Source organism: Nocardia terpenica (genome assembly GCF_013186535.1).
In the GTDB taxonomy this organism is placed as follows: Bacteria; Actinomycetota; Actinomycetes; order Mycobacteriales; family Mycobacteriaceae; genus Nocardia; species Nocardia terpenica.
This window is the reverse complement of the sequence record NZ_JABMCZ010000005.1, coordinates 1,199,739-1,257,409: the sequence shown is the minus strand read 5'-3', so window position 1 is coordinate 1,257,409 and position 57,671 is coordinate 1,199,739. Positions and strand designations below refer to the sequence as shown.

Annotated in this window: 43 protein-coding genes and 1 pseudogene (2 of these 44 cut by a window edge); 26 read left to right on the top strand and 18 right to left on the bottom strand. The window is 66.6% G+C overall.

All coding sequences use genetic code 11. From position 1 onward, the window contains the following. The 17 genes and pseudogenes from miaA to HPY32_RS41440 all read left to right on the top strand — a co-directional run. Positions 1-805, top strand: the 3' portion of a protein-coding gene (miaA, locus tag HPY32_RS41515) for a tRNA (adenosine(37)-N6)-dimethylallyltransferase MiaA (protein WP_067595609.1). Its footprint begins 125 nt before the window's first position; only the last 805 of its 930 coding nucleotides appear in the window; its start codon lies beyond the left edge, outside the window; it ends in the stop codon at positions 803-805. 11 nt (positions 806-816) lie between these two features. After that, on the top strand, positions 817-1,710 hold the full coding sequence (dapF, locus tag HPY32_RS41510) for a diaminopimelate epimerase (RefSeq protein ID WP_067595611.1): 894 nt from the start codon (positions 817-819) through the stop codon (positions 1,708-1,710). Positions 1,711-1,869: 159 nt separating this feature from the next. Beyond that, entirely contained in the window at positions 1,870-3,372 is a 1,503-nt protein-coding gene (gene hflX, locus HPY32_RS41505) for a GTPase HflX (protein WP_067586837.1), read from the top strand. 159 nt (positions 3,373-3,531) lie between these two features. Next, positions 3,532-4,344: a lysophospholipid acyltransferase family protein gene (locus tag HPY32_RS41500; protein WP_228787205.1), complete on the top strand. Its 813-nt coding sequence runs from the start codon at positions 3,532-3,534 to the stop codon at positions 4,342-4,344. 156 nt (positions 4,345-4,500) lie between these two features. Then, on the top strand, positions 4,501-5,646 hold the full coding sequence (locus HPY32_RS41495; protein WP_067586843.1) for an acyl-CoA dehydrogenase family protein: 1,146 nt from the start codon (positions 4,501-4,503) through the stop codon (positions 5,644-5,646). A 567-nt stretch (positions 5,647-6,213) separates the two neighbouring features. Continuing rightward, the gene (locus tag HPY32_RS41490; protein WP_067586845.1) at positions 6,214-6,864 is read left to right on the top strand and encodes a hypothetical protein; all 651 of its coding nucleotides are present in this window, start codon (positions 6,214-6,216) and stop codon (positions 6,862-6,864) included. Between the two features lie 331 nt (positions 6,865-7,195). Continuing rightward, entirely contained in the window at positions 7,196-7,840 is a 645-nt protein-coding gene (locus tag HPY32_RS41485; protein WP_156674387.1) for a hypothetical protein, read from the top strand. An 827-nt stretch (positions 7,841-8,667) separates the two neighbouring features. Beyond that, entirely contained in the window at positions 8,668-10,044 is a 1,377-nt protein-coding gene (locus HPY32_RS41480) for a wax ester/triacylglycerol synthase domain-containing protein (protein WP_171983294.1), read from the top strand. Then, the gene (locus HPY32_RS41475; protein WP_067586851.1) at positions 10,029-12,191 is read left to right on the top strand and encodes an MMPL family transporter; all 2,163 of its coding nucleotides are present in this window, start codon (positions 10,029-10,031) and stop codon (positions 12,189-12,191) included. Before HPY32_RS41480 ends, HPY32_RS41475 begins: the two co-directional genes overlap by 16 nt. Then, positions 12,188-13,837 carry a PfaD family polyunsaturated fatty acid/polyketide biosynthesis protein gene (locus tag HPY32_RS41470; protein ID WP_082871272.1) on the top strand — a complete coding sequence of 550 codons (1,650 nt, stop codon included), beginning with the start codon at positions 12,188-12,190 and terminating at the stop codon, positions 13,835-13,837. The genes HPY32_RS41475 and HPY32_RS41470 overlap by 4 nt, the downstream gene beginning before the upstream one ends. After that, a pseudogene (locus HPY32_RS45425) lies at positions 13,834-15,303 on the top strand (beta-ketoacyl synthase N-terminal-like domain-containing protein); the annotation flags it as partial. The gene HPY32_RS41470 and the pseudogene HPY32_RS45425, both read left to right, overlap by 4 nt. 271 nt (positions 15,304-15,574) lie before the next feature. After that, positions 15,575-19,276 carry an SDR family NAD(P)-dependent oxidoreductase gene (locus tag HPY32_RS41465; RefSeq protein WP_197696469.1) on the top strand — a complete coding sequence of 1,234 codons (3,702 nt, stop codon included), beginning with the start codon at positions 15,575-15,577 and terminating at the stop codon, positions 19,274-19,276. Positions 19,277-19,389: 113 nt separating this feature from the next. After that, the gene (locus tag HPY32_RS41460; protein WP_067586856.1) at positions 19,390-21,327 is read left to right on the top strand and encodes a hypothetical protein; all 1,938 of its coding nucleotides are present in this window, start codon (positions 19,390-19,392) and stop codon (positions 21,325-21,327) included. Further along, entirely contained in the window at positions 21,297-21,587 is a 291-nt protein-coding gene (locus HPY32_RS41455; RefSeq protein ID WP_067586859.1) for an acyl carrier protein, read from the top strand. The genes HPY32_RS41460 and HPY32_RS41455 overlap by 31 nt, the downstream gene beginning before the upstream one ends. Positions 21,588-21,662: 75 nt before the next feature. After that, the gene (locus tag HPY32_RS41450; RefSeq protein ID WP_156674389.1) at positions 21,663-22,361 is read left to right on the top strand and encodes a hypothetical protein; all 699 of its coding nucleotides are present in this window, start codon (positions 21,663-21,665) and stop codon (positions 22,359-22,361) included. A gap of 76 nt (positions 22,362-22,437) precedes the next feature. Further along, a complete protein-coding gene (locus tag HPY32_RS41445; protein ID WP_171983293.1) occupies positions 22,438-27,375 on the top strand; it encodes a type I polyketide synthase in 4,938 nt (1,645 codons plus the stop codon). Between the two features lie 9 nt (positions 27,376-27,384). Next, entirely contained in the window at positions 27,385-31,101 is a 3,717-nt protein-coding gene (locus HPY32_RS41440; RefSeq protein ID WP_082871274.1) for a hotdog family protein, read from the top strand. A gap of 28 nt (positions 31,102-31,129) precedes the next feature. Here the strand turns inward: HPY32_RS41440 and HPY32_RS41435 are convergent, their stop codons facing one another. Beyond that, complete coding sequence (locus tag HPY32_RS41435; RefSeq protein WP_171983292.1) at positions 31,130-32,335, bottom strand: helix-turn-helix domain-containing protein; 1,206 nt, start codon at positions 32,333-32,335, stop codon at positions 31,130-31,132. A 537-nt stretch (positions 32,336-32,872) separates the two neighbouring features. Here HPY32_RS41435 and HPY32_RS41430 point away from each other — a divergent pair. Further along, on the top strand, positions 32,873-33,274 hold the full coding sequence (locus HPY32_RS41430; RefSeq protein WP_156674390.1) for a hypothetical protein: 402 nt from the start codon (positions 32,873-32,875) through the stop codon (positions 33,272-33,274). Beyond that, complete coding sequence (locus HPY32_RS41425; RefSeq protein ID WP_067586876.1) at positions 33,271-34,293, top strand: flavin-containing monooxygenase; 1,023 nt, start codon at positions 33,271-33,273, stop codon at positions 34,291-34,293. Before HPY32_RS41430 ends, HPY32_RS41425 begins: the two co-directional genes overlap by 4 nt. Positions 34,294-34,777: 484 nt before the next feature. Here the strand turns inward: HPY32_RS41425 and HPY32_RS41420 are convergent, their stop codons facing one another. Then, positions 34,778-36,049 (bottom strand): lanthionine synthetase LanC family protein, encoded by a 1,272-nt coding sequence (locus HPY32_RS41420; RefSeq protein ID WP_067586882.1) that lies wholly within the window; start codon positions 36,047-36,049, stop codon positions 34,778-34,780. Positions 36,050-36,239: 190 nt separating this feature from the next. On the opposite strand from HPY32_RS41420, the gene HPY32_RS41415 reads away from it, so the two are divergent. Then, a complete protein-coding gene (locus HPY32_RS41415) occupies positions 36,240-37,622 on the top strand; it encodes a cytochrome P450 (RefSeq protein WP_067595613.1) in 1,383 nt (460 codons plus the stop codon). Positions 37,623-39,335: 1,713 nt separating this feature from the next. Here the strand turns inward: HPY32_RS41415 and HPY32_RS41410 are convergent. From HPY32_RS41410 to HPY32_RS41370, 9 genes are all read right to left on the bottom strand, one after another. After that, positions 39,336-39,950 (bottom strand): hypothetical protein, encoded by a 615-nt coding sequence (locus HPY32_RS41410; protein ID WP_156674391.1) that lies wholly within the window; start codon positions 39,948-39,950, stop codon positions 39,336-39,338. A gap of 38 nt (positions 39,951-39,988) precedes the next feature. Further along, entirely contained in the window at positions 39,989-41,329 is a 1,341-nt protein-coding gene (locus HPY32_RS41405) for an SHOCT domain-containing protein (protein WP_067586889.1), read from the bottom strand. Continuing rightward, entirely contained in the window at positions 41,326-41,610 is a 285-nt protein-coding gene (locus HPY32_RS41400) for a hypothetical protein (protein WP_067586891.1), read from the bottom strand. Before HPY32_RS41400 ends, HPY32_RS41405 begins: the two co-directional genes overlap by 4 nt. A gap of 61 nt (positions 41,611-41,671) precedes the next feature. Continuing rightward, positions 41,672-42,319: an MspA family porin gene (locus tag HPY32_RS41395; protein WP_171983291.1), complete on the bottom strand. Its 648-nt coding sequence runs from the start codon at positions 42,317-42,319 to the stop codon at positions 41,672-41,674. A gap of 499 nt (positions 42,320-42,818) precedes the next feature. Beyond that, entirely contained in the window at positions 42,819-43,211 is a 393-nt protein-coding gene (locus HPY32_RS41390) for a hypothetical protein (RefSeq protein ID WP_156674392.1), read from the bottom strand. A gap of 56 nt (positions 43,212-43,267) precedes the next feature. After that, the gene (locus HPY32_RS46410) at positions 43,268-44,341 is read right to left on the bottom strand and encodes an RDD family protein (RefSeq protein WP_082871276.1); all 1,074 of its coding nucleotides are present in this window, start codon (positions 44,339-44,341) and stop codon (positions 43,268-43,270) included. A 91-nt stretch (positions 44,342-44,432) separates the two neighbouring features. Beyond that, on the bottom strand, positions 44,433-45,059 hold the full coding sequence (locus HPY32_RS41380; protein WP_067586900.1) for a hypothetical protein: 627 nt from the start codon (positions 45,057-45,059) through the stop codon (positions 44,433-44,435). A 7-nt stretch (positions 45,060-45,066) separates the two neighbouring features. Next, positions 45,067-46,308 carry an HlyD family secretion protein gene (locus HPY32_RS41375; protein ID WP_156674393.1) on the bottom strand — a complete coding sequence of 414 codons (1,242 nt, stop codon included), beginning with the start codon at positions 46,306-46,308 and terminating at the stop codon, positions 45,067-45,069. Next, positions 46,305-46,640: a hypothetical protein gene (locus tag HPY32_RS41370; protein ID WP_156674394.1), complete on the bottom strand. Its 336-nt coding sequence runs from the start codon at positions 46,638-46,640 to the stop codon at positions 46,305-46,307. Before HPY32_RS41370 ends, HPY32_RS41375 begins: the two co-directional genes overlap by 4 nt. Positions 46,641-47,109: 469 nt before the next feature. Here HPY32_RS41370 and HPY32_RS41365 point away from each other — a divergent pair, with 469 nt between their 5' ends. The 5 genes from HPY32_RS41365 (at position 47,110) to HPY32_RS41345 (ending at position 50,543) form a co-directional block, all read left to right on the top strand. Next, positions 47,110-47,499, top strand: a complete 390-nt coding sequence (locus tag HPY32_RS41365; RefSeq protein WP_067586909.1) for a hypothetical protein — start codon at positions 47,110-47,112, stop codon at positions 47,497-47,499. Then, positions 47,496-48,104: a DUF3558 domain-containing protein gene (locus HPY32_RS41360; RefSeq protein ID WP_082871277.1), complete on the top strand. Its 609-nt coding sequence runs from the start codon at positions 47,496-47,498 to the stop codon at positions 48,102-48,104. Before HPY32_RS41365 ends, HPY32_RS41360 begins: the two co-directional genes overlap by 4 nt. A 1,117-nt stretch (positions 48,105-49,221) precedes the next feature. After that, positions 49,222-49,491, top strand: coding sequence for a hypothetical protein (locus HPY32_RS41355; protein ID WP_156674395.1), 270 nt, complete (start codon positions 49,222-49,224; stop codon positions 49,489-49,491). Further along, positions 49,488-49,778 carry a hypothetical protein gene (locus HPY32_RS41350; RefSeq protein ID WP_156674396.1) on the top strand — a complete coding sequence of 97 codons (291 nt, stop codon included), beginning with the start codon at positions 49,488-49,490 and terminating at the stop codon, positions 49,776-49,778. The genes HPY32_RS41355 and HPY32_RS41350 overlap by 4 nt, the downstream gene beginning before the upstream one ends. Next, positions 49,779-50,543 (top strand): ESX secretion-associated protein EspG, encoded by a 765-nt coding sequence (locus HPY32_RS41345; RefSeq protein WP_067586920.1) that lies wholly within the window; start codon positions 49,779-49,781, stop codon positions 50,541-50,543. Positions 50,544-50,662: 119 nt separating this feature from the next. On the opposite strand, the gene HPY32_RS41340 is transcribed toward HPY32_RS41345, so the two are convergent. Further along, positions 50,663-51,172, bottom strand: coding sequence for a DUF6461 domain-containing protein (locus HPY32_RS41340; RefSeq protein WP_216676727.1), 510 nt, complete (start codon positions 51,170-51,172; stop codon positions 50,663-50,665). Next, positions 51,172-51,339 (bottom strand): hypothetical protein, encoded by a 168-nt coding sequence (locus HPY32_RS44235; RefSeq protein WP_197696471.1) that lies wholly within the window; start codon positions 51,337-51,339, stop codon positions 51,172-51,174. Before HPY32_RS44235 ends, HPY32_RS41340 begins: the two co-directional genes overlap by 1 nt. A gap of 255 nt (positions 51,340-51,594) precedes the next feature. Here HPY32_RS44235 and HPY32_RS41335 point away from each other — a divergent pair, with 255 nt between their 5' ends. Next, on the top strand, positions 51,595-52,059 hold the full coding sequence (locus HPY32_RS41335) for a GNAT family N-acetyltransferase (protein ID WP_067586925.1): 465 nt from the start codon (positions 51,595-51,597) through the stop codon (positions 52,057-52,059). A 229-nt stretch (positions 52,060-52,288) separates the two neighbouring features. On the opposite strand, the gene HPY32_RS41330 is transcribed toward HPY32_RS41335, so the two are convergent. The 5 genes from HPY32_RS41330 to HPY32_RS46405 form a co-directional block, all read right to left on the bottom strand. Next, positions 52,289-52,528, bottom strand: a complete 240-nt coding sequence (locus HPY32_RS41330) for a hypothetical protein (protein WP_067586927.1) — start codon at positions 52,526-52,528, stop codon at positions 52,289-52,291. 51 nt (positions 52,529-52,579) lie between these two features. Further along, positions 52,580-52,777 (bottom strand): hypothetical protein, encoded by a 198-nt coding sequence (locus tag HPY32_RS41325; RefSeq protein WP_067586929.1) that lies wholly within the window; start codon positions 52,775-52,777, stop codon positions 52,580-52,582. A 572-nt stretch (positions 52,778-53,349) separates the two neighbouring features. Then, positions 53,350-54,422, bottom strand: a protein-coding gene (locus HPY32_RS46895; protein ID WP_444939652.1) for an IS630 family transposase whose coding sequence is annotated in 2 segments (ribosomal slippage) — positions 53,350-53,885 and positions 53,885-54,422 — 1,074 coding nt in all. Because the reading frame shifts where the segments join, the coding sequence is not laid out codon by codon here. A gap of 669 nt (positions 54,423-55,091) precedes the next feature. Continuing rightward, positions 55,092-56,558 (bottom strand): aminotransferase class I/II-fold pyridoxal phosphate-dependent enzyme, encoded by a 1,467-nt coding sequence (locus tag HPY32_RS41310; protein WP_067595615.1) that lies wholly within the window; start codon positions 56,556-56,558, stop codon positions 55,092-55,094. A 364-nt stretch (positions 56,559-56,922) separates the two neighbouring features. Then, positions 56,923-57,671, bottom strand: partial view of a thiamine pyrophosphate-dependent enzyme gene (locus HPY32_RS46405; RefSeq protein ID WP_197696472.1) — the end only. Its footprint extends 1,093 nt past the window's final position; the window shows 749 of its 1,842 coding nt (coding positions 1,094-1,842); its start codon lies beyond the right edge, outside the window; it ends in the stop codon at positions 56,923-56,925.

Below are 57,671 nucleotides of genomic sequence, written 5' to 3'. Positions count from 1 at the left end.
GGACATCGGCACCGCGAAAGTGCCGGTGGCGCAGCGCCGCGGCATCCCACACCACCAGTTCGACGTGCTCGAGGTGACCGAGACCGCCACCGTCGCCGCCTACCAGAGCGCCGCGACCGCCGACGTGCAGGACATCCTGGCGCGCGGGCGCACCCCGGTCGTGGTCGGCGGCTCCATGATGTATGTCCAAGCGCTGCTGGACGACTGGGAGTTCCCGGCCACCGATCCGCGGGTGCGGGCCAAATGGGAGGCGGTGCTGGCGGACAGCGGCGTCGAGGCCGTGCACGCCGCGCTGCGGTCCGCCGATCCGGTGGCGGCGGCGACCATCCTGCCCACCGACGGCCGCCGCATGGTGCGCGCGCTCGAGGTCGTCGAACTCACCGGCCGCCCGTTCGCCGCCTCGCAGCCGCGGATCGGCGAACCACGGTGGGGCACGGTGATTCTCGGCATCGACCGCGACACCGCGGAACTGGACGCCCGCATCGAACTGCGCACCGCCACCATGTTCGACCACGGCCTGGTCGACGAGGTGCGCACCCTGATCGACCGCGGCCTGCGCGAGGGACAGACCGCCCGCCGCGCCATCGGCTACGCCCAGGTATTGGCGGCGCTGGACGGCGAATACGATCTGGCCGAGGCGCGCGACCGCACCCACTTCGGCACCCGGCGATACGTGCGGCGGCAGCGGTCCTGGTTCCGCCGCGACCCGCGGGTGCGCTGGCTCGACGGCGCCGCCCCGGACCTGGTGGCGACCGCGCTGGACGAAATCTCCCGGCCCCGCCGGGCGTTGACGGGAGGAATATGACCATGACCGACATCGAATTCACCAAGGGCCACGGCACCCAGAACGACTTCGTGGTGCTGCCCGACCCGGACGCCGCGCTGGACCTGCCCGCCGCGCGGGTCGCCGCGCTGTGCGACCGGCAGCGCGGCATCGGCGCGGACGGCGTGCTGCGGGTGGCCCGCGCCGGAGCGTTGCGCGCGGCCGGAGTGCTCGACGAACTGCCGTCCGACCTGTCCGCCGACGACTGGTTCATGGACTACCGCAATGCCGACGGCTCCATCGCCGAGATGTGCGGCAACGGGGTGCGGGTGTTCGCGCACTACCTGGTCGCCACCGGCCTGGAGAAGAACGCGGAGTTCATCGTGGGCAGCCGGGCCGGGGCGCGACCGGTCACCGTGCACGCCGCCGACGACGTCCACGGCGACGTCACCGTCACCATGGGCCCGGTGCGGCAGTTGGGGGAGTCCACCGCCACCATCGGCGGGCGCGCCCTGCCCGGCCTGGGCATCGACGTCGGCAACCCGCATCTGGCCTGCGTCGACCCGGACCTGACCCGGGAGGCGCTGGCTCAGCTGGACCTGACCGTCCCGCCGGGCTACGACCCGGAACTGTTCCCGCACGGGGTGAACATCGAGATCCTGACCGCCCCGGCCGTCGACGAGACCGGCACCCCCGCCGTGGACATGCGCGTCTACGAGCGCGGCGTCGGCGAAACCCGCTCCTGCGGAACGGGAACCGTAGCCGCGGCCGCCGCGGCCCTGACCAGCGACGGCTTCACCCTCGACACCGACAGCGGCCGCCTTCGAGTCCGCGTCCCCGGCGGCATGGTCACCGTCGGCATCGAACAGGGCCACGCCTGGCTCCGCGGCCCCTCGGTCCTGGTCGCCTCGGGCCACGTGGCGGCCGCCTGGTGGTACGCGGATTGATTCCGGGCCACAAAGCACGCCGGAATGACGGAACCGGGTGCGTGCCCTCATTTCCCGGCACGCTCGGCTCCTCGGTATCCCGGCATCCTTTTCGTCGGGATACCGATATGGAATAACTGGGATGCGGGGAGTCGTTGAGGCGTGGGACCATGGAGGCGTATGAGGAAATCAGAGACTTACGAGTTCACCCCTATCGAGGAGCTCGACGAGAACGGTGACGGCCGGAACGGTTGGGCGCCGGAGCCGACCGTCGGCGAGTTGCAGCTCGACGAGCGCAGTTCGCTGCGTCGCGTCGCCGGGCTGTCCACCGAACTCGCCGATATCACCGAGGTCGAGTACCGGCAGCTGCGCCTGGAGCGTGTCGTGCTGGTCGGCGTCTGGACCGAGGGCAGCGCTGCGCAGGCGGAGGCCAGCATGGCCGAGCTCGCCGCGCTGGCCGAGACCGCGGGCTCCGAGGTGCTCGACGCGCTGATCCAGCGGCGCGACAAGCCCGACCCGGCCACCTACATCGGCTCGGGCAAGGCCGACGAGCTGCGCGCCGTCGTCCTCGAGACCGGCGCCGACACCGTCATCTGCGACGGCGAGCTGACCCCCGCGCAGCTGACCGCGCTGGAGAAGGTCGTGAAGGTCAAGGTCGTCGACCGGACCGCGCTGATCCTGGACATCTTCGCCCAGCACGCCACCTCCCGCGAGGGCAAGGCGCAGGTCTCGCTCGCCCAGATGGAATACATGCTGCCCCGGCTGCGCGGCTGGGGTCAGTCCATGTCCCGGCAGGCCGGTGGCCGCGCGGGCGGCAGCGGCGGCGGCGTGGGTCTGCGCGGCCCCGGTGAAACCAAGATCGAAACCGATCGCCGCCGCATCCGCGAACGCATGTCTCGATTGCGCCGCGACATCAAGGAGATGAAGACCGCCCGCGACACCAAGCGGGCGCGGCGCACCGGCAGCGGCATTCCGTCGGTGGCCATCGTCGGCTACACCAACGCGGGCAAGTCCAGCCTGATGAACGCGCTCACCGGCGCGGGAATCCTGGTGCAGGACGCGCTGTTCGCCACCCTGGACCCGACCACCCGCCGCGCCGCCCTCGACGACGGCCGCGAGGTGGTGTTCACCGACACCGTCGGTTTCGTCCGGCACCTGCCGACCCAGCTGGTCGAGGCATTCCGCTCCACCCTGGAGGAGGTCACCGGCGCCGACCTGCTGCTGCACGTCGTCGACGGCTCCGACCCGATGCCCGACCAGCAGATCAAGGCCGTGCGCGAGGTGATCACCGACGTACTGCGCGAGTCCAAGACGCCCGCACCGCCGGAACTGCTGGTGGTCAACAAGATCGACGCCCTGGACCCGACCGACCTGACCCACCTGCGGGCCCAGCTGCCCGGCGCGGTGTACGTGTCCGCGCGCACCGGCCGCGGCCTGAACACGCTGCGCGACAAGCTGGCCGAGTTCATGGGCGGGCTGGACGTCGAGGTCGGCGTGCTGCTGCCCTACACCCGCGGCGACCTGCTCGCGCGCATCCACGCCGACGGCCGCATCATCGACTCCTCGCACGAGGAGGGCGGTACCCGGCTGCGGGCCCGCGTGCCCCACGCCCTGGCCGCGGTGCTGTCGCAGTACGCGCATGCCGGTACCGACGTCGCCGAGGCGGCGGACCTTTCGGGCTGAAGCTCGCACCCTGTGCGGCACAGTCACTTTCGTTACGATCGTGGTATCGGAAGTGACTGCAGGGAGGTGCTTTTGTCTGGAAAAGATTCCACGCCAAAAGAATTCGACACCGGTGGGTATGTAGCCGGGGCCGTCCGCGTGCTCAGCGACGGAGCGCCGTTGCGTATTCGGTTGTCCGACGGCGATCTTCGACTGTTCGACGCCCTGGCGGCGCCGGTGCGGATGTGGACCAGTCCGCGGTTCTACGGGCTGGACAACATCCCCGACACCGGGCCGGTGCTGCTGGTGGGCAACCACACGCTGCTCGGCGGCGTCGATGCGCCGCTGCTGCTGCACGAGATCCTGCACCGGCGCGGGCGGCTGGTGCGCGGGCTGGCGGAGAACGTGCTGATGCGGGTGCCCGCGGTGCGAGATCTGGTGCACCGCATGGGCAGTGTGCGCGGCAACCGGGCCAACTGCCGGGCGCTGCTGGCGAGCGGCGAGGCGGTGATCGTGTTCCCCGGCGGCGGCCGAGAGGCCATGCGCCGCAAGGGCGAGAAGTACGTGCTCAAGTGGGAGGGCCGAACCGGCTTCGCGCGCATGGCGATCGAGGCGGGCGCGCCCATCCTGCCGGTGGCGATGATCGGCGCGGACGACGTCTACGACGTGGTCTTCGACGGCGACCACCCGGTCATGCGCCCGCTGCGCTGGGCCGTGGAGGCGCTCGGCATCCGCCGTGAGCTGACGCCGCCGCTGATGCGGGGCCTGGGTCCCACGCTGCTGCCGCGCCCGGAGCGCTTCTACTACTCCGTGGGCACACCGATCGACACCGCGCCGTGGCGCGACGCCGACGACCCGGACTCGGCCGCGGCCGAACTGCAGGTGGTCGTGCGCAAGGCGCTGCAGGAGGAACTGACCTTCCTGCTCGGCGAGCGGGACCGCGACGGCGGCCGCACGCTGTGGGGGCGGGTCCGCGAGACCGTCGGACTCTAGTCAGGTTTACCGGGGTTCAAGTCGACAACGGCGTCGACCCCCACTCTCTCATCTGAGGTCATTCCCGATTTCCGGGGTTGGAAGTGAACGATGATTCGACTTCCGGGTACCGTATTGGCAGAGGCGACGATGCCGTGTGGTCACTAGGAGGTCGGCGTGGAACGCACCCTTTTCGAGCCCGAACATCAGCTGTTCCGGGAGTCCTACCGCAAGTTTCTCTCCCAGCACGTGGCACCCCGGCACGCGGAGTGGGAGGAGCGCGGGATCGTCGACCGCGACGTGTGGCTCGAGGCCGGTAAGCAGGGCTTCCTCGGGATGGCGGTGCCGGAGGAGTTCGGCGGCGGGGGTGTGAAGGACTTCCGCTACAATGCCATCGTCACCGAGGAGACCGTCCGGACCCAGTTCTCGGGCCTGGGTTTCGGCCTGCACAACGACGTCATCGCGCCCTATCTACTGGATCTGGCGAACGACGAGCAGAAGCGGCGCTGGCTGCCGGGCTTCTGTTCCGGCGAGATCATCACCGCCATCGCCATGACCGAGCCCGGCACCGGATCGGACCTGCAGGGCATCAAGACCCGCGCGGTGCGCGACGGCGACGACTGGATTCTCAACGGCGCCAAGACCTTCATCACCAACGGCATCAATTCCGACCTCGTCATCGTGGTCGCCCAGACCGACCCGGAGAAGGGCTCGATGGGCTTCTCGCTGCTGGTGGTCGAGCGTGGCATGCCCGGTTTCGAGCGCGGCCGCAACCTGGACAAGATCGGTCTGAAGGCCCAGGACACCGCGGAGCTGAGCTTCACCGACGTCCGGGTGCCGGGCCGCAACCTGCTCGGCCAGGAGGGCATGGGCTTCATCCACCTCATGCACAACCTCCCGCAGGAACGCCTGTCGATCGCGGTCATGGCCGCCGCCGCCATGGAAGGCGCCCTGGACATGACCATCCAATACGTGCGCGACCGCAAAGCCTTCGGCAAACCCCTGGGCGCCCAACAGAACACCCGCTTCGTCCTGGCCGAACTGGCCACCAAGACCACCGCCGTCCGCGTCCTGGTAGACCGCTTCATAGAACTGCTCAACGAAAACGAACTCACCGCCGAAGACGCCGCCATGGCCAAATGGTGGAGCACCGAAGAACAACTAGACCTCATCAACCGCTGCCTACAACTACACGGCGGCTACGGCTACATGCGCGAATACCCCATAGCCAAGGCATATATGGACGCCCGCGTACAAACCATTTACGGCGGCACAACCGAGATCATGAAGGAGATCATCGGGCGGTCACTGAAACTTGCTTGATAGGGGGCGGTTTCGGGTGTCAGGAGGCGGGCGCCGTCCCGTCCCCATCCCGTCGGAGATCTGAAATTGGCCCGTTTCCGGAGGGGTACTCCTTGGGGGTAGTGCTCTGAGCTGTCGGCAGCGCGAGGGCTGTCGTACCGACTGCACCCGCGCCCGCGACCTGCCCAACCCGACACATCTTCTGCGATTCGTAACACAAACCTGCTGGTCTGACGATGAACACTTCCCCGGGACGGGGAACCGTCCCACCCCACGAGCAGACAAGGACGAAAACCCGAAGACTCTCCCGCAGCTCGCCGAGTGGTAGGCAACCGCCACGGCTCGAGCGCCGGAGAAAGCAACACAGCCCGGGCACGACCCGAAGCCACAAAGAAGAAGCACGACCATGCGTAAAGCAACAGCGCTTTTCGCTGCACTCCTTTTCGCTGTATTCCTGCCGATAACGACGGAACAAGCGGCGACAGCACATGCCGACGATTGCCAAGGTGAGCTGGCATCCATCATCGGTGTGGCTATGCACTCCTGGATGGAGGAAGCGCCCCGTCAGCGCGACGGCAAGGAGTCACGATGACCGTATCCACTCGAACCATCTACGACTGGGCAGAACTGTACACCCTACCGAGCGAAATCAAGTTCACCGATTCGTCGGGTACCGACTACTGGACACTCGGCGACGGACACATCGTCGACGACACGGCACATTTCGTCTCGTATGACGCCATCGAGCTACCGGTAACGCTGGCCGACACCCACCCATACCGCATGAAGGTGTACAAGATGTTCGGGCTCCCGAAATGGGCCGCGCGCAGCGTCGGCCGCGGAATCTTCCAGTCGTTCGACACCTGGAACGAAGCGATCCACTGGGCACAAGGAACGAGCACGAAGACAAGCGTGCTACGGAACAAACACACTCGGCAACTGCGCACATCGGTGCATCCGATGATCAGCGCCGTTTTCATGGCACGCCACCGTCGTCACCTCACATCCCCCGATTCCGAACATCTGCCGGGGCATTCGTCGAGTCCGGGATGCGGGGACCGTCAAACCACCTACATCAAAGTTCGTAGTCGACTCCACACGCACGTCAGCGATCTGATCGCAGGCCTGACCGGTCACCCGCACGCCCAGATATACGCGGTAATGGTGTTCCACAACCCCGAAGACTTCCAGGCAGCTTGCCGAGCGATGCGAGACCGCCACGGTATGAGCGCCGGATAAGAACAAGGAGCCAGGCCCGACCCGGGGGCTTTTCGCTGCGTTCCCGTTCGCGGCAGTCATTGCTGATGAACTCCCCCAGTATCTACCTGATGTCGGCGCCTCGAGCCGACGATCGCGGGGCGCGAATCAACCACAAGTTGGGTTCACCGCCGGCACACGGGCCTACCGAACCGGATTGCCGGGACGATGCCCACATATCGGTGGCCGATGGCTCAACGAAAGTTGGTCGCGGGTGGGGACTTCGAGAACACACTGCGGGTCAGGACGGTATCTGTCCCAACGTTCCCGGGCCTCGCCGAGGCCTGAACATCTCGTGAAAAGGAACATCGTGATGAAGAGTCTCGAGCCAACCCGCACCAGGCGCACCGCTGCCCCAGCACGGCACCTGCCTGCGGTTCTCGTCGCCATGGTGGGTTTCGGGATCATAACGCTTCTCATGCCCCTCACCGCCAACGCGCAACCACCACTGCCATGTACTGTCAACGTCGGCGTATCTTCCAACGCCTCCTGCGCTGTAGCGGTCGCCCCATTAGCCGGGACCGGCGTCACCTTCACTGTCGCCGGAACCTTGAACCTCGGCTCCGTCAGCGGCACCGCCACCGGCACCGAGACGGTCTCCGTCGCCGGCACCGGGGTTTCCGCGGGCAATGGCTCGTATACTGGCAGCCTCAGCGGGAGCACTCTCACCGGCAGTTTGAACGTCCTGACAATACCGGTGTTCAACGGAAGCTGGGCGTGCAGCGGCACAGTGGGCAGTGCAGGCTGCAGTGCCAACCTGAACCTATTCGGCGTCCCGTCCAGCGGAACCGGCAGCTACAGCCTGGCGGGTACGACGTTGACCGGCACCGCGAACGGCCACGTCGATGGCCAGCCACTGAACGGGACGATCACGGTCAACCCGACGGCTCCGCTCGGATCGGTGGTGTGTGTTCAGGGACAAGCAGACGGCGTCACCGTGCCTCCCATGTGCGCCTAGCCTCGCTCATTCAGCTCATTTCCGGCACTTCGTGCCGGAAATGAGCGAAAGGTGCTCTGATGAGCTGCGATTGCGCACGGCGGCCAAGACCGGGCTGGTTGAGGGTTTGTCGGTCGCGATTGGCGGTGGCAGTGCCGCTCGCCGCGTGAGACAAGGTGATGAACCTCGATCGGTTCGATTTGGCCTGATTTCGGGGACCGGCCCGTGGGCCGACCATCACCCCGCATCCCCCGCGAACCGCCACGGTTCGCAGGGGATGCGGCAGGTGCCGGTGGTGGTTGTGACGGGTTCGAGGGGGAGGGGGTTCGGGGACGGTGATGTGGCATGTCGTCGGCTTATCGGCCGTGTACGAGCAGCCAGCCGGATCGGCCTGGACAACGGCGGCGGAGGCGAAGAAATCGCCACCTGGTTCGCCGCCCGAGCCCAAGAGCTGGCAGCTCGCGATTCGGCCGTATAGCACGTCAACGGCATAGTCGTTCACACACAATCGACGTTCGTCGAGGCGGGTAGTTCAAACGAGTGGTACAGGCGCTACACATTTGGGCTTGGTGCATGTTGGCTCGAACTTTTCATGACGATGTTCTCTTTCACTGGAGGCCGGGCCTCGGTGAGGCCCCGCGATGTCGGGACGGAGCACCGTCCTGGCCGCAGTGTGTGTGCAACGTCCCAGATCATGACCAACTTTCTGTGCTGCCAACGCGATAAGGTCCGTGGCCGGTGCCGACGGCGAACCCAACTTGGGATGGATGCGGACTCCCGCGTTGGTTGGCTCGGGGCGCCAACATCAGGTGGTCGCCGTCGCGGAAACCGGTGACAACCTCCGCTGTGTGAGATTGCACTCCTTGCTCGAAGCCGTGGAGGTTGCGCTGCGGACAGGATCCGGCAGCCGCGTCCGCCGCCTGACCCTGATCGAACGCCTTGTGGTGCTGGGCGAGTTGCTCTATCCGAGGCTCTCGCTGCCGCATCACGGTGGCATCGTGGTCGGCGGGCTGTTGCGGGTGGACGGGCCGCCGCTCACGCTCGAGGAGATACACGCGGCATTGCGCCCATGGCTGGTAGCGGTGCCGGAATTCCGTTACGCCCTCGCCCAACCGGTTCGGCTGTGGCGTCGACCCTGGTGGACCGAGATAGCCGATCTCGACCTGAACAACCACGTCCGGGAGTACGCCGTCCCGCACGACTCGGGACCGGAGGGGCTGAGCGCGGCGATCGACGACATCGCGCGGAATCCGCTGTCCCTGACGGCACCCCTGTGGCAGATGTGGTTGATCCACGGTTACGCCGATGACGAGTGGGCGTTCCTGTTCAGGGCCAGTCACGCGCTGTTCGACGGTGTCGCGGTTCTGGAGTTACTGCGGCGGCTGGGTCGCGGCGAGCCACCGGTCCTGGCGCAAGGGACGACATCGGGCGCCGACAACGCACTCCGGCATCGGTGGACACGTGATGTCCGGCAGGCAATCCGGGATCTGCCCCGGTTGCTGCGCAGCGTATTTCCGCTCGCGCTGCCACCGTTCCGAGCGATCGATCTGTCCGGTAGGCGGCACATCGCCTGGACGACAATGCCATTGGAGCGGCTGTGGGAGGCCGGTCGGCGACACGAGGCGCAGCTCGGCGATGTGTACCTGGCGGCGCTGGCCGGTGCGCTCCGGGCATGGCCGGGCCTGTCGTGGCGGCGCGGGAGCGCGCGGCGAGTGTGGACAATGGTCCCGGCCAGCACTCGCGGCCTGGGCAGCCAGCGGCAGCTCGGCAATCGTGCGGCACACTTGCGGGTCGCGCTCCCATGCGGCGAGCCGGATCCGCTGCGGCGGCTGGAACAGGTTACGCGGTCCCGGGCGATGGCCAAGCACAGTGGCTATCTGACGGTGATCCCCGCCGTCCTGCGGTGGGCACCGCATTGGCTCGGAATCCCGTTGGCCGCATTCGTTTTGGGCCCCTGGCAGATCAGCCTGGTTGCGGGCATGCTCCCTGGGCCGCCCGACACCGTGTGGTACCGGGATCGGCGGGTCCGCGAAATCGTCCCACTGAGCCCGCTACCGGTCGGCGCCCCGATCATGGCATACCTGCTGACCTACGGCGACCAGGCATGTCTCGGCTTCACCGTCGACGTCGCACTGAGCGACGGTGACGGCCTCGGCCGGTTGGTGGCGGCGGAGATCGACCTCCTCGCGACGATGGACCAGGGGGACAGATGTTCGCCGCGATAGCCCGCTTCGTGACCCGGCGCCGATGGGCGGTGCTGGCGGTCTCGATCCCCCTGGTGCTGCTGGCCGTAGTGACCGGGGCCGGTCGCAACGGCCGTCTCGGCCTCGGCGACTACACCGACTACGGCGCTCCCTCCGCCGAATCGCACCGCGCCGCAGTGGCCGTGCGCACCGTGGGCGGCGGTTACGTCGATGTCCTGGTGATCTATCGCAACGATCGGCTGCAGATCGCCGATCCCGCCTTCCGTGCCGCCGTGGAACGGTCCCTGGCGGCACTACCGCCCGGCATCGTCACCGAAACCACCACCTATTGGGGCAATCCCGACCCCATGATGGTCTCCCGCGACGGGCATGCCACCTTCGTCGCATTGTCGCTGGCGGGAAACGATGTCGCCGAGCGGGTGGCGGCGTATCACCGGCTGCGGAATTCACTGTCCGCCACTGGTGTGCAGCTCGCTTACACGGGACCCGTGCCCGCGATCGATGAGATCGCCCACACGGCAATCCATGAGGCTGTGCGCAACGAGGTGATCGCATCGCTGGCGATTCTGGTGCTGCTTCTGCTGCTCTTCCGCAGTCCGGTCGCGGCCGCGATCCCGGTCGTCCTCGGTGGGGTGACCATCGCCTTGACGCTGGGGGCACTCGGGATCGCTGCCCGATTCGTCGAGATACCGGTCTTCGCGCTGAACGCCGCTGTGACTGCGGGGCTCGCGCTCGGGGTGGACGCGGGTCTGTTCATGGTCAGCCGTTTCCGGGAGGAACTCGCCCGTGGCCGGGGTGTCGACGAGGCCGTGGCCGCCACTGTCGGCACCGCTGGGCGGACGGTGTTTTTCTCCGGCGTGACCATCTGCGGCCTGACCACCGTGGTTGTCTTCTTCCCGATCCAGGCCGCGCACGTGATCGGGCTGACCGTCGCTTTGGCGATGGGATTCGGCGTGCTGCTCAGCGTGATCGGTCTCCCGGCGCTGCTCGCCGCGCTGGGCCGACGGATCGACATGCTGCGCCTGCCGTTTCCCGGTCGGCGCCAACGCGTTCGGGTTGGCTGGGTGCGGCTGGCCCGGTCCGTCATGCGTCGCCCCGTCCATTACCTGGTCGGTGTCGGTACGGTCCTGGTGCTGCTGTGGGTGCCGGTATTCCACGCGGTGGTGGGTCTGCCCGATCAGCTGACACTCCCGGCTCACGCGCCGGTTCGGGCGGCGACCGACGACCTGTTCCATGATTTCGGGTTCAGCGGGGTCGGGGTGATCCAGGTGGTGGCGACCTTCCCCGATCGGCTGAACACCTCGGCGGGTGATGCGGAATTGTCCACGCTGACGCGGAATCTCGGCGCGACTCCCGGTGTTGTCGGAGGTCTGGTGACCGCGAAGAACGGGCGTACCGCGGTCATCTACGTGGGGCACTCCGGCGTGGTCGGAGACGCTGCCTCTCGTGATCTGGTCCGCGAAATCCGCCGACTGCCACCGCCACCCGGTACCCAGGTGCTCGTCGGCGGTCCCACCGCCTTCATGGTGGACATCCTGGATCTCATTCAGGCCCGGTTGCCGTGGGCGGTGTTGTACGGCGCCGTGCTCATGTTCGTGCCGTTGCTGATCGCGCTGCGTTCCCTGGTGCTCCCGGTCAAGGCGTTGTTGATGAACGTGCTCTCCATCGGCGCCGCGTTCGGTTCCCTGGTCTGGATATTTCAGGACGGTCACCTGGTCGGTCTCGTGGGCGGCGCACGGGTCGGGTCCATCGATCCCATCACGCCGCTGGTCATGCTCTTGCTTGTCACCGCATTGTCGATGGATTACGAGTATTTCCTGCTCAGCCGGATGCGCGAGGAGTACGACGCGCTGGGCGACAACACCGCCGCTGTCGCCGGTGGGCTGCAGCGGTCCGGTCCGATCATCACCGCCACCGCGGCCACGGTCCTCGTCGTCGCCGCGGTGTTCGCCGACAGCGACATCCTGTTCATCAAGCAGCTGTGTATCGGGATCTTCATCGTGGTCGCGGTGGACGCGACCCTGGTACGTGCCCTGTTGGTGCCCGCCATCATGCGTTTGCTCGGCCGCGCCAACTGGTGGTTGCCCGGCTCGGCTCGGCGCGGCGGCCAGTTCCACTGCGAGACGACCACTGTCACCGCCGCAGCCATGAGGGGAACCGAGCGATGAACCCTGTGACTACCGAGATGGTTACTCGCCCAGCGACTGTCGGGTGGCGGCCCGGGGAGCACCGGCCCGCATTCTCCCCGGCCGATCTTGTGGTCTCCGCGCAGCGGATTCGGGAACCGGTGCACATCATCTCCCGCACGTCCGACGGCGCACTGGGTATAGGCAGAGGCGGTGCCCTCACCACCGACGGGCACGTCAACGGCAGCGAATTCCCCGTGGTGGGCACCTTGCCCGTGTTGCCACCCGAGTCGCTCGGCGATCCGACGTTCTGCCACGCCCACGGAACTCGCTTCGCCTATATCGCTGGTGAGATGGCAGGCGGCATCGCCAGCGCTCGTTTGGTGGAGGCTATGGCCCGAGCCGGGATGCTCGGATTCTTCGGGGCCGCCGGTCTGGACCTGGACACGATCGACCGCACGGTGGCCGGATTCGCTCGACGACTCGGCGGAGTGACGAACTGGGGAGTGAACCTCATCCACAACCCGGCCAACCCTCGACATGAGGAGCACGTGGTAGACCTGCTGCTGCGGCACGGTGTTTCGCGGATCTCGGCGTCGGCGTATCTGACACTGACCCCGGCGGTGGTGCGGTGTGCCGCATCTGGACTGCGCACAGACCCGAGCGGACGAATCGTGCGCTCGGTCCACCTGTTCGCGAAGGTGTCCAGACCCGAAGTGGCCGAACAGTTCCTGCGTCCGGCTCCCGCGGCGATGGTGAACGCGCTGGTCGCTCAGGGACGGCTCACCGAGACCGAAGCGGTTCTGGCAGTGCGGGTTCCGGTGGCCGAGGATGTCACGGTCGAGGCCGACAGCGGCGGGCACACCGACAACCGCCCGCTCACGACGGCATTGCCTGCCATCCGGGCCCGGCGTGATGCGCTGGTAGAGCAATTCGGTTACCTGGACCCGGTTCGCGTCGGAGCGGCGGGCGGATTGGGCAACCCGGTCGGTATCGCGGCGGCGTATGCGCTGGGCGCGGCGTACGTCCTCACCGGCTCCGTCAACCAGATGGCCGTGGAAGCCGATCAATCCGAGGACGCCAAAGCATTGCTCGCCCAGGCAGAGGAGACCGATGTGGTCATGGCGCCCTCCGCCGATGCGTTCGAGTTGGGCATCAAAGTGCAGGTGCTGCGGCGCGGCACCATGTTCGCCGCCCGTGCCAACCGCCTCTACGAGGCATATCGCTCCTATCCGTCGCTGGAGTCGATCCCTGAGGAGGTCCGAAACCGCTTGGAAAGGGAGATCTTCCGCATGTCGTTGGAGCAAGCGTGGGAACTGACCCGCCAGTTCTGGCAGGACCGCGACCCCGCCCAGATTCAGCGCGCACACGCCGAGCCCAAGCACCGGATGGCGCTGGTATTCCGCTGGTACCTCGGCATGTCGAGCCGGTGGGCAATCACGGGAGAGACCGAGCGCCGGGCGGATTACCAGTTGTGGTGCGGCCCCGCGGCGGGTGCGTTCAACCGCTGGACCTCCGGAAGCTTCCTGGCCGACCCGGCGAACCGGACCGTCACGCAGATCGCCCGAAACCTGTTGGAGGGCGCCGCGGTCGCGACCCGCGTACACCAACTGCGCGCTTTCGGCGTCCCCGTCCCGACCTCGGCCTACGGCTTCGCGCCGCGCCCCTTGTGCTGGGAGGCGCCATGACCGGCCAACAGACACCGATCGCGATTGTCGGACTCGGGGCGTTGGCGCCCGGATCGACAACCGTCGAGGACTTTTGGCGCTCCGTCGTGCACAGCCGGGACCTGATCACCGAGGTACCGCCGAGCCGGTGGCCGGTGTCCGCGTTCTATGATCCGAATCCCGCCGCGGAGGACAAGACGTACTGTCGCCGAGGCGGATTCGTGCCGGAGGTCGACTTCGACCCGCTGCGGTTCGGCGTGCCACCGCACCTGCTCCCGGCGACGGATGTGGCGCAGTTGCTGTCCCTGATGGTCGCCGAGCAGGTGATCGCCGACGTCGCCGACGGGCGGGACCGCGAGCTGGACCGGGAGCGGGTCGGCATCATTCTGGGCACCAGCGAGACCGAGCTGATGGGTCTGATGGTCGGCCGCATGTTCCGGCCGGTATGGGCGAAGGCATTGCGGGACAGCGGGATCGCCGACTCGGAGGTGCAGGCGATCTGCGATCGTATCTCGGCGTATTTCCCATCCTGGCAGGAAGCCACGTTCCCCGGCTTGCTGGGTTGCGTCATCGCCGGGCGCATCGCGAACAGGTTCGACCTGCACGGCACCAACTGCACCCTCGACGCCGCGTGCGCCAGCTCGCTGGCCGCGCTGTCGATGGCCGCCAACGAACTCGCCTTGGGCCAAGCCGATCTCATCATCACCGGCGGCGTCGATTGCGCCAACGACCCGTTCACATTCACCTGCTTCAGCAAGACTCCGGCTCTATCTGCCAGCGGCGACTGCCGACCGTTCTCCGACGCCGCCGACGGGACCGTGCTCGGCGAGGCGATCGTCATGTTCGCGCTCGAGCGGTTGGCCGATGCCGAAGCCGCCGGTGATCGAATCTACGCCGTGATCCGGGGCATCGGGTCTTCGGCGGACGGCCGGGGCACCTCGATCTACGCGCCGGATCCGGTAGGGCAGGAACGGGCCCTGCGCCGGGCTTACGCCGCTGCCGGATACGACCCGGCCACGGTAGGGCTGCTGGAAGCGCACGGCACCGGCACCCGGGTCGGCGACGCGGTCGAATTTGCCGCCGCCCGGCAGGTTTTCGACGCATCCGGCAGGACCGATCGGCAGTGGTGCGCACTGGGGACCGTGAAGTCGCAGATCGGCCACACCAAATGTGCCTCGGGCGCAGCGGGTTTGCTCAAGGCCGTGCTCGCGCTGCACCATCGGGTGCTCCCGCCGACGATCAAGGTGACCAATCCGGATCCCGATCTGGATCTGCCCCACAGTCCCTTCCACCTCAACACCCAGGCCCGGCCGTGGGTGCACGCGCAGCCCCATCCGCGCCGCGCATCGGTCTCCAGTTTCGGCTTCGGCGGCACCAACTTTCACGTCACCTTGGAGTCCTACAGCGGGCCGTCGCCGCGGCGCTGCAGGACAACTCGTTCCGAGCTGGTCCTGTTCAGCGGCGGCACCATCGACGAAGTGATCGGCTGCTGTCGCGCCGTCGAAACCTCCGGGAGCCTGCCGGATATCGCGCGGGACAGCCAATTCCGGTTCCGGCACACCGATCGGGTCAGGTTGGCGATCGTCGCCGGCGATGCCGAGGAACTGAGGGGGAAACTCGACCAGGCGACAGCGCTGATAGACGAGCCCGGGCACCAAGGGTTTCGCGACACCCTCAGGGATCCACTACGGCATCGGCGATGCGCCGCCGGGCAAGGTGGCCTTCCTGTTCCCCGGCCAGGGAGCCCAGTACATCGGCATGAGTACCGCGGTGACGATGGCGGTCCCCACAGCGCAGGCCAGGTGGGACTGGGCAGCGGGGCTCGATCTCGGCGACCGGCCGCTGGCCGACGTGGTGTTCCCGCCACCGGTGTTCACCGACGCCGATCGAGACGCGCAGCAGGCACGACTGACCGCGACCGAATGGGCCCAGCCCGCACTGGCCGTGCACAGCCTTGTGCTGCTGGACATTCTGCGATCACTCGGCCTGCGTCCCGACTGCGTCGCCGGGCACAGCTTCGGTGAACTGGTGGCCCTGCACGCGGCGGGTGTATTCGATGCCGAGAGCCTGATCCTGCTGGCGCGGCGACGCGGGGAGCTCATGCGCGACGCGGCCGCCGCACCCGGTGCGATGCTGTCGGTGGCCGCCACCTGTGACGAGGTCACCCGCGCGATCGACGCCGGGGGCGGCGCCGAGATATGGATCACCAACTACAACGCGCCTCGGCAGTTGGTCGCCTCCGGTGCCGTGGCAGCGATCGCCGCTCTGGACCGACGCCTGACCGATGCAGGCATCGCGACCAGGTGGCTCGACACGGCCACGGCCTTCCACAGTCCGCTGGTGGCCGATGCGGTCGAGCCGCTCCTGAATTTCCTGCGCGACATCGAGATTCGGCGGCCACGGTTGCCGGTGTTCGGTAACGCCGACGGGGCCGCCTATCCGACCCGCCCCGACCGGATCCGGCGCCGCATCGCCGGTTTGCTTGCGGCGCCCGTCCATTTCACCCAGATGATCGAGGCGATGCACCGGGATGGGACGGATATCTTCGTCGAAATCGGTGCGGGAGCAGCCCTTACCGGTCTCGTCGGAGAGACCCTGCGAGACTGCGACCATCTCGCGGTGAGCCTCGATCGGAGGGGCGAGGACGGAATGACCAGCCTGCACAAGGCATTGGCCCGGCTTGCCGCGCACGGCGTCGCACTCGACTTCTCGGCGCTGTGGGAAAGCTACCCGCCGCCGCCCGCCGATCGAGACAGCGCTTCGCCGTCGGGGACGACGGTGAGGATCACCGGCGGCACCTATGTGCGGCCCCGGATCGAGGAGACGACGGCCGCAGAAGACGAGCGGGACTGGCGGCGCGCCGTTCGCGATTCCGCGCCCGCAGCCAGTGCCGACCTCGACGTGGATGCATTGGTGCGCTCAGTGGTGGCGGATCTGACCGGCTACCCGTTGGAGATGCTGGAGCCGCACATGGAGTTCGAGGCGGACCTCGGCCTCGATTCCATCAAACGCGTCGAAATCCACACCAGGATTCGTGAACTCCGCCCGGACCTGTCCCTTCCCGACCAGACCCTCGCCCTCTCCGACCTCACGCAGCTGCGCTCACTCGCCGACGTCGCCGCCGCGCTCGACCGATACGAGCCCGATACCGCACGCGGCCGGTGCGAAGCTGTAGCTGCGTATGACGGGTTCGAGGCTGGTGGTGGGCACGAGCCGCCTGACGGGGACTCGGCGCTGACGCGGCTGACGCTGCGCGTAGTGCCGGAGTCTGCGACGGGCCGATCTCTCGGCGGGCTTGCCGACGTACCACTGGTCATCACCGACGATGGTGCGGGTATCGCCGCGATGGTCGCCGAAATGCTGGTTGCCCAAGGGCTCGAGGCCCAGGTGTGCCGACACGTGTCGGCCGGGACGCGCGGCGTGGTGCTGCTCGACGGGCTGCGCGCCGTGTCGTCGTACCAAGAGGCCGTGGCAATTCAACGCGACGCGCTGCGGGTGGCGCGCACGATCGCCCCGGCGATCGAGGCCGGCGGAGGGGTGTTGGTCACCGTGCAGGACACCGGCGGCCGCTTCGGCTTGTCCGGGGCCGATCCCACACGGGCGTGGCTCGGCGGCTTGGCGGCGCTGGCCAGGACGGCCGCGCAGGAGTGGCCGCGAGCCGCTGTGAAGGCCATCGACTGCGCCCGCGGCGACCGGGATCCCGCCGCGATCGCCACGGCCATCGTGACCGAGTTGCTGCGCGGCGGGTCGGCACCGAACGTCGGACTCGGTGTCGACGGCACCCGGGTCACCCTCGAGACAGTGGCCGCCGAATACCCAGCAGCCCCAAGCGGATTCGACGACGGAGCGGTGGTCGTCGCGAGCGGCGGCGCACGTGGCGTCACCGCCGCCGCGCTACGGACTCTCGCAGCGCAGTGCCGACCGCGGCTGGCGCTGCTCGGTCGTACGCCGCTCGAGGACGAGCCGGACGGCCTCGCGGACGCCACCGACAAGCGAGCCCTCATCCGCGCCTTGGCGAATCGCGCTCGCGCCCAAGGCACGACCCCCGCACTCACCGAACTGTCCGCACGGGCCCGGCGACTGCTCGCCGCCCGCGAGGTGCGAGCCACTCTCGCCGCCCTGGAGGCCGCCGGCGCCACCGTCCGGTACCTGCCGGTGGATGTGCGTGACAGGGATGCCGTCGCGAAGGCGCTGGTCGAGGTGCGGGATGAATGGGGGCCGATCCACGCCATCGTGCACGGCGCCGGGGTGCTCGCGGACAAGCGCATCGCCGACAAGACCGACGCGCAATTCGAGGAGGTATTCGGCACCAAGGTGGAGGGGTTGCGCTCGCTGCTGGCGGCGACGGCTTCCGATCCGGTTCGCGCCCTGTGCGTGTTCTCCTCGCTGTCCGCCAGCTGGGGCAATGTCGGTCAGGCCGACTATGCCATGGCAAACGAGACCCTCGCGCACATGGCGGCGGCCGAAAGTGCTCGGCGTCCTGGCTGCGCCGTCCGGGTCATCGACTGGGGGCCGTGGCAAGGCGGCATGGTCACTCCCGCGCTGGCGCGGCAGTTCCACAGCCGCGGCATGTCCCTCATCCAGCCACAGGTCGGTGGCCGGGCGTTCGTTGCCGAACTCGATGCGAGCCCAGCCGACGTCCGCGTGCTCATCATCGCCGGTGGGGACGGGGCGGCACATCAGGCGCGGACGCTATTGGAAGTGCAAGTGGACGAGCGCTCGCACCCCTACCTCGCCGACCACGCGGTCGCCGGAGTGCCGGTGGTGCCCGTGGCCCTGATGATGAACTGGCTGGCCTCGGCCACGACAGGCCCGGTCGTCCTGCGCCGGGTGAAAGTGCTGCGCACAATGAGCCTCCCGGGAATGCGCAATGGCGGACACCGATTCGCGTTGCACGGCAGGCAGATCGATGAGTCGGCGGTCGAGCTCGAACTGGTCGGCATCGACCAGGCCCCGTGCTGTCGGGCTCGGCTGGTACGGGCCCAACCCTCGTCGGCCGGTGGATGGGTCGTGCCGAAGGACTTGGAACCCCTTGCGCGGGTCGGGATCTACGACGGGTACGTGCTGTTCCACGGACCGCGTTTCCACGCGCTGCAGACCGTACGCGGCGTATCCGACGGTGGGGCCGCGGGCACCGTGATCGGTCTTCGAGACCTCGGATGGGAGGGCGGCCCCTGGCGCGTCGACGTCGCGGCGGTCGACGGCGCCCTCCAGTTGGCGGGTCTGTGGGGAGAGCGGGCCCTCGGCGGCGCGACACTGCCCATGGCGGTGGCGGAGTGCCGAGTGCACCGCGCAGGCCCGCTCGAGACAGTCCTGGACTGCATCGTGCACGCGACTCACGTCGGCGACGGGTGGGCCGAATGCGATGTCGCATTGCTGGATAACGACGGATCGCCGTGGCTGGAGCTGCTGGGAGTGCGCGGTGTGCTGCGGCCGGATGGTGAGGGGGTACAGCCATGAGGCCGGACGGTTCCCTCGCCATCATCGGATTGGGTTGCGCGATAGGTGAATTCACAGACATAGACCAGTTTGAATGCGCCAACTACACGGGTCGCTCGACGCCGCAGGCGCCGATGTCCGCGCCGCCCGACGCGGCGGCCACCGCCATCGGCCAGGCACTCGCCGATGGCGGTCACGACGGCTCCGCGGTCGCCATGATCACAGTGGGCTCGCAGGTCCCGGCGGGGGCCGACAAGAGTGCGGCCGGTGTTGCTCCGGCCTTGGCGATCGCCCGATTCATGCTGGGCGACAAGGACGTCCGCTCGGTTGTGATCACCGCGGTGGACTGCATCGGCGCCGTGGCATTGCTGGTCAGTGGCGGGCAGGCAACCATCGGACGCCGGATCTACGCGACGGTCGACGCGGCGCCTACCGTCGACGACGCCAGCAACGCCGTCGAGATCGACCTTCCGACAACCACTCTCGGTCTGGCGGACGGAACGTTGTTCCTACTGGGTGTCGTCCGTGCAGCGTTGTGCCTCCATCACTGCTACCTGCCTCCTGCGGATGAGAGAGCACGCCCCCGCCCCTGGGTGCGGACATCCCCGCGAATTCCGAACCGAGCGCTGCTGTCCGGGCGTGACGCGGATGGCACCCACGCTCGGGTGCTGCTGTCCGGCGCGACCCTGCGCGGCGAGGTCACCGCCGTGGACTGGTCCCGCAGCGCCGGGCCGCTGCTGCTGCCGGTGGCCGGGCGGACGATGGAGGATCTGCTGGCTCGCATCTCCGCGCTGCGCGCGGCTTCCGACCCGTGGGCCGCGTCGCCGTCGACAGGTCCGCTGCGGGCGGTGTTCTGCGGCCGCGATATCGATCAGATTCGGCAGGAGTTGTCGACAGCTCTCACGTCACTACCCGTAGCACACCGTGCGGGACGCGATTGGAGGACTCCGTCCGGAAGCTTCTGCACATCCCGACCTGTTGGGCGCGATGGGCGGGTCGCGCTGGTGTTTCCGGGTGTGTTCAGTCCCTATGCCGGACTGGGCCGGGACATGCTCCGGCCGTATCCCGGTCTGTTGCTGCTGGCCGAGGCCGCCGGTATCGTCCCGCGCTATCTGGACCGTGCCGACCGGCTTCACGGCAGGGCCGCGACCGATCAGGCGTTGCTGGCGGACTTTGCGGCATTGGTCACCAGTGGTGTGGGGTTTTCGTTCTTGCAGACGCGCATCCTGCGCGACCTGCATCGGCTTCCGGTGCACGGTGCCCTCGGCTACAGCCTCGGTGAGCTGAGCATGATCTATGCGCCGGGATGGCGTACGGGTACCGAAGACGACTGGGTGGCCAGGGATCCCGCACTGTTTGCATCCGATCTGGGCGGGCCGAAGCGGGTGGTGCGGGCGCGGTGGGGAATTCCTGCCCAGGTCCCCGACGGTCAAGTGTGGGGCTCGTGGGTCGTCTTCGCCGATGCGGCGATGATGGCCGAGCAGGTGGCGCGGCACCGTCGGGTCTTCCTCACTCATATCAATTCCCCCCATGAGGTTGTCATAGCCGGTGATCCCGCACAGTGCCGATCGGTGCTCGCCGCCGTGGCCGCCCCCGGCCTGCCCGCCGCGGCCAGTTATGTGCTGCACTGTCCGCTGCCCGACCCGGCGCGGCTGGCCCGGTTCGTGAGCCCCGTCGTCGGGCAGCTCCCGGACCTCGAGCTGTTCAGCGCCTGCGGCTACGACCGGGTGCAGGACCTCGCGCCCGATCGCCTCACCACGGCCATGGCCACCATGCTGCGTCGGATGATCGACTTCCCCCGGCTGGTCGGGGCGGCTTACCGGCACGGGTACCGCTATTTCATCGAGGTCGGCCCGGGCGCGAACTGCACCCGGTGGATCGACGCGATCTTGGGCGACGCGCCGCACGTGGCCGTGTCGGTGGACCGCCGTGGGTCCGACACGGTCGGCGGCATCGCGCGGATGCTCGCCACGATGGCCGGTCACGGCCTGCCTGTCGATCTCTCGATGACGACCAACCATCCATCACTCGAGGAGAAGCCATGCGTACCAACGGCATCCCGGATGAGCTGAATCCGGCCAGTGCCGGCCGAGCGGAATTCCTGCTGACCGTGCGGGAACTGATCGCCGCAAACCTCGGACTGGAACCGGCCGGGGTCCCGCCGGATGCCCATCTGTTCGAGTTGCCCGGCGTGGACTCGCTGAAGCTGGTCCAGGGCCTGGTCGCCATCGAACAACGGCTCGGACTGGTTCTGGACGAGGACGTCGCGATCGGCGTGCGGACCGTCGCGGATCTGGCCGACGTGCTGTGGCAGGCGAATTCGCACTTGTAGCGCATGAGCGTCCCCGCGCCGCACAGGGCGGACTCCGCGGGGCGAGATCAGGAAAGACCAGATCGGAGGACAGAAATGAATACGGACAGCGGACAGCAACCACGCGCAGGCAGGCGACGGCTGCGCGTGATGGCCGCACTCTTCGGCTACCTGGTGTTCGCCGCCGCAGCCGTTCTCGGATACCAGTTCGCATCGGCGTCGGCCCAGCAGGCCGCTGGCAATGCGTTCACCGTGGCGTGTGACTTCCAAGCGTCCCTCATGCCGGGCAGCGCGCCCGGCACGTTGCAATGGAGCGTTCACACGCTAGGTCCGTGCGTGAACGGTGGCGGCAATATCCAGGGCGCATCGGCGTCGGGGTCGGGAACCGCGACGGGCACCTGTCTCGCCGGTACCGGCGCGGGCAACGGAACCGTCACCTGGCTCGACGCCACAGGTGCCACGATCGGCACCAGCACGGTCGATGCGACGCCCAGCTGGACCACAGCCAATGGCGTCACCTCGGTCAGCGTGCCGTTCAAGGTGACCTCGGGTACCTTCGCGGGCTCCTTCGGGACGGCGACGGGTGAGCTGGCCCCGGTGGTCGGCCCGGACGGCCGCATCTCCGCCGAGGTGCCGTCGTTCAGGCTCGGCGGTGGTCAGCTGGCAGGCAGCACCGGAAGCGGTTCGGGTTCGGGGGTCGTGTCCCCGATCGGTGCACCGGTGTGCCCTCTCGATCCCGGTTTCACCGGTTTCACCACGACCGGCAATGAGACCGGCACCCTCACTACACCCTGAAAGTCAGCGGTGGTGTGGGGCCGAACCCCCACACCACCGGCGACGCCCCCGGCACTCGTCCCGAGAGGAGGAGCCCATGTCTGCTCACGAGCCACCTCAGGTGCCCATCGCGATCGTCGGTATCAGCGCGCTGCTGCCCGGTTCCACTGATGTCCCCGGCTTCTGGCGCAACATCGTGGAGGGCAACGATCAGATCACCGATGTGCCGCCGGACCGGTGGCTGGTGGAAGACTATTACGACCCGGACCCGCACGCCCCGGACAAAACCTATTGTCGTCGAGGGGCATTCCTGCCCGATAGCGAGTTCGACTGCCTGGCGCACGGGGTGCCTCCGGCCATTCTGCAGACCACCGATACGGCGCAACTGCTGGCGCTGATCGCGGCGGAGCAGGCCCTCATGGATGCCACCGGCGGGCGGCTCGACGCGGTCGACACCGAGCGGGTCGGCGTCATCCTCGGCGCTGCGCAATTGGAGCTGACCGGTGAGATGAGCACGCGGCTCATGCGCCCGATCGAGACGAAAGTGCTTCGGGAACATGGCCTTCCCGAGTCCGAGGTGCGTCGGATCTGCGACGCCGTCGCCGATTACGCACCGCCCTGGCAGGAGTCGACATTTCCGGGCCTGCTGGGCAATGTGATCGCCGGACGGATCGCCAACCGGTTCGATCTGCACGGTCCCAACTGCACCACCGACGCGGCCTGTGCCAGCTCCTTCGCCGCGCTGTCGATGGCTGTCGACGAACTGGTCCTCAGGCGCGCCGACATGATGCTGACCGGAGGCGTGGACACGTTCAACAGCGCCTTCGCGTACCTGTGCTTCAGCAAGACCCCGGCGCTGTCGCCCACGGGCGACTGCCGACCGTTCGCGGAAGGTGCGGACGGGACCGTCCTGGGCGAGGGCGTAGTCATGTTCGCACTGAAACGATTGGCCGACGCCGAAGCTGCCGGGGACCGCATCTACGCCGTGATTCGGGGAGTGGGTTCGTCCTCGGACGGCAGGGGTGCATCGATCTACGCGCCCGTGCCCGCGGGCCAGGTCCGCGCGGTCCGTCGCGCCTATGCCGAGGCTGGATACGGACCGGACGCGGTGGAACTGGTGGAGGCGCACGGCACTGGCACGGTCGCCGGTGATATGGCCGAGTTCGAGGCGCTGTGCGAGGTGTTCGACGCCGCCGGACGGAGCGACCGGCAGTGGTGCGCACTGGGTTCGGCGAAGTCGCAGTACGGCCACACGAAGTGCGCGGCGGGCGCGGTGGGCCTGCTGAAGGCCGTACTTGCCTTGCACCACAGGATATTACCGCCCACCATCAAGGTGGACCAGCCGGACTGCCGACTGGATTTCGCCTGCAGTCCACTGTATTTGAACACCCGGTCCCGTCCGTGGGTGAGCGTGCGCCCGCGCCGGGCCGGGGTGTCCAGCTTCGGCTTCGGCGGTACGAATTTCCATGTCACAGTTGAGGAATACCGGCCGAGTGCCACGGGCGGCGCTCCGGTGCGGTGCCGTGTCGTTCCGGACGAGTTGGTGTTACTGTCTGCGGACTCACCGGAAGAATTGCGCGCCCGTTGTGCGATGGGGGCCGACGTCGACCTGACTGTCCTCGCCTACGAGAGCCAGCGGGACTTTCGCTCCGAACAGTCCGCCAGACTCGCTGTGGTCGCGGGCGATATCGCAGGGCTACGCGAGAAGCTGAGCCAGGCAGCGGAGCGCATCGGCCAGGATCCGCACGCGGCATTCGCCACTCCCGCCGGAATCGCGTACGCGGCGGGGGATTACGAGCCGGGGAAGGTGGCGTTCCTGTTTCCTGGGCAAGGATCGCAGTACGTCGGCATGGGTGCGGATCTGGCCATCCACTCGGCGCAGGCTTCAGCGGTGTGGGATCGCGCCGCGGAGATCCTGCCCGAGCTGAACTCGGTCGTCCATCCCATCCCCGCCTTCACCGACGATGAACGCTCCGCGCAAACCGAGCGACTCACGGCCACCGAGTGGGCCCAACCAGCCCTGGCCGCAACCAGTTCGGCGCTGCTGCACGCGCTGGGTGTGCGGCCCGACTGCGTAGCCGGGCACAGCTTCGGAGAGTTGGTGGCACTGCACGCCGCGGGCGCCTTCGACGAGGACACCCTGATGTGGCTGGCCCGGCGGCGGGGCGAGGTGATGCGTGATGCCGCGGCGACGGCCGGTGCGATGTCGGCGGCACTGGCCGGTGCCGAAGAGGTGACTGCGGCCCTGGATCAGGGAGAGGTGAGCGAGGTTTGGGTGGCCAATCACAATGGCCCGGACGAGGTGGTGCTCTCCGGAACTTGCGAGGGGATCGCCGCCGCGGAGCAGGTGCTGGCACGGATCGGGATCAGGACCCGTCGGCTCGACACGGCCACCGCTTTCCACAGCCCCCTGGTCGCGCAGGCGGTGGAGCCTCTCACCGAGTATCTAGCGGGTGTCGAGGTCAGCGCCCCAGCCATCCTGGTGTACGGGAACTCCGATGCCACCCCGTACCCGTCCGATCCGATTGAGATCCGCGGCCGTCTCGCCGAGCAGATCACCGCGCCCGTCCGTTTCGCCGATGTGATCGAGCGGATGTACGGCGACGGTGTGCGCACATTCGTCGAAGTCGGCCCCGGAGCAACGCTCACCGGCCTGGTCGGCCGCATCCTCGGTGACCGCGAACATCTCGCTGTCGCCATCGATCGCGCAGGCATGCACGGCATCACCAGCCTCCACCGAGCCCTGGCACAACTGGCTGTGCGGGGCGTTCGACTGGACTGCGCTCACCTGTGGGATGGCGCACCGCCGCCCGTGATCCGCCCGTCGGAGCACGAGCCCGACCGTCCCCGAATGGTTACCGCACTCAACGGCGGCAATGCGGGAACGAAGTACCCGCCGCCGGGCGGCGCCGCCGCCCTACCTCCGCCGAACCCAGAGCCCGTGACCGCCCACACCGTGACCGCTCGAACCGAGGCCGATCGGATCGCGGTCGTGATGGACGGCAGTGTGGCGCAGGCGATTCAGGAGGCCCAGCGGCAGACGGCCGAGGCGCACGCCGCCTATCAGCGGGCTATGGCCGAAACCCACACGGCCTACTTGAGAATGGCCGAACAGTCGCTGACGACACTCGTCGCGCTGCTCGGTACCGATCAACCGCATCCAACGAGGACCCCTGTGGTCCCCATCCCCGACGAACCGGCACGGTCGGAACCCGTGAACGAACTGAGCCTGCAGGCCGCAACGCCTCTCGGCGAGCCGGTGGACATCGCCTCGACGGTGCTGGCGATCGTGGCCGATAAGACCGGCTACCCGGTCGAGCTGATCGGGTTGGATATGCAGATCGACACCGATCTGGGCATCGACTCGATCAAACGGGTGGACATCCTCTCCTCGCTACGCAAGGAGATGCCCTGGCTGCCGGACATCGGCGCGTCCACTACGGACCAGCTGGCCGAGCTGATGACCATCCGCACCGTCGGCGAGATCGTGGAACACCTGGAGAATGCACTGCCCGCGTCGGTGCCCGACACCAGCCCTCCGGTCGGCGGGAAATCGGTGGCCCGGTTGACGGTGCACGCCGTTGCGGTGAGCTCGTGCGGTCAGGCGATGGTCGGCCTGGATCGAATACCGCTGCTGGTGACCGACGATGGTGGTGGAGTGGCCGAGGATGTGGTGAAAAACCTTGCCGGACGGGGGCTCTCGGCCCAGGTGGTGCATCAGGTTCCGCAGGATGCCCGCGGGGTGGTGTACCTGGGCGGCCTCCGGGAGGTGCACTCGGTGGAGGACGGCGTCGCCATCGTCGGGGAGGCGTTCGACGTGGCGTGCACGGTCGCACCGGGCATGGAACGAGACGGAGGGATCTTCGTGACCGTCCAAGACACCGGCGGCGACTTCGGGCTGCGCGGTGCGCACGGACAGCGGTGTTGGCTGGGCGGACTCGCGGCGCTGGCTCGGACCGCGGCGGCGGAATGGCCGCGCGTCGCGGTGAAGGCCATCGACTGTGAGCGCGCCGGCCTGGATGCGCACCGCATCGCCACCGCAATCGTCGACGAGCTCTGCGCCGGAGGTCCCGAGCTCGATGTGGGCTTGCGGGCCGACGGTGGCCGGATCACTCTCGATGAGGTGCCCACTGCCGCCGAGCCGGGACCGGACATCCCGCTCGACCCGGACTCCGTCGTGGTCGTGACCGGAGGCGCCCGGGGGATCACGGCGGCCGCGGTGCGGGCGCTGGTCGCTCGCCGTCGCCTCCGGCTGGTGCTGATCGGACGCACCCCGCTGGAGAACGAGCCGGACGGACTGTCCTCTGCCACCGACGAGGTGACCCTGACCAGGTTGCTGGCCGGGCAGAACGGCTCCTCGCCGCCCGCGCGGCTGCAGGCGCAGGCGCACCGGATCCTCGCCATCCGCGAGGTGCGGCGCACCGTGGCCGACCTGACCGAGGCAGGCGCCGAGGTACGGTACCTCGCGCTGGACGTCTCCGATCGCGTCGCACTGCGCCGGGCGCTCGCCGAGATACGGCGGGACTGGGGCCCTGTCAACGGGATCATCCATGGCGCCGGGGTGCTGGCGGATATGCGGATCTCCGAGAAGTCCGATGCGGGTTTCGATTCGGTCTTCGACACCAAAGTGGTTGGCCTGCAGGCCCTGTTGGAGGCGACGGAGGGTGATCCGCTGCGGCTGCTGGTCGCCTTCTCCTCGGTGGTCGCCCGGTTCGGCAATGTGGGTCAATGCGACTACGCCATGGCCAACGAGACGCTGAACCACGTGCTGGCCGTCGAACGGATTCGACGCCCGGACTGCCTCGTGCGCTCCCTCGCCTGGGGGCCGTGGGACGGCGGGATGGTGAGTCGCAGCCTCGCAACGATATTCGACCAGGCGGGCATCACCGTCATATCCACGTCCGACGGTGCCGACGCGTTCGCCACGGAACTGGCCACACACTGCGGTGAGGCCCAGATCCTGCTGACTACGATGACGGCACTGCGTCCGCTGGGCAGCCATGCCATGCCAACGTGGCAATCCGTCGCCGGATGAGGAGACGCCATGTCGAAACTGCCCCTCGACGGTGTCATCACCCAGTGGCGACAGATCACCGAACTCCACCGCCGTTTCCTCACCGAGACCGACCAACTGCATCGACGGTTCCTGGACGGCCGACTCCGTGCCGAACAGGCTCTGGCACAAGGGCATACCGGTAGTCCAACAGGGCCTGACACCCGTAGTCCAGCAGTGCCGACCGGGCCCGCATTCGATCGGCGAGACCTGGAACGGTTGGCGGCCGGGCAGATCGCAGAGGTGTTCGGCCCCGAATTCGCCGACTGCGCCGAAATTCCGCACCGGCTCCGGCCGCCGCTGCCGCCGTTGCTGCTCTTGGACCGAGTGACCGGCATCGATGCCCCGTCCGGCGTATTCGGCACCGGCGCAATGTGGGCCGAGAGGGACCTGAAGCCGGATGGCTGGTACCTCGACGGCACTGGCAGGCTGACCCCGGGCCTGCTCACGGAATCGGTCCAGGGAATCCTGGTGCTGCTGTCCTGGATGGGCGTCGACAGGCTCACCCGTGGCGAGCGGGTGTGCCGCCTGCTCGGCGAGGACGTGACATTCCACGGCAGCCCGCCCGTCGCCGGTCAAACCGTTCGGCTTCACCTCGAGGTCACCGGGCACACACAACACGGTGGACTGCTCGTGGTGTCGTTCCAGGCGAGCGGCGAGGTGGACGGCGAGCCTCGAATCACCGTGCGTTCAGCCAGAATCGGCTTCTTCACCGCCGCGGAACTGACTGTCAATTCGCGGCGGGACCGGGTCCAGGGCAGTGCCGCGCCGCGCAACGACCGCCCCGCGATGAGCGCACTCGTGGCGGGCCGCCCGGCGGACTGCTTCGGACCGGACTGGGAAATCACCCGCGCACACGTGCGGACGCCCCGGATCGGCGGCGGGCGGATGCGCCTGCTCGGCGAGGTGGTCGCCTGCGATCTCGACCGCGGCTATCTCCGAGCGGAAACCCGAATCCGCCCGGACGAGTGGTTCTTTCGTGCGCACCTGCCCGAAGATCCGTGCATGCCAGGCAATCTGATGTTCGACGGATGCGCGCAGGCATTGGCCTTCTACCTGATCGCGGCGGGCCTCACCACCGACCGGGACGGCTGGCGATTCGAGGTGGTGCCCGAGGTGCCCTACCACTTGCGGTATCGGGCTCAGGCCACCCCTCACACAGACCTGTTGAGCTACGAGGTCGCGGTCCGCGAATTGTCCACCGGGCCCGAACCGACGGTGGTCGCCGACGTGAGCTGCGCGGTGGACGGCGTTGTGGCACTACACATCGAGCGCCTCGGGCTGCGATTGGTGCGCGACTGGCCGCTCACCCACTGGCGGCGACTGAGCCCGCCCGCAGTGCAGGTGACCGGCGCCCCGGTTCCGCTGGCCCGTCTCGGTGGCCTGCGGGGATTTCGCGACGATCACCGGGTTGCGGTCAAAGCGGATGGCGTACGCCTGGATTACGCAACGCTGCTCACCGGCGCCTGGGGGCCCATTTCGTCGGTCTGGCCCGCCGAACCCGACCGCGGCCTGCGCAAGACCGGCCGCCTGCCGGGGCCGCCGTATCTGTTCATCACCCGGATCCGTGATATATCCGGCTGGGAGCGTCAGTTGCGGGTCGGGAACTGGCTGGAGGCGGAGTACGACGTTCCCGAACGTGTCTGGTACTTCGATCAGAACGGCTGCGCCACAATGCCGTTCGCGGTCCTGATGGAGGTCCTGCTGCAGCCGTGTGGCTGGCTCGCCGACTATGCGGGCAGTACCGTCGGCGCAGCCGAGGATCTGTTCTTCCGCAACTTGGACGGTTCGGGTGTATTCACCGCCGAAGTGCCGCGTGGCACCCACAGCCTGCGCACTCGGGTGGAGCTGCGGTCGGTGGCGCGAGCCGATTCCCACTCCGTCATCGAGGTCTTCGACATCGCCTGCCACGCCGATGGTGAGCCGGTCTTCACCGGCTCGGCGACATTCGGCTTCTTCCCGAAACAGGCCTTCGATGATCAACCGGGCATTCCCCCAACCGAATCCGATCGCGCGGCATTGAACGAGCCGCACGATTTCGCCGTCGACCTGAGCCGTCGACCGGCCCGTTACTGCGGTGGCCCTCTCCGACTGGCGGGACCGATGCTGCTCATGCTGGACCGGGTCACCGGATTCTGGCCGGAGAGTGGCGTCGCCGGTCTCGGCCGCCTCCGCGCCGAACTCGACGTCGATGCCGATGCCTGGTACTTCAAGGCCCACTTCTACGAGGATCCGGTGCAACCCGGATCCCTGGGGAACGAGGCAGTGCTGCAGCTGCTGCAGTTCTTCCTGCTGAAAACCGGTGCGGTACAAGGGTTCACGAATCCGCGATTCGAGCCGGTGATGCTCGGCGAGCCGATCGCGTGGAAATACCGCGGCCAGGTCGTTCCCACTCACCGACTGGTCACTATCCAGCTCGATATCACCGACATCGGACCGGGCTGGGCCACAGCCGAGGGCTGGCTGTGGGTCGACGGACGGCGCATCTACCACCTGAGCCGACTCGGCATGCGCGTGGTCGAGGGCGACCCCGACCGCACATCGGCCGCAGAGGCCGACCATCTCCTGGATCCGGCTGTCGACACCTGGATCGGCGATCACCGGCCGAACTGGATGACACCCGCGCTACCCGCCATGTCCACACTGGATCTCGTCGTCCGCGCTGCAGCCGACTACTCCGGTGAACCGGTGACCGGCGTACGCGACTTCCGGCTTCAACGATGGCTGCCGATTACCGGGCCCACCAGGCTGCGCACCCGGGTGGAACGCCGCGCCGACGACCTCGCGGTCACCGTGTCCGCCCGGCCCGAATCCGAGACAGAGTTTCGTCCACTAGCCACCGCAACTGTCCTCCTCGGACCACCGCCCGCTCGGCCGATCCCGTTCGCTCCGCTCGCCAACACCACGTCCGAACCTCTCCCGTATCTCACCGGCGACATGTTCCACGGCCCGGCGTTCCACTACCTGACCTCCTGGTTGCTCGGCGCCACGGGGGCGTCCGGCCTTATCGACCTCGAGCGGGGCACGGTTCCCCGCGGCTACCTGCACCACGGTGCACTGGACGCGAGCACCCATGTCATCCCGCATCAGCGACTGTGGCAGTGGGACAACACGATCGGACACAACGCAATCGCCTTCCCACACGCTGTCGACACCCTGTGGCTGTTCGAACCGGTACCCGAGACCGGCGAATTGCAGGTCGAGGCACGGTTCGCCGGTTTCGACTCCGGGAACCCGATGACGCCCGCCTTCGACATCCAACTCTGTCGGGACGACCGTGTTCTGGTCGCCCTGAGACTGGTGGAGGCACTCGCTCCGCTCGGACCGGCGGCGAAATTGACACCTGCACAACGACGTTCCTTCGCACACGACCGGGAGTACATTGCCGGTGCAACCCTGTCGACCACGCGCAACGGGGTGACCGTGACCTCGACCGCGGACCTCGCCCGCGTGGAAATCTTCCCCGGCACGCTGGCCGGACTCTATGATCTCCCCGCCGGTTTGGAGCACCCGGACAGGGTGGCTTACGTGGCGATCCAGGATCATATCGCTTACCTCGAACGAGTTCATCCTTCCCAGGTCGTTGTCCACGACCTCCGCACCGCTCACGTCGCGGGGTACCCGGAGCGCGTCTACCACTTAGCGGTGACCCACGAAGACAGTCGAGTTACGGTCCGAACCGTTCATCAGGTTGAGACGGGACGATAGTGAGTGTTCCCAGTTGCCCAGAGTCCGGTCAGACCAGTCCTGCCAGCTCGGCCAGGTGGATGACATCGCGGCCGATGACGCGGTTGCCGGTGAGGATGAGCTGCTGCAGGGTGTGATGGGCGTCCAGGTCGTATCGCAGGTCCTCGGGGCTGGCCTCGGCGGCCTTGCCGAGCGCGAAGACCGCACCGACACGCTCTCCGGTGTGAAGATAAGCCCTCGCCAGGGCGATGTGGTGGCGGGCGAGCTGCCCGGTGGGGTAGGTGTCGGGAACCTCGAGGTCGGCGGCGATCTGCAGGGCTTGATCGAAGTTGTTGCGGTTCAATGCAATTTCGATGGCGACCATGCCAATTCGGGTGGGCCCGAACACGATCCCGTCCACCGAGTGGTCACCACCGAGTTGTTCGGCCACCGTGCGGGCCAGGCCGAGCAGACGGCTGGTTTCCGGGAGGTCATCGGACAGGTCGGCGGCCTGGGCGGCCACCAGCTGCAGCGCGCCGACCAGCACGGCGCGATCCGTGTTGTCGGCGGCATCCTCGGTCGATCGAGCAGCGGCCAACGCGTAATCGTGGCAGTCGCCCGGATAGGGCATGTGCAGAAAGGCGGTGGACAGATGCCAGCGGCCGACGGCCGAGGTGATCGCCGTCCTGTCGCGGCGCGTCCCCTCCACCGCCCGGTCGGCGGCTAGCCATGCCAGATCGTGTGCGCCCAGGCGGGTCAACAACTGTCGGGCCGACAGATAGGTCTGCCGCAGCAACTCGTCGCACTCGGCGGCGTCCGCTCCCTCGGCCTGTGCCCGATCCGGTGTCTCAGTGTGCGCGCGGAGCCCGATCAGCAACGGCGGCAACATCTTCGACAATGTCGAATACCGAGTTGTCGACTCCTGCCATATCCGTCGGCACTCGGCGACCTGCACCGCCAACACGTCCATGGGCTGGATACGGCCGGGCGGGTGGGCCTCGGCGAGATCGGCAATGAGCGCCTGGCGCAGCGGTGCCAGCAGCAACACCGGGGTGCGGGCGGGTGGTTGCAGGGGCGGTGCGGGCCAATCGATCAACTCGCCGATATCGTGCACTCGCAGCACCTCGGCCAACTTGACGATAGCCGCGATATCGTTCAGCCGCCGCTGCCCGCTCTCGATAAGCCGCAGCCACTCCTCGCTGCGACCAACCAACTGGGCCACCACATTCCGCGGCAACCCCCGCATGCGGCGCCGCATTTCCACACGTTCACCCACCGAGAGACCGTGCTGGTGGGCATGTGAACCACGCGTATACATTCCGAGGCCGATCATGTAACCCGGAGACACCATCGTCTCCGGAAACAGCATTACAACGTCGAAACCAGAATTTCACAGGCTGCGTTCATGGTAATCTCCTATCTAACGACCTCTCCCACCCGGCGAGGTCGTTCCACTGCGAAAGGCAGATGGTGCACACCGTCTACACTGCCTTTCGCCACCAGATAGCCGCACGTTACATGTTTTCCACTATTGAACAGATGACCTGATTCCCCCGGAGAACCTCGCATTCTCACACATGATGATGTCGGCGAACATCGCAATCCCCGGACATGAAGTTTCCGGAAAACACCGCGTACCGGAATGCGACGCCATCGGAAATATAGAGTTTCCAGATTCGGCCGTGTCGACGAATATTCGATCAATCCGAGACAGACAGGTCGAGATCGTATCGCGCGCCCAGTTCGTGGAATGCCGCGGCTGTGGTCGGGTCCACGGGTATCCCGAGTTGTGCCGCGGACCGGGTATGGTCTCGTGCCGGCCCAGTTCGGCCAACGCCACGGTGCGCCGGAACCGAAACGTCTGGGCGAGTCCTGCCAGCTGTGCGAGGTGGTCGCGGCGCTCGCGGAGGAGGGTATCGACCTGCTCGAGATATCGGGCGGGACGTATGAATCCGCCGCCATGATGGGCGTCGGCGAACCGGCCCGAGTGCTCGACGGCGCAGTGACCGCCAGCGGCGTACGTCCCCGCCGCCTGGGCATCGACAGCATCGACGGCATGACCGAACTCGCCTGGTACGCACAGCAAATGGCGAGAATCGCAGCCGGTAAGCAGCCCGACCCGAACCGGCACCCACTCACCACACTCACCACGTACCTGCTCGAGACCGGCCTGGACGTCGCCCGTGGCCCGCTGCGCTGGGCGGCCGTGCGATGACCGCGGCAGACACCCGGAGGCCCTCGGTCCTCATCGTCGGGGCGGGATTCGGCGGGCTGGCCATGGCAGCGGAGCTGGCCCGCCACGGCATGCGCAACTCTTACTCGTTCGCACCGAATACCGAATGGCCACGCCGGTTTTCACTGCAACCCGACATCAAGCGCTACATCGAGCAGGTCATCGACAGCTACGAGCTGCGCCCGCATCTACGGTTCGGCACCGAGGTGACCTCCGCCGCCTTCGACGCCGACACCGCCACCTGGCATATCGAGACCAGCACCGGCCAGAGTTTCGACGTGGATGTCATCGTGCCCGCGACCGGCGTCCTGTCGCAGCCCGCACTGCCGTCCATTCCGGGACGGGACTCGTTCGAGGGCAAAGCCTTTCACTCCGCACGATGGGATCACGACTACGACCTGACCGGCAAACGCGTCGCGGTGATCGGCACCGGGGCCACCGCGATCCAGTTTCATACCCCAGATTCAGCCGCAGGTCGCGCAACTCACCGTCTTCCAGCGCTCCGCGCCGTACATCATTCCCAAACCCGACACCACCTACGGCCGCCTGCACCAGCGCGCCTTCCGTGCTCTTACGGCATCACCGTCCCCGGCTTCCCCGACATGTTCCTCGTCTACGGGTCCAACACCAGTCTCGGCGCGGGCTCCATCATCTACATGCTCGAACGCCAGGCTCGCTACATCCGGCAACTGATCGAACACCTCGCCGCCCATCGCAACTGCTACCTCGATATCCGACGCGAGGTGGAACAACGCTACGACGACGAAATCCAACATCGCCTCCAGCACACCGCCTGGACCGGCTGCGCCAGTTGGTACCGCAACACCAACGGCCGCGTCACCGCCAACTGGCCCGGCACCGTCACCGAATACCACCGCCGCACCCGCACAGCCGACCTCAGCGATTTCCATCTCATCCGCCCACCCCACGCAAGCCCAACCGACTCGACGAAACCCGACACAGGACGTATCGAGCCACCGCAGCGTTGCTCGCCCCGATAACCCCCAATCGAGCCAGAGATCTCGCCGCCGACATCACCAACGCAGGTGAATGCACTCAACTCGGCATGAGCGGGTGTTGGAAAAGCTGTGCCAGCCAACCGTTCTGGACGACTGACCAACGCGTGCACGGCGGCATGTCAGTGTGTTCGTGTCATCGGTGTCGGTGGGTGAGTTGTGTGCGGCGGCAGGTCATATCTTGCGGGCGACCGTTGCGGCCATCGCTGGCGGTCACCTCACCACCACCGACGCCATGACCAGCAGACGTTTTCGAGCCGACGGCAATCCCGCGGCACCGCAGACCCTCCTGACCGCGGTTGACACCATGTTGAAATCGGTTCTCGCCCGACTCGACGGCTCGAAAGCTTAGTAACAACAGTGGCCGGGCCAGGTTCGGCCGCGCGGTCTACACCACCCGCTCGCACGCCGGCCCGCCAGCAACGCCGCTTCCAATTGACAGCAGTCAGTGCGTTTGGTTCTTGCTCGACTACGAGAGCGTGGCCGACGGGTGGCCGGGCCATTGCACGGTGTAGTCGGGGCGCCGATTGCCGAGGATGCGAGCGTAGCGGAGCAGTTCACGGACGATCCCGGCGTTCCCCATGGCCCACCCGGTGCGGGGCTCCAGATCCGAGGGAGTGACGCGGTGCTCGTAGTTCGACCAACGAACTCCGGTGTGGTCGACGATGGCTCGTTCGGTGAGGTCGGCGACCAGGAGTCGGGCGAAATCGTGAGCGTGTCGACGTTCGGCGGGGTCGGGGTGTTCGACCATTCGGTCGCAGGCGAGCGCGAGGACTCCCGCTGTTCCGCAGCAGGATCCGTTGTTGTCCCAGAATCCCGGTCGCAGTCGTTGTGGTAGGCCGCAATGCGTGATGGTGTGCCAGCACCGGTCGATCAGCTGGGTCCAGTTCGCGTCGCCGGTGAGTGCGGCCAGCAAGCGGAAGGTCTGAGCGTCGCCGGTGGGACCGTGGCACCACCCGTAGCTGAACCGCTCGATCAGCTCGGGGCGGTGAGGTGGATCCGAATGCGGCACAAGAAATCCTGGCGGGCCTGCTTCGTCGCGGGCGACCACGTCTGCGACACCGGCGAGCGCGGTGGCATGTAGGTCTTCGCGGCCGGTCGCGGCCGATACCGCGGCCAGGGCGTGAACGATACCGAGGGTGCCATGGGCCATGTGGTGCATGCGGGCAGGGGCGGGGTACACCGCCCAGTTGATCCCACCAGGGGTCGGATCTGCGGTGGCCAGATACGGCTCAACCGCCAGCAGTGCCAGGTCCACATCGTCGGTATGGAGGGCACCTAGGGCGATACCCGCGTTGCCGAGCAACAGTTCGAAGAATGGGCCCCATCGTTGGCCGTCGAACGCCGCGCGAACTCGATCGAGCCCTCGTCGAGCGAACCGCTCGCAGTCCGGATCGTCGAGCTCGACGTGTACCGCGTGCAACGCGACGGCCATTCCTGTCAAGCCGGTATACAGCGACCAGTCGCCTTGCTGTTCGACCTGCGCAGCGATCTCCCTGGCACCACCGAGTGCGGCTTCGCCATAGCGGTCGTCGCCGAAATGGTTGCGAGCTTCCAGCAAAGCCAGCACGATGCCGGCGCCACCGTGATAGAGAGTCGGATCGTTTTCCGCGTCGTTGGCGGCGGGTTTCCAGATCAGGCCGTTCTCGCTCACCTGGGCCTGGCCAACAAGCCAATCGACTGCACCACGCGCCAACCGCTCCACCGGCCCGATATCAGGAACGATCGTGCCCCCCAACATGACTGCCAGCTTAGGCGAACGTATCCGGAATTCGGCATGTGCGGACGTTCGGACGATGCCGTCGAAGCTGTGGTGACCGACTGGGAATCCCACGGACGGACTGTTCGTCGGGGCTTGACCGTCTATCGGAGCATTGCAAGGCATGGAGGATCGACAACATTCGCGCCGTGGTGTCGCATCATGGGTGGTGATGAGTGCGCCGCCGGGGAGTACGTCACGTCTACTGCCGCATCCCCGCGGACGTGTGCCGCTGCTCGGGGATGTGCTGACCCTGGATCTTGCCCGTCCGACCCAGCAGGCGGTCCGGGACGCGCGCCCATTGGGTGGCGGTATCTTCGAACGCCGGATCTTCGGTACTCCGGTCGTGATCGTCTCGGCAGCTGATCTGATCGAGCAGGTCAGCGACGACAGCGTGTGGAGTAAGCACGTTGGAGCGATCTTGAAGCCGCTGCGGGAGATCGCGGGCTCCGGCCTGGTCACTGCTCTTGATGGAGAGCCGGAGTGGGGGTCGGCGCATCGGATCCTGGTGCAGGGCTTTATGAAAGAGGCGATGCGGGGGTACCACTCGACCATGGTCGCTGTGGTCGAGGACCTGGTGGACTATTGGCGCGGCCGCGATGGTGAGTGGGTCGATGTCGTTGGTGATGCGAACCAGTTGGCGCTGGAGATTATCGGGCGTGCCGGGTTCGGGTGGTCGTTCGGGTCGTTCGCAGGGGATCGTGTGTTCGGTGATCGGTTGCGGCGGGGACTGTCGTATCTCAATAGAACGGTCAACCTGCCGACGATCGTGAAATCCACGTTGTTGCGGCGGCAAACGGCGCAGCACCAGCGCGATGTCGCCTACCTGCACGAGGTCGTGGACGATGCGATCGCGGCGCGCCGCCACGCGGCGGAGCCTCGGTCCGATCTGCTCGATCTCATGCTGAACACGGTGGATCCGTTCACCGGGGATCGGCTCGACGACGACGCGATCCATTCCCAGTGCCTCACCCTGCTGGTGGCCGGGCATGAAACCAGCGTTGCCGCATTGTCATTCGCGCTGCACGAGTTGGCGCATCATCCGGACATCGCCGACAAGGCCCGCGCGGAGATCGAGGCCACTCTTCCGGCGGTGCCGATCGGCTATGACGATGTCGGTCGCCTGCGGTTTCTTCGCCGCATTGTTGACGAGACCCTGCGGCTGTGGCCGGTCGCGCCCGGGTTCTTCCGGGAGGCCACCTGTCCGGTGACGCTCGGTGGACACGAATTCGGTCCTGGGGATTGGGTTTTCGTGCTGACCTTGGCCGCACACCGCGATCGCGAGACGTGGGGCGCCGATGCCGAGCAGTTCGACCCGGACCGATGGCAACCTGAACGACTGCGCCAGCTCGGCCCGCACATCTACAAGCCCTGGGGTATCGGGCCACGAGCCTGCATCGGACGCGCATTCGCTCTGCACGAGGTCACGTTGGCGCTCGCTCGGATTCTCCGTGAGTTCGAGCTGCACCCCGAGCCCGGGTACGACTTGATCGTCAACGAGCAGATCACGCTCAAACCTCACGGGCTCCGGCTGCGTTTCGCGCCACGCTCCTGACGACCGGGGTGCTTTTTGGTGACCCTGTGCTGTTGGCTGCGCAACCGTGTGATCTGAGCTACCTTCGATATCTACCCCGGAAATTTCCGGGTACCCGGCAACCGCTGGAGCGGAACCGGATGACTGCCGATAGGCATCCAGAAGTCTCTTATCTTTTGATCGTTGGACGCGGGCTAGCGTGTTGCCGCGGACTGAGTTTCGGGTGCCGTTCGATTGTTGGCAGATGCGAATCGAGTGAGATCCTTCGACACCCGCTCCCGAGGCATCTTCCGCCAAGAATGGTGCTACGCCGACAACCACACCCGCACGATCGTCGAACGCTGGGTAGCGGAACACACCCTCGCGGAGCCGGTGTCACCGTCTGCTCACATCAAGCTCGTCGAACTAAACGGGACATGTCAAAAGTGCGGAGACTGGCGACAACTGCGTGACGCCCTCTGCGTCGAATGCCACCCCGGGCTGGGCGGATAGACCACTACTCCAGCCGGTGCGCTGGTGCACGGAACCGATTCCGAGCCGATTCCGGTTTCGGCCGAAAAGCTCGCAGGCGGTGCCGCTACTGCCGAGCCGATAGCAGGGACGGCGTTGGTAGCTAAACGGTCAGTGGCACAAGGGCGTTCGCCGATCGGGCAACAGAACGGGCAGGCAGACAGGAAATCGGCCATCACTCCCGTGGAGATTTCACGCTCGCCAGCGTCGGTGACGGCGCAGGGTACTCGGTCCGTGGCAGCAACTACAGCAGACCCGGGGCTGCGGTCCCTGCCAGCTGAGCGTCGACGCACTCAACAGCGACAACCGCCGCGTTCACGGCGGGCATCGCGCTCGAGGCGAACGGTTCAGGCGGGAGCGCAAGGTTGAGCGCGTCGAAGACGCACATGCGCCCTATCCGCATCCGGTCATTGAACAGTGTTCCTATAGTCGGCCGGGCGATACCCAACATCGCGTGAGACGGCAGGGGCGGTGCTGTCAGCCAGGCGGTCGGCTGCACGGGTCGTCCTCTCAGCGGTCATGAAATGTTCACGGTCAGGGTGGTTGCCTGTCGGTGATGCGGCCGGAAATGGTGTGCCGCACTGTCGAAGGATGGGATCGAGGATGAACATCAGGTCTGTCGTCGCTGCGGGAGCGTTGGCTCTGGGTGTGGTCGCTGTGGGTGCCGGTGTGGCCCAGGCGGACACCTACATTGGCAACTACGCCACCTACGAGGCATGCCAAGCCGACGGCGAATCGCCGAAGACTGGCGGTGATCGGTGGGAGTGTCGTCAGCAGAACGACGGTAGTTGGGATCTGTACACGTCCGACTCCAGCCGGCCGTCCACGGGATCGTTCGGCTGAGCACTTCCGACTGCAGGTCACGGCGGCTGAGTAACGGCACCCAGTCGGGATGCTCCGAGTATGCACCCCGGCTCAGGGGCCGCCCGTTCCGCCGCTGGTGAATCCTCCCATCTGCCCTTTCGACGCGGGCCCGAATCTTATTCGGCGGTTGTACTCACGCAGGTATGCGGCTTTCCAGCGGGGCCAGTCGAGGTAGGTGTCTGCGGCGGTGGCTCGATATCGCCGGTACTGTTTTCTCTTCGTCAGTGTCAGTGTCTGCTGTGCTTCTCGTGCGGCTCGGCGGGCTTTTTCAATGCCGCGCTCCAGTTGCTCCCGTGTGAGTTCCACGGGAGGGTCGTCGAAGATGCTTGGTCTGCGGTGCCACATGGAGTGCTGTCCGGATTATCGGTGTTCGATGGAACGCGGTAGCGGTGTGGCGGTTCCGATGGAGGTGTTCGGGAAGCAGGGGGACGTTCCCAACAGTGCCAGCCCGTCCTCGTTGTTCGGGTCGCTGTTTTTGTATCGTGCGACGGCGAGCAGGTAGCCGTCGTGGGTCACGGTGTTGGATTGGGTGTCTTTCATCGGCCATACCTGCCACAGTCGGTCACGCCAGATATGTACGACGGCGGTGAAGTAGTCCCCGACCTTGCCCGCGGGGACGCCGGTCAGGAAGTACCAGACCTGAGCCTTTTTCGGGCCGGTGGTGTCGTTGGGGTCCCCGTCGCACGGGGCGGGGCCCAGGTTCGCGACATCGAATTCGGGTTTGGGCTTGTTCGGTTCGCTGGGAGGCAGTGTCAGGGCGACTCCGGGCGGTAGGGCGTTCAGGGTTTCGGTGAGGTACTTCTGGATCTTGTCTCGCGCCGTGGTTTCGTTCAATTGCCCGGTGGCCGATGTCGTGGTGGCCGAGGGTGCGGATTGTCCGCTGCATCCGGCCAGGACCGCACCGCATAGGGCGGCAGCAACGACGATTCCGGGCCACCGCCGTGGGCAGCGCAGGTGGTTGTTCTGGTGTGTCATCGTGATCGTTTTCTCCTGGGTCGGCGCCTGCCCGGCGTCTATGGCTTGGCGGGGACTACAGGAACGAACGCGCCCATTCTTTCGAGCGTTTGCACATCGTCGATCGACACGTCTGTCCATTGGCTGGGCTGACCGACGATCATGGTGCCTCCCCCATAGTAGAGAGACCTGACCTGGTATATCGGTTCGTAGGTCACGGCCAGGACCGGGTTGCCGTCGAGGTCGAACGACGAGACGACGATCGGTTTGAGCCCGACGATCCGCAGCTGGACTTTCTTGGTGATATTGAGGTCGAGGCTGTTGTTGTTGTCGTACGGGCCCTTGCCGCCGGTCGGGATGGAGATCCCAGTCTTGCCCGTGATCGGGTCTGGTTTCAGGACGTTGTCCGACCAGGGGCCGACCGCGCCGGGTGTGGTGTCGGGATCCAGCGGAATCGTGTTGCCCCATCCGCTGTAGGGGCCTTCACCCGGGTGGTAGACACCCTGGATTCCTGGGTTCGCGTTGAAATCCCTCGAACTCCACCCGGGCGGCGCGTACACCCCCGGGTACAGGCGCGTGATCGAGAACCGCGATGTAAGGACCGGGGTTCCGTCGGGCACGGGTGCGACCGGGGGTGGAATTCCGGGCAGCATGTCGACCGCTGACGGTGCTCCCGGCGGGAACCTGGCATCGGCGAACCGGGTCCGCGGCCGGAATCGGCTGAGGACGAACGCCCCCGCCCCCGTGAGCAGAAGCGCCGGGATGCGGTTGTCGGGGCCACTCGGAGCCGGTGGTCGCGTCCTAGCCGGTTCGGGCGCGGGCGTGGCCGGTGCCGGGGTGTGGCCGAGGATGCGTTGTTCGAGGTCGGCGAATTCGCGGTCGGACAGCACTCCCTGGTCATGGAGCTTCCTCGCCCGTTCCAGCTGCGACGCGACATCCGCACCATCCGATGTGGCAGGCGCTGGTGCCGGTCCGGGTGCCTGCGGCAGGGGCGGCGCGGGCGTGGGTGCTTGCGGTGGGGTTGGTGCGGAGGCCGCCGGAGGTGCGGGTGGCTGGTTGCCCGGCAGCGCGGGCGGTTCGGTGCCGGGGGCGGGCACGATCGGGGTCCCGTTGCCGGGCGCCAGCGGCGGTGGTGTCAGCGCGCCCGCATTCGTGCCGCTGCCACCGCCGGAGGGCGGTTGCCCCGGCATGACGGGGGTCGGCAGCGGTGAGGGTGTGGGCGGCGGTGCCGGTATCGGTTTCGGCACCGGGATACATGGCCAGCCCGGATGCATCTGCTGCCACTGATCACACGGAATGTCGGGCTGCGCCTGGGTGATCGGGGCGAAGGCGACTAGGCCGATCCCGGTCACCGCGGCGGCGGTGGCCAGACCGTAGGTGAGCCGGTCCGTCCACGTCATCGGCGGCCTCGCCCGGCCCGCACGCGGTCGCGGAGGGTGTCGATGCCCCACCAGGTGAGTCGTCCCGCGATGCACATGTAGAGGAAGAACGCCAGGTAGACCAGGATGGCGCCGTAGTCGTCGGCCCAGCCGGGGACCCGGTCCAGGTTCGCGAACGCGACCATGAGCAACACCAAACCCAAGGCGAGGGCGCCGACCGCGACCACAGTGGGGTTCACCGGCTCGGTCCCCGATGCGGCGCGGTGGCCCGCGCGGTCGGTGGTATCGGTGGTGTCGTTCATCGGAGGCTCGACTTCCTGTCAAACAGTGGGGAGACTTCGCCTGCGGGGGTAGTCCGGCGGATTACAGCCAGAGGGGGTCGCCGTAGGCGGTCGTGGAGTGGTCCTCGGTGGGGGTGGCGATGGTGGCGGTGGCGAACGAGCGCAGCGAGACCGGGCCTGCGCAGGCGGAGACTTTGATCTCGACTTGGTCGGCGGCGAGCACGCCCTTGGTCGCCTGCAGTGGTTTGCTGCCGAAGGTGACGGTGGTGATTCCGCCGGGTTTGACGGTGGTGGAGATGTTCGGGGATACCGACGCGTTGCCGCCGATGCTCACGCTCGGCGGGTAGGAGATGTTCACCGATGCGTTGGGTCCGATCGAAAAGCCAAGGCCCACTGTCAATCCCGAGCTGACGTCCACCTGACAACCGATCTGGTACCCGTAGGACACGTTCGCGCCCGTCACCGGCACGCCGCCTTCGCCGCCTATCTCCGCGACCGCTTTCAGCGACACGAACCCTTCGTGGGTGAACGGGTCGGCATCCAGCGACGGGGCGCGGTCGATGTTCTCGGCCGTCTTCGTCACCGTCAGATTCCAGCCGTCCTCGGTGGTGACCGTGCGCACCTTGTCGGCAACCGCATCGGCGGCCGCCGGACCGGCCGCCGCCGCACCGAACACAGCAGCCCCGGCCAGCGCTCCGACGGCGGCAGTGACGGTTCTGATGCTTCTCATTTCGATTACCAACCCCCGGATAGCTAATAATTAGCAAATATGCCCAAACGATCGCATGTGTGATTGATGAACGGAAGCAGGTGTGAGCACCCTCACTTCCGGATGGAGGTAAGCGGCGGGCTCACGAGACACGTATGACCCGGTCTTCCACGACCGCGCCGACGAACTCGGCGGCACCTGGATCCCCGAGACGAATACGTGGCGATTCGCCCTCGATGACGAACACCGCGTCGTCGGGTTGGCCGGCAGTTCGATCCCGCCGAGAACACCGGTCCCGCACACGAATTGGCGATTGCACAAAACGATGTCGAGTCCGATGACGCGCCCGGTGTGGCGGGTGTGAGCGTGCATCAGCGGCGCGCGGACCTGCTCACCCGCCTCGACGAGGTTGTCTGGATCCACACCGCGCTACGCACCTGCGCTGACCCCGGTACGTCCCGTATCCGGCATCGCCGCCCGGCCCAGCGGCCGATGCTGACGCCGGATGTGTTTCGCTCGGTTACCCAGCGCGGCAGTCGGTGATCCGGGCCTGGGGACCGTAAGCGGCGTCGTGGTTGAAGTTGAACGTCGCACGGACGTGGCACACGACCCGATCGCCCGGTCGCACCCCCGGCGGCGTAGGGACGATCTCGGGTTTCGTGCCGCCGCTGGTGCCGCTCAGCTGCAACCCGGACCCGGGTGGGATCGACGCACCGACCACGGTGTCGGCCAACCGTAACGAGAACACACCCGTGGCGGTATCGATGAGCGGTTGCGGCGTCGGCCAGACGAACGCGAGGTCACCGTCGAAGGTCACCCGCGTCCCGAACACGGCGATCGCGATCGTGACCACTGCGGCTACACAACCCAGAAAGACCGACACCGCTGCCGTCGCCACAATCATCTTGATCATCCGACACCCGTTCGCGAACATGATCCAGTGCGGCCCGGAGCGGCTGAATGGGTCGCTCATGGCTGTTCGATGCTGTTGTGTTGTCGTAGGTCTCGTCGTCGGACTGCGGGCAGGATGTAGTCGCCGGTCTTTTCTGGTCCGAGGCTGCCGCCGTTGCCTGCGATGTCGGCCAGGATTGCGATGGGCATCCAGATGTCGAGTAGCCATGCCGCGAGTAGTCGGCCGGGTGATGGGATCTGGCCGGTGTCGGGGCGGAGGACGACCAGTCCGAATACGGCTTTGCCGATGGTGGTGTGGGTGATGGCTTGGATGATGACGCGGTCGGCGAAGGAGGCGGCCAGCCAGAAGCCTACGACGGCAGCGGGATTCACGCCGAGATGCTGCCAGTCGTTGTGCCGCAGTGCTTCCGGGGAGAACGCGGGGCTCACCGCGGCGCCTGCGCCGATGCCGCAGGCGATGTGTATGGCCATGTCGAGGAGGAAGGCGAGGGTTCGCCGCAGTGTGCGGGGCGATGGGTAGTCCGGGTCGTTCGATGCGCCGTGCCGCTTCGGTGGATGTGCTTGTTCTGCAGAAGATCTCATCGCTGTCCGATCCTCGTCATGGTGCATCGTGCAGTGGACTGTTGTATCCGCGGCGTGGCCTGCCGGGAGGCTACCTGGTTCGCGATCGTGGCCGGTGAACTCGGCTGCTGTCGGAGGTCGTGAATGGGAGGCGTAACACAGCTGACCGCCGCCGGGCCGCGACAGCACCCCGTGCCGGTGTGGATCTCCGGCGAACCACACCTCGCGCGTGGAGGCATTCACGACTGTGCCGACCTGCCACCCCCACGTGCTGAACAACAGCGTCGACACGACCGTGCCATCGGCATCCAGCAGTTGCACGTATTCGTTTGCGGGCGAGCGGAAGTAATGCACCGGATAGGGCACCCAGGGGTACCGCTGCACGCTGCGTACCTTGCGCCGTCTGCGCCATACCATGATCGCGCTGAGTGTTCCAGCAAAGATCAGCGGCAGTGCCACGACGCCGACGACACCCGCGCCGGTGCGGATGGCGTCGCTATCGGTGGAGTTGCCAAGCGCGAATGCCGCCGCTAGTGCGGGGACGTTGATGATGCCGAGGACGAGCGTCACCCATGGCCACACAGCACCTTTTCGCAGCGCTGCCCGCGTGGCCGGGCAGGCGATCGCTGGGAGGTGCGATGGTGACTCGCTCACCGATCGCTCATATCTTCAGCGAAGGACTCGCTGAAGACGAGTTCATACTTGGCCGGAATTCAATCGACCGTGCCATGTCGAAGATCATTCGTCGGAACTCCGTACCGTGTGCGGTGCTGACCGTCGAGAGTTCGATTGCGGCGAGCGCGGTTCCGTCCTCGGCCGGTACGACTGCTTCGAGCTGGTATGTTTCCGTTGTACGGCCCGTGTAGTGCAGTTGCGGAATGTCGGGTGCTGGGAGTTCGATGGTTCTCTCGGAGAACATCATGGGATGCCCGTCGACATCGATCGGCTCACTGGCCCAGACGTCGCCGGACTCGTTTCTCGACTCGACCAGGTCCTTGATCGCCAACCGTGGGTTCAGCGTGCTCTGGTCGGTCTGGTAGACGCAGACGGTAAGGCACGACGATACGAGGGCTCCGGTCGAGGACCGGTGTTGACCAATTCCGCAGTACCGTGTGTCGCGCTCAGCCAGGGCGGTGAACAGGGCCGCGATGGCGGGGAGCAGCGAGTGCGCCATCCTCGTCATCTCCGACGACGGGAGTTCGCCGACCAGGGTCTGAACGGCGGCGATGCGTTGATCGATATCGGTGAGCGGCATTTCCAGGTAGCCGTCGGGGATCCAGATATTCACTGTCGTATCAGTCATGGCCGGTGATCAGATTCCACGTGTTCGACTCGAGCTTGAATGCTCCCAGCCCCGCCTTCGCCGATCGCGACACCAGTTCGATACCCGCCAGGGCGGTGCCGGGCGAATGTCGGCTCACCTGGCTGACGTCCTGCAACCATACTGTCGCCTCACCCGGACGGGGAATACGATCCAGGATCTTCGACGCGATGCCCGGAGCCTGGGACGCTTCGGTGAACGACCGCAGGGCCGGGCCGAGTTCACCCACCTCGCGAAACGCCGATACGCCCTTGGATGCGGCGCCAACTCCCGGGATGACGCCCAACGCGTCCATCCCCACCGTGGTACCGATCTTTGTCAACGCCTCCTTGCTGAAGTCGCCATGGAAGATATCGCCGAACGCCTCGCGCACCTTGGGGTCCACGAAGTCCGTCGCCAGGGCACCAGCTCCCGCGACCAAGGCGACCCCTGCGAAGACGGCGTCGGCGGGCGGAGGGGTGATCAGTGCCAGGAGTCCGCTGACGGCTGCGACACCGCCGAGGATGTCGTGAATCTGCTTGCGGTGGTCGGCGATGAATTTCCCGATGCCCTTGACTGCGTCGGTGATCCGGTCCCAGATGCTCTTATCCGGTGGGCTGGGAGCGAAATCCTTTGCCGCAGCGTCCAACTCGCTGGCGATCGTGCGTGCCAGCCGGTTGTGCTCGCTCTCGAGATCTCGCGCCCGCTTGATGATGGAGTCGATCTGCCCCTGCGACTCATCGACCGCGGTGCTCGCCGAATGAACCTGTGCGACTGCGGCATTGAGGCGTGACTGTGCGGCGGCCAACTGATTCGCGTCGGAGAACTGCCTATTCGCCAACCCTAGATCCGGGTTGGACTGGGCGCGTTGCAGTGCGGCGACCGCTTGTGCATGCTGGCCTCTGGCGGCGGCCGCCTCGGTCTCCAGACCATGGGCAGTGTCCTGGAACCCGACGAGCCCGGTATGCCATTGATCGCACAGCCCGACGGCACGCTCGAGCGAGCTTTGCGCGTAGCCGAGGTCTTGCGCCAGCGTGGCATCTAACGCGGCACGGAACGCGTCGCCGCCCTCGCCGACCCACACGCTGTCGTTGCTGTTACGCAGCCGTCCCAGCAGCTCGTTGGTGTCCCTGACCGCCTCGTGAGCGGAGTCGATCTGCCCACGCAGGCCGGTGACGTCGGCGGGGGAACCCGGCACCGGGTTGAAACCCAAGCTAGGGTACGGATTTTCGCTCATCGGTTCGGCTCCGTGGCCGAGGCGCGGCCCTGGGTCGATACCCTCGCCTGGGCCAGTGCTTGTGCGAACCGACTATCCACCTGCTGGTAGGCGTCGCGGCACTGCGCGATGCCATCGGCGGTGCTTCTCGCCGCTTCCCCGATGCGCTGAATACCGAAGTGCCAGCGCCGCTGAAAGCTGTCGGCGGCATCGTTGAGAACCTTCGTCCCGATATCACCATGCCCGCCCTGAGCCATGGCCCTCATAGCCTCGCCGAGGACCTGCTCGGAGTTGAGCAGTGACTGAACCGCTTTGCCCAGCGCGTCGATATCCACACGCAGAAATCCAGTCAAGTCAACACCTCTCGGACACAGCGGCACATCGACAGGCCCAAACCGGTTGCCGACGATCAATCACTGCATTGGACGTAACGCAGACCGTCACGGTTCCATGCAAAGAGGAACTGTGACACCACTCGCCAGGTTTCGAGCTCGTTCTCGCAGAGCCGCGGCCCGGGCGTGGTCGACTACAGGTCGTGAACAAGACAGTGAAGTCCGCCATGGTGGCGGGCGCACGGTGAGGCGGCCCCGCCAGCTCGTCCCCTTGGCGCATCAGGCTTTCCACCACGATCTCGACGGTAGCTTCACCGGCGCGGTGGCCCTGCACACCTCGAACAGAGCCACGGATCCTCCTCCGGGAGCAGTATCGTCGTGGTGTCCGATTTCAAACCCCAGACAGCCTCGACCGGCGAAGCCGGTGCGCGCCCGCCCGGCTTCCTTGCTGCTAGCCTCTGTACACCGGCAGACGCACAAGGGGGCAGCAGTGGCGCAGAAGGTGACCATCGACTATGGGCAAGCCGACATCGCGGCCTTCAAGCAGGGCGCGCTCAGCGGGCACATCAAGTTCGATCCTGACGTGGTCGACGACATGGTTCGCGTATACGACGACTTAATCGATGGCTTGCAAAAGGAAATCAAGAGCATCGAGAAGATTACGAATGTGAACAACTTCGGTGGATTTCCATCGACGCAGCAGCTTGCAGAAGGCTTCGGGAGGAAGGCGGACGAGTATGCCACTGTGCTGAAGCAATTCGTAGTCGGTGCGACGCAGTTGCAGGAAGCCTATCTGATCGCTGGCGGGAAAATTAAGGATGCCGAAGCGAAGAATGCTCAACTGATTCGCATAGCCGGGGAGGGGAATCCGGCTCAATGAAGAAAAGTAACTTGGTTGCGCTGATCAGCCTGGTCGCCCTCACGTCTGGTGCATGCGGGAACGATAACAAGGCCGGTGGGCAGTCTACCGCCACAACGCCGATGGTGACGCATCCAAGCGTCGCAGTCTCCGTCTCACCGGCTCCTGCTCAACAGAACAACACGGGACGCCCTGCGGTGACGTTCGATCCATGCGTGGACGTGGGTGACTCCACGATTCAAAAGATGGGTTTCGACCCCATGACGCGCAAGCGCGGTGATATGACGGCGGAAACCTACACGTTCCTCGGCTGCGACTTCGAACACAAGAATAACGATGGCCGTACCGACTGGATGCTCACCTTGATGGCAACCAACATCACCATGAGCGAAGTGCGCAGCAAGTACAAGGATACTGTCGCAAATACCTCAATAGCGGGTCATGACGCAGTCACGTACACATTGAGTACCGAAGCCACAGGCGACACCTGCTTCTTGGCAATGGACTCCCCAGTGGGAGTTCTCGACCTCCAGCTGGACAGGAATCCGGTACGCGCGTCCGGGGAGCCGTGTGATCGGATTCGCGAGATCGCGCAGACCTTGCAAGAGGACCTGCCAAAGAAATAGAGGTCCTGATCGGGTGATGTATAAAACTCAGGCCGTCGACGTGGATGCGCGGAAGATAGCAGAATAGAGGATACGTGTCCGGGCGGTCGTCGAAGGAGTTACAGTTCGCATCACTGCACTACGGCTCGTCGGCCCGACAGGCGCTGGCCTCGATGCCAACCCGACGGACCGCGATAGCCGGTCGATCGTATTGGGGGTGAAACCTTGACCAGTGATCAGAGTCCGCAGAATTCGGCGATCGTCCCCTTGCTGTTCGGTGGCTCGATCGATGCGGTGACGCAGAAGGCGACGACGCAGCAGCAGAACGCGTACAAGAATGATCAGGTGATCGGTCGTCCCGGTGTCGACCCGCCGTATGTGACAAACCAGGAGCCGCCGCCGGAAACGATGACTCACCAGCAGATCTACAATGCCGCGCACAGCATCGACAAGGAAGCATTGTCGAAGCTGGTCAACGCGTGGGCACACTCGTCGATCACCGTCACCAGCTTGTTCCAGTTGCATCGCATGGGTGTGGAGCGGGTGTTGCAGGGCCGGTGGGAGGGCCAGGCGGCCGATGCCGGACATCAGGCATCGATGCGGTTCGCTCACGCAGGTGAGCAGACCGGGCAGGTCGCGGAATCGGCGGGGTTCCGGCTGGATTCGATGTACAACGCGGCACTCGCGTTCGCCGTCGCGGTGCCGCCGGTACCGAAATCGACTGCGCCGGACCCGGACAACCCCAGCGAGTCGGTCCTGCCCGGCCTCGTCAGCGGGGCGAAGGATCGCGCCGACACCACTGCGGCGAATGCGGCCAGGTTGCAGGCGATCGATGCCGTGCACCGCATCTATCTGCCGATCTTCCCGCCCTCCGGACAGAACGTGCCTGCCCTCGTTCCGCCACCGCCGACCGTGAACGGCGGGGATGGCGGCACCGGAGGTGTGAGTACCGGTGGTGGTTCAGGTGTCGGCCCCGGAGGGGCGGGTACGACGGGCACGGGAGGTGACACGCCCGGTGGTTCGTCCGGCTCCGGACAGCAGGACCCGCAACAGGACCAGACATCCCCGGCCGGTGCCGATTCGGCGAATACTCCCGGTACTACGACGCCTGCTGGCGTGACCGGTCCGGGGAGCGGGAGTGGTTCTGGCACAGGCGCGGGAGCACCAGGTGCCGTTGGAACGGCAACGACCCCTGCCGGAGTCTCGGCCCCGAGCTCGGGAGCGGGTCTCGGCGGCATTGGAGGTGGGCCCAGCGGTGGTGGCTATTTCGGGACCGGAGGCCGCGGGGGTTCTGGCGCGGGTGCAGCCGGTCCGGGTTCCTCACGCCCAGGGGTCCCGGGCCAGCGTGTACCGGGTGCTGCTGCCGCGGCTTCCCGTGGCGCGGCTGCTGGACCTGCTGGCCCGATGAGTCCCATGTCGCCGGCCGCGCCGGGGCGCCGCAAGGACGAGGACCGCAGCAAACCGGTCCCCGACTACCTGAAGCGCGTGCAACCCGAACTGGCCGATCTGCCACCCGCATCGACCGGTGCGATCGGCGGCGACTACGCCACCTGGCAGGCCCCGGATTCGGCGCCCCCGAAACAGCCGACCACTGCCGCCGCACCCGATTCCGATCGCTCCCAAGGAGTTCCGATCCGCTACGACGACGACCCACCCCCGGGCTCCGCGCAACCTCCACGGGAGACAGGTCGCTGAGTGCGGACGCAGACTGTATGGGACTTCACCCCGGACGAATTCGCGTGGGTATGGGCCGAGACAGGATTGGCGGGGGAGTACCCATACCCGATCAGCATCATCGAAACACCCGCTCCCCCTGACGAATACGCACATCGTCGAGCCGAGATCAGCGCCCGATACCCGCACCGCGGCGACCCCGATCTGACCTGGCCGCTGCGTGCGCTGGCGAAGCCGGACCTGCGGCTGATCTGCACCGGCAAGTTCCACGGCTCGCCGAAGCGGGTGCGGTCACTGGCCGCCGCGCACGCCGACCTCGGCGTGATCCTGTTCCAGAAGTCCGGTAGCACAGTCGATTTCGGTGGCGACATCAAGCTCGTGGTAACCCGGCGGCGCAACCTCGGCACGCATCTGGCCGCGACCATGCCGTCCGCGCGGCCTGGTGCGGCCGGGCAGATGATCGGCTACACACCGCGCGTGCGGGGCGAGCAGCCGCCGTCCTCCTGGCGCGTGGACGACGGTGGCCGCGAACCGATCGAAGAACGAATCCGAACCCTGCTGCGAGCACCACGGACCGCCGAGGGGCACCTGTGCATCGAGCGCCACCTGCACAGCCGGAACCCCTCACCGCCGGTGTACCTGAACTGGATCGACATCCGCGACGACCACCCGGCAGCCGGACGCTACCTGATCGCCGTCGATGACAACGACACCATCGTCACCCCAGCACCCGAAGACACGATCGCTCGGGAACTGCACCATCGCGGTGAACTCGACCGGCTCTGAAACCTGCACTGCTTGTAGGGTCTCAGAACTCGTGACGGAATCTCAGAATGAGTGGCGGTGATGCGGCGGATCCGCCGTGGTTCTGAGATTCCGTACTCGTCGCTGCGGCTACTGGGCGATCACCTGTACGCGACGGGTCCGACGAGCATCACGCGATCGAGGACTTCCGGGATGAACCGCACTTGGGTGAGCTTCGCGGCCAAGGCGAAAGCACTCGGCAGGGCAGAGAAGTAGTCGCTCTCGGCCCTGTCATCCTCATCGTCCCAGTCGTCCGCGTCGTCGCGATCGTTCTCGTCGTCCCGCCTGTCCACCGTCATGCCGAGTTCCCGCATGAACCCGTTGAGCCGGTCGGGCTCGGAGCCGTGTCGAAGGTGGGGGCAGTCCAAGGGGGGGTAGCCCGTGACAATCGTGCCGTCGATCGCGTACGCGAGGCTGTCCTCGGCGTAGTCGTGCCGAGTGATGGCCAATACCTCACCATCACGCGACAATTCGGCCAGAACATCGGGGAGCGTGGCCATCCACCCGATCGGCTCGATGGCCACGCTCCACTCACCGACCTGCACGACACCCACGGTGCCTCCCCCGGATCCGCCGCCGGTTTCGATGGAGAACTCGGTGGCCTGCTCCATCAGCCGGCGAAGCCCGATTCCTGGCCGTGATCCTCGCCGCGGCTGAAACGGCGCACCACCTCCGACGGGTCGAGCCCGCGGAAGAAGGCCACGGTGAAGATCTCGCCCAGCAAGCAGTCACCGCCGTGGAGCCACCGGAATGGGGCCAAGGGGTCGGAAGACGTCATAGCGTGCATGATGGCAGGCGTTACCGACAATCGACCTGAGACAAACCGGAAACACCGAGGTCAGCCAACCGGCGCGTGCCACGAATTTTGAGACCCTGCTCTGCTCCAAACGATTAACCCTCGCCGTCGATACGGCTTGGGTTGTCCGGTGCCAGTCAATCGTCCCATTTGCCAGTAGATCGTCCTCAAGTTGCCTACTCTGCCAGCATGGTTTGCGTCCATCCACCGCTGTCCTGACCATGGCAGGATGGCGCCGTGGTGGAGATCAGCTTCCTGACCGAGCCTGACCGCGCATGCTGGGAAGTGCTGGCCCGCGGCAAAGACACATTCTTCGAGGTCGAACGCAGCGACGACGACTACGAACGGACATGGCGGCGCCTGCTCGCCGACGAGCAGATACGCGGGATCGCCGCCCGGCTTGACGGCAAGATGGTCGGCATCGCGCACTACCTGTTCCACGCCAGTGTCTGGTATGCCGGGAAATGCTATCTGGCGGACTTGTTCGTCGATGCGGAAGTTCGACGGCGGGGTGTTGCGACGGCAGTGATCGAGTGGGTGGCGCAGGACGCCGAAAAGCACGGCTTCCCGGGCCTCTACTGGAACACGTTGGAAGACGCCCCAGCCCGCGCCCTCTACGACAAGGTGGGCAAGTTTCACAAGGGGCTCATCCACTACGCCTACCGGCGCGACGCGAACCAGAGCTCCATCCAGCCGGGATAGGGCGAACTGGACCGGACCAACGAAGGTCAGCCAAATATCCCGGCGCCATCGCACTCGTCCCAGCGATCCTCGGCACGCGCGAAAACGAGCAAGATCAAGTAGCGAACTCGCCCGCCTCCGCAGCTCCCGAACGACCCTGACCTACACCCCCGTTCGCCACTCAAAATTCCTCATCCACAGGTCAGAGCACCCACACCAAGGACGATTCACTGTCACAGGACATGGGTGGTCATCGCAGCCACTCCGGCAAGTCGTCGGCCCATACCGGTTCGGCGTTCGGGTCGTCGGTGACGCGTTGCCACAGCAGCGAATGCGGCGGGTTGGAGTGGGGATGTAACCGGTATCCGGCGCGTTCGGCGGCGGTGATCATCTTGGTGATCCACTCCGCACTCTTCGGATCATCTCCCGGCGGGTCGTCCTCTCGATCCGCGCTGTGTTCCGGCGCGCTGTCGTGTTGCCCGGATTCCATTGCACTCCTTCACCTCTGACAGGGGACACGGCGGTCGATGCCGAAGCAGCTCTACTTGTCCGAGTCGTCCATCGGCACGAACTCCGGCGGCGGGGGTGTTCCCGGTAGCAACGGGATGGCTCGGCGTCCGACATGAAAACTGTCACCGGGTGGTTTGAGGTAGGTGGACGGGCGCTCCACCAGCGCGCGTGCTTCTTCCTCGGTGTACGGCCCGTAGACGGCCGACGGATAGGCTCGGTGCATCGTCATCGTTTGGCCTCGCTCTTCCGTGATTCGAGTTGAAATGCAAATAACGGCAACAGCATTGATAAATCGGGGTTTCTATTCCGGCCGCCTCTCGGGGCGGGGTTATGGCTACAGCTGCTCTCGTGATGGAACACCTCGGCGCGGGAATCCGAAGTAGCACGATCGCATGATGGGAGTCGAAAGTCGCTGGATCGCCGACACGAGTTCGGCAGCGAGCCGCCCACTCGTTCAGCTCCGAAGCCTCACGCGGCAGTATGAAACTTCCGGCACAACCAGCAATGAAGCCGTACACCACCGCTTCCAACCCCTCGCCTGCCTGCTGTTCGGCTTGCCGGGTTCGCGTGCGCTCCCACATCCGTCGGCCCTCTTCGGTCAGCGTCCACACCGGCCGGGACCCCGGACCCGCCGGACGCACACCGACCACCAAACCGTCGCGCTGCATCGTCTCGAGACTCTTGGTGGTTCCCGACGAACTGATCCTTCCCAAACGGACCGCGATATCCCACGCGGTACACCCGTTCGTCGACTCGGCCAGGAAGGCCAACACCGTTACAGAGGCTGATTTCGTGTTGTCGTCATGATCGTTTCGGGGTGGGTGTGAGTCCGGTTGCGGTGAGGCAGCCGTCGATCAGGTTGGGGTGGTAGCCGATGCGGTGCAGGTCGCTGCGCACGATGCGCATGAGGTGGTCGGGGTCGGTGATGATGCGGTTGGCCAGCCGGCCTCGCCGCAGTAGTGACCAGATGCCTTCGGTCGGATTCAGATCGGGCGCGTAGGCGGGCAGTTGGTAGACAGTGAGCCAGTCGTGGCCGGTGACGAATCGGCGCATGCCGGCGGTGAGGTGGGTGTTGAGGTTGTCCCAGCAGACCACGATCGGCCCGCCGAGTTGCCGGTGGGCGGCGATGAGCAGGTCCCGGTAGTCGGTCCAGGCGAAGCTCTTCCTGCCCGAACTATTTCGGTCGTGCCGATACGGTCGCCAGATCAGCCGGGACCGATGGCCGGGCTTGTAGCAGGTCAGCGCGGCGATCGATATCCGGCGGGTGGTTCGGCCCCGGACCCGCACGATCGGGGTGTGCCCGCGTGGCGCCCAGGTCCGTGCGGTCGGCGGCGTCATCGTGAACCCGGCTTCGTCTTCGAACACGACCCAGGCTCCGAGCGCCGCCGCGGCGGTTTTACGTGCGGCCACACGTCCTTCACCCACGTCGCGACCGCCGCGTCGTCGCGTTCGACCGCCCGGCGGGCAGGTTGCTGACGGCTCCACCCGTGCCGGTGCAACAACAACGACACCCCCTTGATCGTGTAGGAGATGTGGAACCGGCGCCCGATCACGGTCTTGATCCTGGCCAGAGTCCATTTCTGGTCCGGCCAGCCGTGCTCGGCCGGGCCCTTGGCCAGCTCGTGTTCGAGTACCTGGAACTGTTCGTCGGACAGCAACGGCAGCGACGCGGGGCCCTTGGACCGCAACGCTTCCCGCCCCGCCGATCCCCACGCCTGGCGCCACCGTTGCACCGACCGCACGCTGACTCGCAGCCGGTGGGCGATCACCGCATTGTCCTCGCCCCGGGCGAAAGCGTCCGCGGCTTCCAGCCGCAACCGCTCCCGCAACATCCGTCGCTCGGCGGTCAGCCCACCGCCTTGCGGATACCGCACCCACCAGATGTACCCCACCCACCAGCCACGGCCGTCAAGCCCAGCGACAACACGAATTCAGCCGCTGTAGCCAGGCCGTGAATAGTGGACAGCTGACGTGACAGGTCATGAGAGCGCCTTGTTTGCTGACTGGATGCCGGAAGAAAAAATCGTCGGCGTGTCGACGCGGCGACACGCCGATGGTGGTTGGCTGGCCGCTGCGCCGGATGCTGTGGGACTCGGGAGGATCGGCTCGACTTCGCAGTCGGCACCCGGAATGATGGTGCGGGAGTGGGACAGTGGGACGTGGGAAGTTCCGACCTGCCTCCGGGGCTCTCCACGCATTCTCCAGATCGGCCACCGCGACCGGCTATAACAGATCATCGGGCGGGTAGCGATTGATCGGAAATCCCTGGCAGCTGCCGATACCGATGGTGAGGGCATGGGAGTGTGGTCACATGCCCTCATCTCCGCTTTAATACCCCGTACGGATATGCGGCAGATCCCGTCACTGTCCCGCTGCTCATATCGGATCGATGGGATTCGCTGGGACACGGCGGGAACGGTCGGGCTGATGCTAATGCAGTTCAGAGCGTAAAAAGCCCCCTATCGGGCTGTTGTCGGCGAAGACCGAGATCATGAAGGAGATCATCGGGCGGTCGCTGAAACTTGCTTGATAGCCGGATCGGTTCAGTGGGCGACGACTCGCAGGGTGCTCGAGGTCGGATCGGCGGGGTCGGGGACGTTCATTCCCGCGTCCAGGCCGGTGCGCAGATAGTCGACGACCGCGCGGTCGATGAGTTCGCCGGGGACCAGTACGGGGATACCGGGCGGGTAGGGGGTGACCTGTTCGGCGGCGACTCGGCCGGGTGCCTGCTCGATCGGGATCGACTCGCACGGCCCGAAGAACGCCTCGCGCGGACGCAGCACCGATGTCATTTGCAGGTCCCGGGGTTCGGGCAGCACCATCGGCGGGGCGGTGGGGCCGCGAAACCGGGTGCGCCACGCTGTGAGCGCATCGATCAGCGCGTCCACGGTGGTTTTGTCGTCGGCCATCGACAATGTCGCCAGGATGCGACGGTGGTCGCTGAGACCGAGATCGAGACGGCGGTTCTCCCGCAGCCAGTCGGCGACCTGGTAGCCGGAGGCGCCGGTGTCGGAGACATCGCAGAGCACTTGCAGCCGGTCGAGTTCGTGGGAGGCTTCGGCGCCGAGCAGTTCGTCGTGCATGACCGTCACACCGGGTATCGTCGCCAGCCCGTCGCGGGTGTAATCCGCGATTTCCAATGCGGCGCCGAGTAATTCGTGTCCCTGCTCGACCATCTGCCGGCGCCAGCCGTCCATCGCGGCGTACAGCAGCACGTTCGGGCTGGTGGTCATGAGCAGATCCGCGCAGAGCTTCAGGCGGGATCGGTCGACCAGCTCACCCTGGATATGGAATACCGAACCTTGTTCGAATCCCGCACCCATCTTGTGCACGCTCACCACACAGACGTCCGCGCCCGCGTCCATGGCCCAGCGCGGCAGATCCTCGTGGAAGGGCAGGTGCGCGCCCCACGCCTCGTCGACGATCAACGGCTTGCCACGTTCGTGGCACACCCGTGCGATACCGGCGATGTCGGCGCAGGTGCCGTACGGGCTGGGGCTCACGATCAACGCGCCGGCCGCGTCGGGATGCCGCTCCCACGCCTCTCGCACCGCCTGGGGCGACGGAGGATGCGAAAAATGGCGGGCCGCATCCCATTTCGGGGTGACCCAATACGGCTGCACCCCGGAGAACACCAGCCCGGCGACAACAGATTTGTGGCTGTCCCGGCCCAGGATCAGCCCGCCGTCCCCGCCCGCCACGGCCATCATCGCCGCCTTCACCGACAGCGAGCTGCCGCAGGTGGAGAAGAAGGCCGTCTGGGCGCCGACCGCTTCGGCCATCAGCTCCTCGGCGTCACCCAGCAGATGGCTGCGCGTGAGCCGATCGTCGATGCCGGGGGCGGCGAGAACATCGCAGCCCAGTGCGCCGCCGAGCACCGCACGCACCCGCGGGTCGGCGCCACGGCCTTGGCGGTGCCCCGGCGGGGTGAAGCCGTACCGGCCCGATCGCTGATACTCCGCCAGCGCCTCGAGCATCGGCGCACGTGCTTGCCCCCGGTCGGTGGTCATCTCGTTCACCTACCTGTTGTCGACGGTCTGGGTATCGCGATCGCGGTCCACGCCCAAAGCCCTCGACGCTCGAGATTGCTCGCGGACGCGGCGGATACGGGCGGCTCCGGTCTTGAACAGCGGCTGTTCGGAGGCCGGATCGATAACGGTGCGGGTACGCGGGCCGGGTAGGCGGCTTGAGATGCCCGCTGTGGCAGTGCTGGACATGTGCTCGCGTTACCCGGCCCGACACGGGCCAAACTGCCACCGCCACGGCCTGGTGCGTCGATAGATGTATCGGGTGCTCGAGGTTGCCATGCCGGGATGTCCGCGGAGAAGGCCACGGGAATGCTCGATCTCGCAGTGATCAGGCTGCTTGCACGGTTCACTTCCGGTCGCGACGATGCACGACGGGGCGGGCGACCTTGCCGACGGCGTCGGGGATGACGTGCCCCGGGCTGGCGTCGAAGGTTGCCTCGTCGAGCATGTCCTTGACCATCTGCGCGGCGATGCGGCGCCGGTTCGGAGTGCCCGCGCGCAGCGCACTGGAGAGCTTCTGCAACTGGTCCTTGGTGACCTTCGCCGGGATGGGTGGTTCGTGCTCGTTCACGACGCATTCGACGATGACGGGTCCGGCGCAGTTCAGCGCTTCCAGGAGCTGGTCGCGACATCGCTTGGGGTCGTCGATGCGGAATCCGGTGGCGCCGCAGGCTTCGGCGAATTTCACGAAGTCCAGCGGGGCCATGTTCACGCCGTATTCCGGATTGCCGAGGAACACCATTTGCTCCCATTTGATCAGGCCCAGGGTGTCGTTGCGGATCACCACCACCTTGACCGGCAGCTCGTGCTGGACACAGGTGAGGAAGTCGCCGAGCTGCATGGTCAGCGAGCCGTCACCGGTGTAGGCCACCACCTGACGGCCCGGATAGGCGGCCTGGGCGCCGATCGCGTACGGCAGCGCCGCGGCCATCGAGCAGTTCGTCCCGCTGAAGCTGAACCGTTGTCCCGCACGGATTTTGAGCTGCCGGGCAATCCAGGTGGTGACGGTGCCGGAATCGCCGCAGATGATTGCGTCGTCGCTGAGTGCGTCGTTGAGGTACCAGGTGGGGACCTGCGGGTGCATCGGGGTCTCGG

Bases quoted from the DNA above. Each gene is read 5' to 3' on its own strand.
- hflX (WP_067586837.1), top strand. From the start codon at position 1,870: ATGAGGAAATCAGAGACTTACGAGTTCACCCCTATCGAGGAGCTCGAC.
- HPY32_RS41490 (WP_067586845.1), top strand. From the start codon at position 6,214: ATGACCGTATCCACTCGAACCATCTACGACTGGGCAGAACTGTACACC.
- HPY32_RS41485 (WP_156674387.1), top strand. From the start codon at position 7,196: ATGAAGAGTCTCGAGCCAACCCGCACCAGGCGCACCGCTGCCCCAGCA.
- HPY32_RS41475 (WP_067586851.1), top strand. From the start codon at position 10,029: ATGTTCGCCGCGATAGCCCGCTTCGTGACCCGGCGCCGATGGGCGGTG.
- HPY32_RS41470 (WP_082871272.1), top strand. From the start codon at position 12,188: ATGAACCCTGTGACTACCGAGATGGTTACTCGCCCAGCGACTGTCGGG.
- HPY32_RS41465 (WP_197696469.1), top strand. From the start codon at position 15,575: ATGAGTACCGCGGTGACGATGGCGGTCCCCACAGCGCAGGCCAGGTGG.
- HPY32_RS41460 (WP_067586856.1), top strand. From the start codon at position 19,390: ATGTCCGCGCCGCCCGACGCGGCGGCCACCGCCATCGGCCAGGCACTC.
- HPY32_RS41455 (WP_067586859.1), top strand. From the start codon at position 21,297: ATGCGTACCAACGGCATCCCGGATGAGCTGAATCCGGCCAGTGCCGGC.
- HPY32_RS41450 (WP_156674389.1), top strand. From the start codon at position 21,663: ATGAATACGGACAGCGGACAGCAACCACGCGCAGGCAGGCGACGGCTG.
- HPY32_RS41445 (WP_171983293.1), top strand. From the start codon at position 22,438: ATGTCTGCTCACGAGCCACCTCAGGTGCCCATCGCGATCGTCGGTATC.
- HPY32_RS41440 (WP_082871274.1), top strand. From the start codon at position 27,385: ATGTCGAAACTGCCCCTCGACGGTGTCATCACCCAGTGGCGACAGATC.
- HPY32_RS41425 (WP_067586876.1), top strand. From the start codon at position 33,271: ATGACCGCGGCAGACACCCGGAGGCCCTCGGTCCTCATCGTCGGGGCG.
- HPY32_RS41420 (WP_067586882.1), bottom strand. From the start codon at position 36,049: ATGTTGGGGGGCACGATCGTTCCTGATATCGGGCCGGTGGAGCGGTTG.
- HPY32_RS41415 (WP_067595613.1), top strand. From the start codon at position 36,240: ATGAGTGCGCCGCCGGGGAGTACGTCACGTCTACTGCCGCATCCCCGC.
- HPY32_RS41410 (WP_156674391.1), bottom strand. From the start codon at position 39,950: ATGACACACCAGAACAACCACCTGCGCTGCCCACGGCGGTGGCCCGGA.
- HPY32_RS41405 (WP_067586889.1), bottom strand. From the start codon at position 41,329: ATGACGTGGACGGACCGGCTCACCTACGGTCTGGCCACCGCCGCCGCG.
- HPY32_RS41400 (WP_067586891.1), bottom strand. From the start codon at position 41,610: ATGAACGACACCACCGATACCACCGACCGCGCGGGCCACCGCGCCGCA.
- HPY32_RS41395 (WP_171983291.1), bottom strand. From the start codon at position 42,319: ATGAGAAGCATCAGAACCGTCACTGCCGCCGTCGGAGCGCTGGCCGGG.
- HPY32_RS41390 (WP_156674392.1), bottom strand. From the start codon at position 43,211: ATGATCAAGATGATTGTGGCGACGGCAGCGGTGTCGGTCTTTCTGGGT.
- HPY32_RS41375 (WP_156674393.1), bottom strand. From the start codon at position 46,308: ATGAGCGAAAATCCGTACCCTAGCTTGGGTTTCAACCCGGTGCCGGGT.
- HPY32_RS41360 (WP_082871277.1), top strand. From the start codon at position 47,496: ATGAAGAAAAGTAACTTGGTTGCGCTGATCAGCCTGGTCGCCCTCACG.
- HPY32_RS41350 (WP_156674396.1), top strand. From the start codon at position 49,488: ATGAGTCCCATGTCGCCGGCCGCGCCGGGGCGCCGCAAGGACGAGGAC.
- HPY32_RS41340 (WP_216676727.1), bottom strand. From the start codon at position 51,172: ATGGAGCAGGCCACCGAGTTCTCCATCGAAACCGGCGGCGGATCCGGG.
- HPY32_RS44235 (WP_197696471.1), bottom strand. From the start codon at position 51,339: ATGACGTCTTCCGACCCCTTGGCCCCATTCCGGTGGCTCCACGGCGGT.
- HPY32_RS41330 (WP_067586927.1), bottom strand. From the start codon at position 52,528: ATGGAATCCGGGCAACACGACAGCGCGCCGGAACACAGCGCGGATCGA.
- HPY32_RS41325 (WP_067586929.1), bottom strand. From the start codon at position 52,777: ATGACGATGCACCGAGCCTATCCGTCGGCCGTCTACGGGCCGTACACC.
- HPY32_RS41310 (WP_067595615.1), bottom strand. From the start codon at position 56,558: ATGACCACCGACCGGGGGCAAGCACGTGCGCCGATGCTCGAGGCGCTG.